This window comes from Streptomyces sp. NPDC093252 (genome assembly GCF_040683675.1).
Classification (GTDB): domain Bacteria; phylum Actinomycetota; class Actinomycetes; order Streptomycetales; family Streptomycetaceae; genus Streptomyces.
Genome location: NZ_JBFBEM010000013.1, coordinates 1 through 57671 on the forward strand (window position 1 = coordinate 1; position 57671 = coordinate 57671).

The following is a 57671-nucleotide window of genomic DNA, read 5'->3' on the forward strand; positions in this document are numbered from 1 at the left end:
GGAAACGCCCGGTTACATTCCGAACCCGGAAGCTAAGCCTTACAGCGCCGATGGTACTGCTGGGGGGACCCGGTGGGAGAGTAGGACGCCGCCGAGCAAAATTTGGGGAAGAGCCTCATACCTTTGGGTATGGGGCTTTTCTGCGTTTCAGGTTGCAGAGTGATTGGATTGGGCCCGGTTTTGCCGGGCCCTTTTTCTGTTTATAGGCGGCCCGCTGTTTTGAGGGCCAAGTAGGCGTCTGCCAGGGCCGGGGCCAATTCGTCGGGTGTGGCGTCCACGACGGTGACTCCGTGGCGGCGCAGTTGTTCTGAGGTGCGGTGGCGTTCGGACTGGGCCTGGGCGGCTGCGGCGGCTTCGTAGACGGCGTCGATGGTGCCTCGGGATTGCGACATCTCGGCGACGTGGGGGTCGGCCACGGAGGCGATGAGGACCGTGTGGCGCTGGGTGAGCTGGGGGAGGACCGGGAGCAGGCCCTCTTCGACGGGGGCCGCGTCGAGTGTCGTCAGAAGGACGATCAGGGAGCGGCGGGGGGCTGTGCGCAGGGCGGTGGTGGTGAGGCCGCGGGCGTCGGTTTCGATGAGTTCGGGTTCGAGGGTGGCCATGGCGTTGACCAGGGAGGGGAGGAGGTCTGCGGCGGTGCGGCCCTGGACGAGGGCGCGGACTCGGCGGTCGTAGGCGAGGAGGTCCACGCGGTCGCCGGCTCGGGAGGCGAGGGCGGCCAGGAGCAGGGCGGCGTCCATGGAGGCGTCGAGGCGGGGGGCGTCTCCCACGCGGCCGGCGGAGGTGCGGCCGGTGTCGAGGACCAGCAGGATGTGGCGGTCGCGTTCGGGGCGCCAGGTGCGTACGGCGACCGTGGTCTGGCGGGCGGTGGCGCGCCAGTCGATGGAACGGGTGTCGTCGCCGGGGACGTATTCGCGCAGGCTGTCGAATTCGGTGCCCTCGCCTCGGGTGAGGACGCTGGTGCGGCCATCGAGTTCGCGGAGGCGGGCCAGCTTTGAGGGGAGGTGCTTGCGGCTGGTGAACGGGGGGAGGACGCGGACCGTCCAGGGGACCTTGTGGGTGCCTTGGCGGGTGAGGAGGCCGAGGGGGCCGTAGGAGCGGAGGGTGACGCGGTCGGCCTGGTGGTCGCCCCGGCGGGTGGGGCGGAGGCGGGTGGTGGTGCGGCGGCGTTCGCCGGGGGGGATGGTGAGGCGGTGGCGGGTGGGTTCCGCTCCGGTGCTCGGGGGCCAGGCGTCGCGGAGCTGGGCGCGCAGGGGGCGGCGGGACGGGTTGGTGACGGTGAGGGTGATGTCCGCGGGCTCGCCGAGGCGGGCCGAGGTGTCGCCGGTGCGGGACAGGCCCAGGCGGCGTACGGGGGCGGCGAGGGCGAAGTCGCAGGCGCAGGCGATGGCCAGGGGGGCGTTGACCGCGAGGAGTCCGGTCCAACTGGGGTCCCAGAGGCCGACGGGGAGCGAGCCCAGGGCGGCCAGGAGCGCGGCGCGTCCGGTGAGGGCCATCAGCGGGGGACGGGGACGTGGGAGAGGATCGCGGTGATGACGGAGTCGGCTGTCACGCCCTCCATCTCGGCTTCCGCGCGGAGTTGGACGCGGTGGCGGAGGGTGGGGAGGGCGAGGGCTTTGACGTCGTCGGGGATGACGTAGTCGCGGCCGGTGAGCCAGGCCCACGCGCGCGAGGTGGCGAGGAGGGCGGTGGCGCCGCGGGGGGAGACGCCCAGGGTGAGGGACGGCGACTCGCGGGTGGCGCGGCAGATGTCGACGACGTAGGCGGTGATCTCGGGGGAGACGGTGGTCTTGGCGACGGCCGCGCGGGCCGCCTCCAGGGCGGCGGGGCCCGCTACGGGGCGGATGCCGGCGGCCTGGAGGTCGCGGGGGTTGAAGCCCTCGGCGTGGCGGGTGAGGACGTTGATCTCGTCCTGGCGGGAGGGGAGGGGGATGGTGAGTTTGAGGAGGAAGCGGTCCAACTGGGCTTCGGGGAGGGGGTAGGTGCCCTCGTACTCGACCGGGTTCTGGGTGGCGGCGACGAGGAACGGGTCGGGGAGGGGGCGGGGGGTGCCGTCGACGGTGACCTGGCGTTCCTCCATGGCTTCGAGGAGGGAGGACTGCGTCTTGGGAGGTGTGCGGTTGATTTCGTCGGCGAGGAGGAGGTGGGTGAAGACCGGGCCGGGCTGGAAGGAGAACTCGGCGGTGCGGGCGTCGTAGACCAGGGAGCCGGTGACGTCGCTGGGCATGAGGTCGGGGGTGAACTGGACCCGTTTGGTGTCGAGTTCGAGGGATGCGGCCAGCGCGCGGATCAGGAGGGTCTTGGCGACGCCGGGGACGCCTTCGAGCAGGACGTGGCCGCGGCACAGCAGGGCGACGACGAGGCCGGTCACGGCGGGATCCTGGCCGACCACGGCCTTGGCGATCTCGGCGCGCAGGGCTTCGAGGGAGGCGCGGGCGCTGCCCGGGTCCCCGCTCGGCCCGGCGTTGTCAGTGGTCGGGTCCATCATGGACGGCGTACCTCTCTTTCGAGGGCGTCGAGTCGGTCGGCGAGGGTGATCAGGGCCCGGTCGTCGGTGGGCGCGGGGCCGAAGAGGAGGGTGTGCAGGTCCCGGGTGTCGCCCTGGAAGCGGGCGGACAGGGCCGGGAGCAGGGCCTCGGGTGTGTCCGCCCGGGAGACGGGGAGTCCCACGAGGGGGGCGAGGCGCGTGCGGGTCGTGGAGCGGAGAGCGGCTGCCGCGCGGTCGCGGGCGTTCGCCTTGCGGTAGAGGCGGGCGCGGCCTTCGACGGTTTCGGAGGCGCGGATCGCGACGGGGAGTCTTTCCGCTACGAGGGGGCCGAGCCTGCGTGCCCGCCAGAGGGCGGCGAGGGCGGCGGCGACGAAGAGTTGCAGGGTGCCCCAGAGCCAGCCGGAGGGGATCAGCTCGAAGAAGCCGCGTTCGTCGTCCCCGGTGGTGGCGGTGGTGTCGGAGAGGGAGGGGAGGTACCAGGTCAGATGGGGGCGGGAGCCGAGGAGTTGGAGGGCCAGCGAGGCGTTGCCCTGCTGGTCGAGGCGGTCGTTGAGCAGGATGTCGGGCGCGCCGAGCAGGACGGTGTCGCCGCCCCCGGAGGGCTGGGGGAGCCGGAGGAGGGTGGCCAGGCGCTGGCTGACGTAGCACTCGTCGGCTTCGGGGTGGGTGGTCGAGTAGCGCAGGCCGCCGGTTTCGGCGGGGCCCGCGCGGTTGGCCTCGGGGAGGGCGCAGCCGGGGTCGAGGGTGGTGTCGAGGCTGGTGGCGGGGTCGACGTAGACGCCGGGGGCGAGGCGCTCTACGGAGGAGATGCCGGCGGCGACCAGGACCGTGCGGCCACCGGAGTCGGCGGTGCCCTCGTGGAGGCGGGACTGCTGGGCGGGGGTGAGCAGGTCGGGGTCGGTGACCAGGAGGGTGGTGTCGGGGCCTGCGGTGGCGCGGGCCTCTTCGACGGTGGTCACCACGCGGGTGGAGACGCCTCGTTCGGCGAGGAGTTCGGCGAGGGCGCGGCTGCCCTGGGGGTCGGTGGAGCGCGGGTCGAGGCTGTCGTGCTGGGCGTCGGAGCGGAGCAGGGCGATGGCGACGGCGCCCGCGACGAGGAGCACGAGGGCGAGGGCGACGCCCCTGCCGCGGGTCCACAACTGGCGCGGGGTGGGCGAGGCCGAGGTGGTGGGGAGCGTGGTCTCGGGGCGGGTGGCCTTGGGGCGCGTTGCCTTGGGGCGCGTTGCCTCGGTGGTCATCCGGCGGCTCCCGGGCGGGTGGTGTGGTCCGTGCTGCCGGTGCTCGCCGTGGGGCTGGTACTGGGACTGGCAGTGGCGCTGGTGAGGTGGGGTTTGGTGCGGTCGAGGTCGTGGTCGAGCGCCGCGATGCGCTCGTACGACGGCTGGGTGGCCGTTCGGCCGCCGTATGTGACGTCGTCGAAGTCGCGGGCGGCGGCGCGGAGTCGGTCGGCGTGGGCGGGCAGGGAGCGGCCCGCTTCGGCGGCGGCCTCGTCGGCGGTGCGGCCGGGGCGGATGTCCAGGAGGGCGCGTTCCTCCAGGGAACGGACGATGGCGCGCATGCGTTCCTGGACGGCCTGGTTCCAGTGGCCCTGGGCGGCGTGGGCCTCGGCGGCGGCGCGGTGGTCGGCGGCGCTGCGGGGGCGGTCGTCGAACAGGGCGGCGGTGGAGACGGGAGTCCGGCGAGGGGTGCCCAGGCGCCACCACAGGGCGGCCAGGAGGGCCACGACGACCAGGATGACGGCGACGAGCCCGACGGTGCCACCGGGGGTGGCGGCCAACGCCGAGCCGAACAGGTCGTCGAGCCACTCCCAGAACCTGTCCAGGGCGCGTTCGAACAGCCCGGGGTCGTCGTTGTGGTACATGCGCTTGGCGAGTTCGCGCTCGGCCGCCTCGCGCGCGGGGTCGCGCGGGACGGTGAGCGGTGGTTCGTCGGCCTCGCGCGGCAGCGTCGGCAGGGCCGAGAGCGCCGACAGCGCGGCCTGGGTCAGGGCAGATCCCCCCGCCGGACTCACCGCATCAGCCCCTGGGGGCGGTGCCGGTGTAGCCCTGGACCCCGGCGGCGCGGGCCAGGTCCAGGTCCAGGGCCTCGCGGCGGATGCGCTGGTCGATGTAGAGGAGCACGGTCACGCCGGCCGTGATCGGGAAGGTGATCATGGAGCCGATCACCGAGCCGATGCCGCTGATGACGAGGAACGTCCAGCCCAGGCCCGTGCCGGACTCGACGAACGCGGTGAGGCCGTCGCCGTCCGCCATGGCGCCGGCGAGGGCGAACGGGACCACGACGATCATCGCGATGACGTAGGCGATGATCGTCGCGAGAAGTTGAATACCGAATATCCGCCACCAGGAGCCCTGTACGAGCTTCACGGAGCGGCTCATGGACTTGGTGATGCTCTGCTTCTCCAGCATCAGGGCGGGCGAGGCGAGCGAGAAACGGACCCACACCCACACCGCGACCACGGCGGCGCCGAGGAGTACCAGCAGGGACAGGGCGAAGAGTCCGCCGCCACCGCCCGCCGCGGCGACCAGGATGCTGGGCACGGCTCCCACGGCGATGATGGCGAGGCCGATCAGCACCAGCAGGAAGATCAGGCCGAACAGCCGCAGCACCTGGGGGCGGGCGTCGCGCCACGCTTCCCCGGTGGTCACCGGCCTGCCGAGCACTGCCCGGCTGGTGACCGTGGTCAGCAGGGCGGTCGCGGCGACCGTGCCGATCAGTGCGATCACGAAGACGACGACGTTCGCGGCCATCGCCTCGCCCAGCGCGCGGGCGAGTTCGCCGACGCCGGCGCTGGGGTCGTCGATGGCGCTGGTGTCCAGGAGGTCGTTCAGGACGAAGCCCTGGAGCAGGACGACGACGATCTCGGTGAGGACGGCGATGGTCAGGGAGATGCCGAGGACCGTGCGCCAGTAGGTGCGCATGGTGGAGACCGCGCCGTCCAGGATCTCGCCGACGCCGAGCGGGCGCAGCGGGATGATGCCGGGCTTCGCGGCGGGCGGGGGGCCGCCCCAGGGGGTGCCCCAGGCGCCGTAGGGGGCGCCTGCGGGGGTGTTGCTCCAGCCGGTGCCGGGGGTGCTGCCTCCGGGGCCGCCGGGCGGGCCGCCGGTGGGGGATCCCCAGGCGCCGGGGGCGCCCGGAGCGCCGGGGGGCGTTCCCCAGCTCTGGCCGGTCGGGCCCGGGGGCGGTGGCGGGGCCTGGCCCGGCTGCTGCGCGCCTGCGGGCGCCGACCACTGCGCCGGGGGCGGCTGCTCCTTGGACCACTGCGGACCGGGGCTCTGCGGGTCCGCGCCCGGCTGGTCGGCGGGCTGTCCGGGACCGGGCCGGTCGGACGGCCCGGTCTGGGACAACCCGGCCGGGCCGGTGGCGCCGGACGCGCCGGGTTCCCGCCCGTCGGACGCGCTGTCGGACGGGCCGTCGGACGGGGCGGATCCGGGCGAAGCCCAGCCCGGAGTGTCGTTCATCGTCGCTCCTTCACGGTGCCCGGCCGCTCTCACGGCGGCGGGTTGGCCAACATCGTGCCATGGGCCCCTTCCCGGGGGACCGGCCGCGGTAGGGGCTGCGCACCTTCAATTGTCCGCGAGGTACGGGGCAGACTGACCGCATGGCTGATCAGTACGCGCAAACCGGCGAGGACAACCGGCCCACCGACCGGCCCACCGACATCCCGGCGATCCGCTGGGGCGAGCCACCCGAGGGGCCCGTCGTGGTCCTCCTCGACCAGACCAGGCTGCCCGCCGAGGAGGCCGAGCTGGTGTGCACGGACGCGCCCGCGCTGGTCGAGGCGATCCGCACGCTCGCCGTCCGCGGGGCGCCGCTGCTCGGGATCGCCGGGGCGTACGGCGTCGCGCTCGCCGCCGCGCGCGGATTCGACGTGGACGAGGCCGCCACCGCGCTGGCCGGCGCCCGGCCCACCGCCGTGAACCTGTCCCTGGGCGTGCGGCGGGCCCTCGCCGCGCACCGGGACGCGCTCGCCGCCACCGGCGACCCCGGGCGGGCCGCCACGGCCACCCTGGACGCCGCCCGGCGGCTGCACCGGGAGGACGCCGAGGCCAGCCGCCGCATGGCCGGGCACGGGCTCGCGCTGCTCGACGAGCTGCTCCCGGGCGGCGGGCACCGCATCCTCACTCACTGCAACACCGGGTCGCTGGTGTCGGGCGGCGAGGGCACCGCGTTCGCCGTCGCGCTCGCCGCGCACCGCGAGGGGCGGCTGCGGCGGCTGTGGGTCGACGAGACCCGGCCCCTGCTCCAGGGCGCCCGGCTCACCGCGTACGAGGCGGCCCGCAGCGGCATGGCGTACACGCTGCTCACCGACAACGCGGCGGGGTCGCTGTTCTCCGCCGGGGAGGTGGACGCGGTGCTGATCGGCGCCGACCGGATCGCGGCGGACGGCTCGGTGGCGAACAAGGTGGGGAGCTATCCGCTGGCCGTGCTCGCCCGCTACCACCATGTGCCGTTCATTGTGGTGGCGCCGGTGACGACGGTCGACCCGGACACCGCGGACGGGGCGTCGATCGAGGTCGAGCAGCGGGCCGGGTTCGAGGTGACGGAGATAGCGGCACCGCAGGCGTCCGGGACCGGGGCGGGCGCCGGGGGCGGGGTGCCGCTGGCGCCGCTGGGGACGCAGGCGTACAACCCGGCGTTCGATGTCACGCCGCCGGAGCTGATCACGGCGATCGTGACCGAGGAGGGGGTGGTGTCGCCGGTGACGGGGCAGGGGCTGGCGGAGCTGTGCGCGCGGGCCGGGGGAGGGGTTGGGGCGGGCTGAGGGGTGGGGGTGAGGTGGGGTGGGGTCGGGAGGCTGAGGGGTGAGGTCGGTGGGGCTCACGGCCCCCCGGCTCGGGGGTCGGCTTCGCGGTGGTGAATCGGGTGCGGGGCTCTTCAGGGCCCTGTTTTCGGGGCGGGAACGGCGTGGGGTGAGGGGCGGGGACCGGATGCCGGGGCGGGGCTGACCTCGGGGAGCGGGGACAGGGGCAGACAGTGACGGTCGCGTACGACTAAGGTCACGAGGCAGTGACGTGCCTCACCTGCACCTTCGCCACCGTTATGAGAATGGGATGATGTCGTTTATGAAGGGACGAGTCCTTGTCGTCGACGACGACACCGCACTGGCCGAGATGCTCGGCATTGTGCTGCGTGGTGAAGGGTTTGAGCCGTCGTTCGTGGCCGACGGTGACAAGGCGCTGGCCGCGTTCCGGGAGGCCAAGCCCGATCTGGTGCTGCTCGATCTGATGCTGCCCGGGCGGGACGGTATCGAGGTGTGCCGCCTGATCAGGGCGGAGTCCGGGGTGCCGATCGTCATGCTGACGGCCAAGAGCGACACCGTGGACGTGGTGGTCGGCCTGGAGTCCGGGGCCGATGACTACATCGTCAAACCGTTCAAGCCCAAGGAACTGGTGGCCCGGATCAGGGCGCGCCTGCGGCGGTCCGAGGAGCCCGCGCCGGAGCAGCTCGCCATCGGGGACCTGGTGATCGACGTCGCCGGGCACTCGGTGAAGCGGGACGGCCAGTCCATCGCGCTCACCCCGCTGGAGTTCGATCTGCTGGTCGCGCTGGCCCGCAAGCCCTGGCAGGTGTTCACCCGCGAGGTGCTCCTGGAGCAGGTCTGGGGCTACCGGCACGCCGCCGACACCCGGCTGGTCAATGTGCATGTGCAGCGGCTGCGGTCCAAGGTCGAGAAGGACCCCGAGCGCCCCGAGATCGTGGTGACCGTCCGTGGTGTCGGTTACAAGGCCGGGCCGAGCTGACATGTCCGGGGACAGCGTCGCTTCGGCCCCCGGCAGGTCCGGGGCCCCCGCGGGGCGGCCTGTCGGCCGGAAGACGCCGGGCACCCGCTGGAGCCGCCTCCTGGAGGGCGGACTCCTCCAGGGCGGGGTCCAGGGCAGCCCGGTCCTGCGGTTGTTCATGCGCTGGGTGCGCCGGCCGCTGCTGCCCGTGATGCGGCTGTGGCGGCGCAACATCCAGCTCAAGGTCGTCGTCACCACCCTGCTGATGTCACTCGGCGTGGTCCTGCTGCTCGGCTTCGTCGTCATCGGCCAGGTGCGCAACGGACTGCTCGAAGCCAAGGTGAAGGCGTCCCAGAGCCAGGCCACCGGCGGTTTCGCCGTCGCCAAGCAGCGCGCCGACGAGGCCGCCGCCGCGCCCGGCGACGACCCCGCCACGGTCGGCGGACGCCCCGCCCAGAACGTCATCCAGTGGATGAGCGACCTCGTCTCCTCCCTGTCCAGCGGCGGACAGGGCGCCTTCGACGTCGTCACCCTGCCCGCCGGCGACGACAGCGGCAACGGACGCGGCCCGCGCGCCTCCGGCGGCGTCGACCCCAACAAGAGCGTCCCCGAGGACCTCCGCACCCGCGTCAACGCCAGCACCGCCGCCGCACAGAGCTACAGCCGCATCGTCTACAGCGGCGTCGACAAGGAAGCCCAGCCCGCCCTGGTCATCGGCAAGGAGGTCGACGACCCCAACGGCGACCCCTACCAGCTCTACTACCTCTTCCCCCTCACCCAGGAGGAGAAGTCCCTCAGCCTGGTCAAGAACACCCTCGCCACCGCCGGGCTGTTCGTGGTCGTCCTGCTCGGCGCCATCGCCTGGCTGGTCGTCCGCCAGGTCGTCACCCCCGTACGCATGGCCGCCGGGATCGCCGAGCGGCTCTCCGCGGGACGCCTCCAGGAACGGATGAAGGTCACCGGCGAGGACGACATCGCCCGGCTGGGCGAAGCCTTCAACAAAATGGCGCAGAACCTTCAGCTCAAGATCCAGCAGTTGGAGGATCTGTCGCGGATGCAGCGCCGGTTCGTGTCCGATGTCTCGCACGAGCTGCGGACCCCTCTGACGACCGTCCGGATGGCCGCCGACGTCATCCATGAGGCGCGCGTCGACTTCGACCCGGTCACCGCCCGGTCCGCGGAACTCCTCGCCGACCAGCTCGACCGCTTCGAGTCCCTGCTCGCCGACCTCCTGGAGATCAGCCGCTTCGACGCCGGAGCCGCCGCCCTGGAGGCCGACGCCATAGACCTGCGCGAGGTCGTGCGGCGCGTCGTCAGCGGGGCCGAACCCCTCGCCGAGCGCAAGGGCACCCGCATACGCGTCCTCGGCGACCAGCAGCCCGTGGTCGCCGAGGCCGACGCGCGCCGCCTGGAACGGGTGCTGCGCAACCTGGTCGTCAACGCCGTCGAACACGGCGAGGGCAAGGACGTCGTGGTCAGACTCGCCTCCGCGGGCGGCGCCGTCGCCGTCGCCGTACGCGACTACGGCGTCGGCCTCAAACCCGGCGAGGCCACCCGCGTCTTCAACCGCTTCTGGCGCGCCGACCCCGCCCGTGCGCGCACCACCGGGGGAACCGGCCTCGGCCTGTCCATCGCCCTGGAGGACGCCCGCCTGCACGGTGGCTGGCTCCAGGCGTGGGGGGAGCCCGGCGGCGGCTCCCAGTTCCGGCTGACGCTTCCCAGGACCGCGGACGAGCCCCTGCGCGGGTCCCCGATACCCCTGGAACCCAAGGACTCCCGCCGCAACCGGGGCCTCGGCGAGACCGGGCTGCCGCGGGGCGGCGAGAAGACCGCCACGGTGCCGGTCCAGCCCACCGGTGAGATATCGCCCCTCACCCGCCCGGTATCGGCGCCCACCGCCGACCCGACGGCCCTGCCGGGGAGCGGGGCGCGCGTGGTGCCGCGGCCCGCCGCGCCGGTCGGGGGGCGGATGGGGGATGGGGTGGGGGCTGGGACAGGGACGCGGACGGGGGCAGGGACGCGGACGGGGGCAGGGACTGGGGCAGGGACTGGGACTGAGGTGGGGACGGGAGCGGGGGCAGGGGTGGGCGGTAGCTCTGGTTCCGGTTCTGGTCCTCGTTCGGGTTCGAGTTCGGGTTCCGGTGCCGGTTCTGGTTCTCGTTCGGGTTCTGCGTCCGGTGGTTCGGATTCCGGTTCGGGTGAGGCGTGGGGTGGTCCCGGTGGGGAGCGGGCTGAGGAGCGTTCCGGGGGGCGGATGGACGGCCAGGCGGAGCAGCGGCAAGGGGAGGCGACGCGTGGACGGTGACCGCGAGGGAGAGCGGCGGCGGCGCGTGAGCGGTGACCGAGACGACTCCGGGACCTGGCGTGAGGACGGGTGGCGTGAGGACGGGGACCCGGGGGCAGGGCAACGCGCGAGGGGCGGGCGGCGGCGCCCGGCACCGGCGCTCGTCCCGCGGCAGCGCGCCCGGCGCAACAGGCCCGCGCGGGCGCTGGCGTACACCGCCGGGAGCGCCGTACTGCTCGCCGGATGCGCCTCCATGCCCGACCACGGCGATCTGCGCGGGGTCGAGAACACCCCGCGTCAGGACACCCAGGTCCGGGTCTTCGCCGTACCGCCCCGTGAGGACGCCGCGCCGCCGGACATCGTCCAGGGTTTCCTGGAGGCGCTGACCAGCGACGACCCGCACTATGAGACCGCCAAGCTGTATCTGACGCCCGACGCGGCACGCGAATGGCGGCCCGAGGCGTCCACCACGGTCCTCGCCGACGGACCCGCCACCACCGCCGACCCCGCGGGCGGACGCGAGGACGGCACCGAGTACTCGTTCACCCTGACCGGTGAACGCGTCGCACGCGTCGACGACCAGCAGTCCTACGCGCCCGCCGACGGCGAGTACTCCCGGCAGGTACACCTCACCAAGGACAGCGAGACCGGGCAGTGGCGCATCGACGGACCGCCGCCCGGCGTCGTCATGGGCCAGTCCGACTTCCAGCGCAACTACACCTCCGTCGACAAGTACTACTTCGCCTCCGACACCGCCGCCGCGACCGGCGTACAGCCCGCCGCCGTCGCCGACCCCGTCTACATACGGCGCCGGGTCGACCCCATGACGCAGATGGTGAACTCCCTGCTGGCCGGCCCCACCACCTGGCTCGACCAGGTCGTCCGCTCCAGCTTCCCGAGCGGCACGGCCCTGGCGAAGGACGCCACCCTGGCGCCCGACGACCAGAACAAGCTCACCATCCCCCTCAACGACCGGGCAGCCGACGTCAGCATCACCAAGTGCCACGAGATGGCCGCGCAACTGCTGTTCACCCTGCGCACCCTGAGCCCCGCCGTCGACCAGATCGAACTCCGGTCGGGCACCAGCCAGTTGTGCTCCCTCTCTGAGGAGGGCGCCGACGAGGTGGCCGCGCGCGGCTCCGCCGAACAGCCCGGCTACCTGTACTTCCTCAACGGCGAACACCGGCTCGTCCGCCTTCCCAGCAGCAGCAAGACCACCACCGCCGAAGCCGTCCCCGGCACACTCGGCGAAGCCGGTCCCGAACTGCGGTCCGTGGCCGTCTCACGTGATGAGAATCAGGCGGCCGGCGTCGGCATCGACGGCAAGAGCCTCTACCTCAGCTCCCTCGACGCCCAGGAACCGCCCACCGAGCCGCTCGTCGTCAGCCAGGGCAAGACCGAGACCGACCGGCTCACCGCACCGAGCTGGGACATCCACGGCGACCTGTGGATCGCCGACCGCGACCCCAAGAACGAGCGGCTGCTCCTCATCCCGGACGGCGAGGGCGAACCCGTCCAGGTCGCGACCCCGGGCCTGGACGGCCGTATCGAGTCCGTACGGGTCGCCGCCGACGGGGTGCGCATCGCGCTGGTCGTCGGGAACGACGAGGGACAGTCCCTGCTCATCGGGCGGATCGAACGGGAATCCAAGCCCGGCGAGACACCGTCCGTGACCGTTCGGGAACTGCGCTCCGCGACCCCCCAGTTGTCCGAGATCACCACCATGTCCTGGGCCGGGGACAGCCGCCTCGTCGTGGTCGGCCGCGCGGAGGAAGGCGTCCAGCAGATCTCCTACGTCCAGGTCGACGGCTCCACCCCGGAGACCGCCGCCCCCGACGCCCTCACCGGTGTGCAGAACATCGCCGCCACCGAGGACGACCATCTTCCGCTGGTGGCGTACTCCGAGGACGGCATCGTCCGGATGGCCAGCGGGGCGCAGTGGCAGAAGGTTGTTACGGAGGGGTCTTCGCCGGTTTATCCCGGGTGATGAGGGAGTGGGGAGTGGGGAGTGGGGGGTGGGGGAGCTGCGGAGCTGGGTGAGGGGTTGTGGGGTGGGGGTGGGGAGGAGCTGGGCCCGGGTGAGGGGGCTTGGGGTGGGGGTGGGGTAGTGGTTCTGTGGGGAGGGTGGCCGGGCTGCCGTGGATAGGGGTGGGCTTTCTGAGCTGCTGTTTTTCTAGTTATCCACAGAGGTTGTCCACAGGGGTGGTGCGAGAGGGCTCTCTCTTGGCACAGTGATCTCCATGCGGGGCTGGTGGCGGGACCTGACCGACCTGGTGCTGCCGGCCGAGTGCGGCGGCTGCGGGGTATCACGGGCGGTGCTGTGCGGCCGGTGCCGTACGGCGCTCGACGGGGGCGGGCCGCGCCGGGTGCGGCCGGTGCCGGAGCCGTCCGGGCTGCCGGTGGTGTTCGCGGCGGGACGGTACGCGGACGAGGTACGGGCGGCGCTGCTCGCGCACAAGGAGCGGGGCGCGCTCGGGCTCGCGGGGCCGTTGGGGGCGGCGCTGGCGGGGGCGGTGCGGGGGGTGGTGGGTGAGGGGGGTGGCTGGGGGGAGGGGGAGGGGGCCCCAGAACCCCGGCAGCGCGAACCTCGGCACCCCCACCCCCACCCCACCCCCAACCTCGACCCCATCCCCCACCACCACCCCTACCACCCCCTCCTCCTCATCCCCCTCCCCTCCTCCCGCCCCGCCACCCGTGCCCGGGGGCATGACCCCGCCCGGCGGATTGCGTTCGCGGCGGCCGGGGAGTTGCGGCGGAGCGGGATGGCGGCTCGGGTGGTGCCGGTGTTGCGGCAGCGGCGGGCGGTGGCCGATCAGGCGGGGCTGGGTCCGGCCGAGCGGTGGGCGAATCTGGCGGGGGCTCTGACGGTGGCGCGGGGTGCGGACGGGCTGCTGCTGGATGGCCGGATTGTGCTGGTGGACGACGTGATGACGACGGGTGCGTCGCTGGCGGAGGCGGCTCGGGCGGTGCGGGAGGCGCTGGGCGCAAGGGCCGTACGGGGTGGAACAGGGGGCATGACGGTGGGTGTGGGCGGGATGCGGAATGGGCAGGGAAGGCCGGTAAGGAAAGGAGTCGGAGAGGTGATCTCCGCGGCCGTGGTCGCGGCGCCGCCCGATTCTTTCGAAATGAAGTAGGAACTGTCCGCGAAGTTGCATCGTTGCAGGTAGTGAGAGGGTCAATTCGCTGAAACGGGGGTACGCGGCAGTAGAGGGTGACGACATCCGTCCGGGCGAGATATGTTCGGTTGTGAGAGAAAGCCGTTGGCCGTACCTCGCGAATCCGAATGCCGTGCTGCGGGTTTTCTGCAATGACCCGGGGCCGGTGGGCCGTAGTTCCCGCCCATGGGGGAGGAGGAGGTGGACGTCACCGAGTCCGAGGTTCCGGGGCCTCCCGGGACCTGGTGCACAAGGGAGATGCTCCGCCACGGAAGCGGGGCGATCCGGGAACGGAGTTCTGCGTGGACATCGTCGTCAAGGGCCGCAAGACCGAGGTGCCCGAGCGGTTCCGCAAGCACGTGGCCGAGAAGCTGAAGCTGGAGAAGATCCAGAAGCTCGACGGCAAGGTGATCAGCCTCGACGTCGAGGTGTCCAAGGAGCCCAACCCTCGACAGGCCGACCGCAGCGACCGGGTGGAGATCACGCTCCGTTCCCGCGGTCCGGTGATCCGGGCGGAGGCCGCGGCCAGTGACCCGTACGCCGCGCTGGACCTCGCGGCGGAGAAGCTGGACGCCCGGCTGCGCAAGGAGCACGACAAGCGCCACACGCGCCGAGGGGTCCGCAGGCTGACGGCGGCGGAGGTTCCCGACCATGTCCCGGGAGCCGCGACGCTCAATGGCAATGACCGCATCTTCGAGGCCGACGAGCCCGAGGTGCCCACGAAGAAGTTCGGTTCGCTCGAAGTGCAGGGCGACGGCCCCCTCGTGGTCCGCGAGAAGACGCACGTCGCTTCCCCGATGACCCTTGACCAGGCTCTCTACGAGATGGAGCTGGTCGGGCACGACTTCTATCTGTTCGTCGACTCCGAGACCAAGGAGCCCAGCGTCGTCTACCGGCGCCACGCCTACGACTACGGCGTGATCCATCTGCGTACGGACACCATGGTCACCCAGGCGCCGTCGCCCGACGCGGGCGGCTCGCTGGGCGGTTGACCTCCGCGGACGGCAGTGATGCCGGTGCCCCTGGTGTGCGCGTGCGCCCCCAGGGGCACCGGTGCGACCGGTTCGCGCCCCGCTCCGTGACCGCGGTGTCGTCCGGGCATGAAATCATGGCCGCAACGGCTCAACAGGTGGGTTGTTGCTCTGGGTTGGCGATGGCACAGGATCACAGGCCACAGCCTTCAGGGGGAGGAACGATGGCGGACAGCTTCGGACCGATGCAGGCGGCGCGTGCCGCCCATGAGGGCGTTGTGGCCGAGGACCCGGACACGGGCGCGTCCCGCAGGGAGCCGATCCGTGTCCTGGTGGTCGACGATCATGCCCTGTTCCGGCGCGGGCTGGAGATCGTGCTCGCCGCCGAGGAGGACATCCAGGTCGTCGGTGAGGCCGGGGACGGCGCCGAGGCGGTCGACAAGGCGGCCGATCTGCTGCCCGACATCGTGCTGATGGATGTCCGGATGCCGAAGCGCGGCGGTATCGAGGCGTGCACCACCATCAAGGAGGTGGCCCCCAGCGCCAAGATCATCATGCTGACGATAAGCGATGAGGAAGCCGATCTCTACGACGCGATCAAGGCTGGCGCGACCGGCTATCTGCTGAAGGAGATCTCCACCGACGAGGTGGCCACGGCGATTCGGGCGGTGGCCGACGGCCAGTCCCAGATCAGCCCGTCGATGGCGTCCAAGCTGCTGACGGAGTTCAAGTCGATGATCCAGCGCACCGACGAGCGCCGGCTGGTGCCCGCCCCGCGGCTGACGGACCGGGAGCTGGAGGTGCTGAAGCTGGTGGCCACGGGGATGAACAACCGGGACATCGCCAAGGAGCTGTTCATCTCCGAGAACACCGTGAAGAACCATGTGCGCAACATCCTGGAGAAGCTCCAGCTCCACTCCCGGATGGAAGCGGTGGTGTACGCGATGCGGGAGAAGATCCTCGAGATCCGCTGAGACAGGCGGGCAGCCGGACGGCAGGCAGGCGGGCAGGCGAGTCGGCGGCGCGCAGGAGCGGCCGGGGTCGCCGCCGGGTGGCCGGGGTCAGGCCAGGAGCCGCGCCAGTTCCGCGGTGAGGGCGTCGCGCAGCTCCGGCGCGTCGACGCGTTCGACGCGTACGTCGGTGCAGTTCACCCAGCTCGCGGCCTCGACCAGGGCCCGGGCGACGCCGGGGACGGCCTTGGGGCCGTCGAGGGTGGTCTGTCTGGCGACCAGGGTGCTGCCCTCGCGGGCGGGGTCGACGCGGCCGATGAGCGCGCCGCCGGACAGTACGGGCATCGCGAAGTAGCCGTGGATCCGCTTCGGCTTGGGGACGTAGGCCTCCAGGCGGTGGGTGAAGCCGAAGATCCGTTCGGTGCGTGCCCGCTCCCAGATCAGGGAGTCGAACGGCGACAGGAGCGTCGTACGGTGGCGTCCGCGCGGGGTGGTCTCCAGGGCGGCGGGGTCGGCCCAGGCGGGTTTGGCCCAGCCGGCGACGGTGACCGGGACCAGCCCGGAGTCGGCGATCACGGCGTCCACCTGTTCGCCCTTGAGGCGGTGGTAGTCGGCGATGTCCGCGCGGGTGCCGACGCCCAGGGCCTCGCCGGCCAGCCGGACCAGGCGGCGCAGGCATTCGGTGTCGTCCAGGTCGTCGTGCAGCAGGTGCGGGGGGATTGCGCGCTCGGCGAGGTCGTACAGGCGTTTCCAGCCGCGGCGCTCGACGCAGACCACCTCGCCGTACATCAGGGCGCGCTCCACGGCGACCTTGGCGCCGGACCAGTCCCACCACTCGCTGGTGCGTTTGGCGCCGCCCAGCTCGGTCGCGGTGAGGGGGCCCTCCGCGCGGAGCTGTTTGACGACCTGCTCGTAGGTGCCGTCCGGGAGGTCGTGGCCCCAGTGCGGGCGGTTGCGGTAGGTGCGGCGGCGGAACGCGAAGTGCGGCCACTCCTCGATGGGCAGGATGCAGGCCGCGTGCGACCAGTATTCGAAGGCGTGGGTGTCGGTCCAGTACGCCTGTTCCACCGTCTTGCGGCCGACGGCGCCGAGGCGGGCGTACGGCACGAGTTCGTGGGAGCGGGCGAGGACCGAGATGGTGTCGAGCTGGACCGCGCCGAGGTGCCGCAGGACGCCGCGGACGCCGGCCCGGCGGTCCGGGGAGCCGAGGAAGCCCTGTGCGCGCAGGACGATACGGCGGGCCTCTGCGGCGGACAGCTCGGCGAGCGGGCGCGGGGTCGTCATGTCCCGCACGATAGTCGGTGGCACTGACAGTCCTGGCTGACCTGCGGGTTTACACAGAGTGGGTGCTCAGGGGCGGGGGGCCGGGAGGTAGGGGGCGGTGGAGGGGAGGCCCAGGTCGCTGGGGAGCAGGGAGCCGATCCAGCAGTCGCGGCGGACGCCGTTGTGGTTCATGCCGGAGCGCAGGACGCCCTCGACGGTGAAGCCGGTCTTCTCGGCGACCGCGCGCGAGGCGTGGTTGCCGACCTCGGCGCGCCATTCGACGCGGTCCACGCGCGCGTGGACGAACGCCCAGCGGACGGCGGCCAGGGCGGCCTCGGTGGTGTAGCCCCGGCCGCGGTGGTCCTTGACGGCCCAGAAGCCGATCTCGCCGACGCCGAGGGAGAGCATGGTGATGCCGAGCATGCCGGTCAGGTCGCCGTCGGGGAGGAAGGCGCCGAAAGTGAACATCGAGCCGGCCGCCCAGCCCTCGGGGGCCGCCTGCGCGACGAAGTTCTCGGCGTGTTCGGGGAGGTAGGGCGTGGGGATCGTGGTCCAGCGCTGGATCTCGGGGTCCTGGCAGGCGGCGTACACGGCGGCCGTGTCGGCCGGGTCGACCGCGCGCAGCCGCAGCCGGTCGGTGCTGAGGGTGACGGGTTCCATTGGCAGATTCTGCGGGGGCCGCGGAAGGGGCGCCATCTCTTTGCCGTGGGTGATCACATGATCACGATTCGCGAAAATGACCGCCCGGATGCGGCACCATCCGTGAGCCCCGGCCGTTGTGCCTTGTGAACGGGTGGATCGCCGGCCGATCGGGAGTACCGCCGGGCCGGTTCGTGGCGGTGTTCGTGCCCGGTGTCAGTCATGGAAGTGAAGACGGCGGTTGCTGTCGGTTCTGCGGGCCTCCCGGTGCGGGCGGGTCCTCGCATACGATGGCCGTTGCTCCGTCACGTCCAATGGAAACCGACCCTCCCCAGGCCCGACCGGCAAGGAGATCAACCCCCGTGTCCGTCCTCTCGAAGATCATGCGTGCAGGCGAAGGCAAGATCCTGCGCAAGCTGCACCGCATCGCGGACCAGGTCAACTCCATCGAAGAGGACTTCGTCGACCTCTCCGACGCCGATCTGCGGGCCCTCACCGATGAGTACAAGCAGCGCTACACCGACGGTGAGACCTTGGACGACCTGCTGCCCGAGGCGTTCGCCACGGTCCGTGAGGCCGCCAAGCGCGTCCTCGGCCAGCGCCACTACGACGTGCAGATCATGGGCGGTGCCGCCCTGCACCTCGGCTATGTCGCCGAGATGAAGACCGGTGAGGGCAAGACCCTGGTCGGCACCCTGCCGACGTATCTGAACGCGCTGTCGGGTGACGGCGTGCACCTGATCACGGTCAACGACTACCTGGCCGAGCGCGACTCCGAGATGATGGGCCGCGTCCACAAGTTCCTCGGTCTGTCCGTGGGCTGCATCCTCGCGAACATGACACCGGCCCAGCGCCGCGAGATGTACAACTGCGACATCACCTACGGCACGAACAACGAGTTCGGTTTCGACTACCTGCGCGACAACATGGCCTGGTCGAAGGATGAACTCGTCCAGCGCGGCCACAACTTCGCGGTGGTCGACGAGGTCGACTCCATCCTCATCGACGAGGCTCGTACGCCGCTGATCATCTCCGGCCCCGCCGACCAGGCCACCAAGTGGTACGGCGACTTCGCCAAGCTGGTGCGCCGCCTCAAGCGCGGTGACGCGGGCCAGCCGCTGAAGGGCATCGAGGAGACCGGCGACTACGACGTCGACGAGAAGAAGCGCACGGTCGCGATCCATGAGTCCGGCGTCGGCAAGGTCGAGGACTGGCTGGGAATCGACAATCTGTACGAGTCGGTGAACACGCCGCTGGTGGGTTATCTGAACAACGCCATCAAGGCGAAGGAACTGTTCAAGAAGGACAAGGACTACGTCGTCATCGACGGCGAGGTCATGATCGTCGACGAGCACACCGGCCGTATCCTGGCCGGCCGCCGCTACAACGAGGGCATGCACCAGGCGATCGAGGCGAAGGAGGAGGTGCCGATCAAGGACGAGAACCAGACCCTCGCCACGATCACCCTCCAGAACTTCTTCCGCCTCTACGGCAAGCTCTCCGGTATGACCGGTACGGCGATGACCGAGGCCGCCGAGTTCCACCAGATCTACAAGCTCGGTGTGGTCCCCATCCCGACCAACCGGCCGATGGTCCGCAAGGACCAGTCCGACCTGATCTACCGCACCGAGGTCGCCAAGTTCGACGCGGTGGTCGACGACATCGCCGAGAAGCACGAGAAGGGTCAGCCGATCCTGGTCGGCACCACCTCGGTCGAGAAGTCCGAGTACCTCTCGCAGCAGTTGTCCAAGCGCGGTATCCAGCACGAGGTGCTCAACGCCAAGCAGCACGACCGTGAGGCGCAGATCGTCGCCCAGGCGGGCCGCAGGGGCGCGGTGACCGTGGCGACCAACATGGCCGGCCGCGGTACGGACATCAAGCTGGGCGGCAACCCCGACGACCTCGCCGAGGCCGAGCTGCGCCAGCGCGGTCTGGACCCCGAGGAGCACATCGAGGAGTGGGCGGCGGCCCTGCCGGACGCCCTGGAGCGGGCCGAGGCCGCCGTGCAGACCGAGTTCGACGAGGTCAAGGACCTGGGCGGCCTCTATGTGCTGGGCACCGAGCGGCACGAGTCGCGCCGGATCGACAACCAGCTCCGCGGTCGTTCCGGCCGTCAGGGCGACCCCGGCGAGTCCCGCTTCTACCTCTCCCTGGGCGACGATCTGATGCGGCTGTTCAAGGCGCAGATGGTCGAGCGCGTGATGTCCATGGCGAATGTGCCGGACGATGTGCCGATCGAGAACAAGATGGTCACCCGCGCCATCGCGTCCGCCCAGTCGCAGGTCGAGCAGCAGAACTTCGAGACCCGTAAGAACGTCCTGAAGTACGACGAGGTCCTCAACCGGCAGCGTGAGGTCATCTACGGCGAGCGCCGCCGTGTCCTGGAGGGCGAGGATCTGCACGAGCAGGTCAAGCACTTCATGGACGACACCATCGACGCCTATGTGGGTGCCGAGACCGCCGAGGGCTTCGCCGAGGACTGGGACCTGGACCGGCTGTGGGGCGCCTTCAAGCAGCTCTACCCGGTGAAGGTCACCGTCGACGAGCTGGAGGAGGAGGCCGGGGACCGGGCCGGGCTGACCGCCGAGTTCATCGCCGACTCCATCAAGGACGACATCACCGCGCAGTACGAGGCGCGGGAGGAGCAGCTCGGCTCCGAGATCATGCGTGAGCTGGAGCGCCGGGTGGTGCTCAGCGTGCTGGACCGCAAGTGGCGTGAGCACCTCTACGAGATGGACTACCTCCAGGAGGGCATCGGCCTGCGCGCGATGGCGCAGAAGGACCCGCTGGTGGAGTACCAGCGCGAGGGCTTCGACATGTTCACCGCCATGATGGAGGGCATCAAGGAGGAGTCCGTCGGCTATCTGTTCAACCTGGAGGTCCAGGTCGAGCAGCAGGTCGAGGAGGTCCCCGTCGAGGACGCCAAGCGGCCGAGCCTGGACAAGCAGGACGCGGTTCCCGCGCAGGCGGGCGCCCGCCCCGAGATCCGCGCCAAGGGGCTGGACGCCCCGCAGCGGCGCAACCTGCACTTCTCCGCGCCGACCGTGGACGGCGAGGGCGGCACCATCGAGGGCGACTTCACCGACGACGACGAGCCGGTGCGCTCCGAGGCCGACGGTCTGACCCGCGCGGAGCGGCGCAAGCAGGCGCGGGGTGGGCGGCGCCGCAAGAGGTGAGGGGTCGGCCTCGGCTGGCGGCTGCGCGGTGGCGCGGGCGGACGGCCGAGTGATCGCTGGATGGATGGCCGTGTGATGGCCTGGCGGACGGCCGTGTGATGGCTGAGTGACGGCTTGGGGCGCGGGTAGCGCCGTGGCCGGTGGAGGGCCGGTCTCCTCGGGGAGACCGGCCCTTCGGCGTGCCCGGGGACAGTGGGTCCGGTGGGGCCGGGTGTGGCTGTGAGTGCGGGTGGGGGTTGCGGGGCTGGGTGTGGGCGTGGGGCGGGTGTGGGGCTAGGTGTGGGCTGGGGGCTGGTCCGGGCGGTGCTGGGCTCCCAGGTCCACTGCTGTGCAGCGCCAGCGGCGGTCGGCGCCCTGCTCCAGGCGGAAGGCCATCGCGTGCAGCCGGTCGCCGGCGCCGATCCGGGCGAAGACCTCGAAGGCGCCGGGACGGGCCTCGTACCAGCCGATCTCGCGGAGGACGGGGCGGATGCCCTGCGGGGTGCGCAGCGGGCCGCGTTCGGCGAGCCAGGCCAGTTCGTCGTAGGCGCGGCCGGAGGTGAGGCCGAGCATGTAGTGGACGGGGCGGCGGCCACTCAGGACGGCGAGGAGGCGCTCGGCGATGTTTTCGGTGGGGAGGCCGCCGGGGTGGGGGCGGGGCGGTACGGGGGGCGTGGGCGTGGGGGTGGTGGTCGACGGTGGGGTGGAGGTGGGGGTGGGGGTGGAAGTGGAGGCGGAGGTGGCGGGTGAGGTGGGTGCTGAGGTGGTGGTGGCTGCGGTGGTCGGGTCCGGGCCTGTTCCCGGGCCCGTTCCCGGACGTCGTACGCCGGGGAAGCGGGGTGGGGCGCTGCCGGGGCGGCGGGAGTCCCGGCGGCCGGGCGGGCGGGTGCGGACGGGGTGCCGGTTCTCCCGTGGGCCCGGTGCCTGCGCTTCCGCCGGGCGCGGGCGTCGGGCCTCTGCCCTGGTCATGACCTTGTTCATGGTGATCCCCGTTCGGCCGGCCCGGCTCGTACCGGGCGGTAACTTCCTGTTGGGGATCTTGTACGGAGGGAGTGCGGGGCGGCAAGGGGGCCCGGAACGGGAGCGCGCCCGCACCGGATTCACCCATCCGGGTGGTCGTGGCCGCGTCCTGCCTGGTGAGGCGGGGGTGGGGTGATGAATTTCCGGGCGCCGCGCTGACGTCCGCGAGGTGGTGGGCAGGGACTCGAAAGGGGACGCCCGGACGTATCCTGAAGGCCGTTCCGGTGGCTTTCCCGTCCCTCACCGGGGTGCTGTGAGCCCTCCCGACCACGAAAGCGGCCCGCCATGCGTGTCTACGTCCCCCTGACCCTCTCCGGTCTCGCCGAGGCGTACAAGACGGGCGAGCTGGGGGCCGGGTCCCTCGTCGCCTACGCGGTGACGCCCGGTCTGCGTGAGTGGTACGTCTCCGACGACATCGAGGAACTGGAGTACGCGGCGCTGAACCGGGCGGCGCTGGCCTCGCTGCGGCTGATCGCGGCCGATCCGGACGCCGTGCGGCGGCGGGTGGTGGTCGCGGTGGACGTGCCGGACGGAGCGGCGGTCGCGGACCCCGGCCGGGGGCTGGATCCGGCTGTGCTGGGCGAGGTGCGGATCACGGGAGCGGCGGCAGCGGCGGGAGCGGTGGCGCTGGGCAAGGCGGCGGCCGTGCATGTCGACGCCGCGGACGCGGTGGCGGATGTGGCGGCGGCGGTGGAGGCGCTGGCGGCGGCGGACGCCGGGGATGGCGACGCGCAGTTCGTGGTGGACGGGGCGGAGGATCACGAACTGCTCTGGTTCGCGACGCAGGAGATTCCTGAGCTGCTGGGGTCGGGGGAGTAGCCGGAACCGGGTGAGGGCGCCGTTGACCTGGGGTTCTCCTGATTGTCAGTGGCGGGCGGTACTTTTTCTGACATGGGGATGCAGACAGGGGCACACATCGTCTGGGACTGGAACGGCACGCTGTTCCACGACAATGACGCGATCATCGGGGCGACGAACGCGGCCTTCGCCGAGCTGGGGCTGGACCCGATCACGATGGAGCAGTACCGGGAGCTGTACTGCGTGCCGGTGCCGAAGTTCTACGAGCGGCTGCTCGGGCGGCTGCCCACCGAGGCCGAGTGGTCGGTCATGGACGACACCTTCCACCGCCACTACACCGAGCACCGGGTCGGCTGCGGGCTGACCGAGGGGGTGGCGGAGCTGCTGGTGGGGTGGGCCTCCGGCGGGTGCAGCCAGTCCATCCTGAGCATGTACGGGCACACCGAACTGGTGCCGCTGGTGCGCGGGTTCGGGATCGAGGGGCACTTCATAAGAGTGGACGGACGGACCGGGCCGTCCGGGGGCAGCAAGGCGGAGCACATGGTGCGGCACCTCGCCGCGCTCGGCGGGGTGGAGCCGGGGCGCACGGTGGTGATCGGGGACGCCGCCGACGACGCGGTGGCGGCACAGCACGTGGGAGCGCGGGCGGTGCTCTACACCGGGGGGTCGCACGGCCGGGCCAGCCTGGAGGAGACGGGCGCGCCGGTGGTGGACACGCTGGCGGAGGCGGTCGCGGAGGCCGGGCGGATCGCGGCGGCGTAGGGGCGAGGGGTGGGTGGTTCAGGGCTTGGTCGGGGCTGAGGGCCGGGTGGCTCAAGGCTGGGTGGTGGCTGAGGGCCGGGTGGCTCAAGGGTGGGGCGCGGCCGGGTGCTGGGTGGCGGGCAAAGGCTGGGTGGCGGCCGGATGCTGGGTGGCTGGAGAAGGCTGCGTGGTGGCTGGAGTCTCGGGTGCGGCTGATGGCGGAGGCAGCCGCCGGTGATGGTGGGTGGCCCCGCGCCAGCGCCGTGGCCCGTGGCCCGTGGTCCCGTAGGTCACGGTCCTGTGGCCTTCGGCCCCGTGCCCCTCGGCCCCGTGGCTCACGGTCCTGTGGTTCACAGCCCCGTGGCCCAGGATCCCCGTCGGGCGCCGTTCCCGGCCGGTGGCCCGTGCCGGGCGCCGTCCTCTCCCGGTCGTCGGCGCCCGTTCCGGATCCCGGCCGATGGCCGGCGCCCGATCCGGTCGTCGGGTCAGCCCGTCGGCGCCACCGCCCGCAGCACCTTCAGGAACTCGCGCATCCAGGCCGGATGGTCCGGCCAGGCGCGGGAGGAGACGAGCGTGCCGTCGACGACCGCCTCGGTGTCCTGGAAGGTGGCCCCGGCCGACTGCATGTCGATCTCCAGCGCGGGATACGCGGTCACCCGGCGTCCCCGCAGCCCCTCGATCGCGGCGGTCAGCAGCGGGCCGTGGCAGATCTGGGCGACGGGCTTGTCGGCGTCGAAGAACGACTTGAGGATCTTGCGCAGCTCGGGATCGTTGCGCAGATACTCCGGGGCGCGCCCGCCGGGGATCACGACGGCGGCGTACTCCCCGGGGTCCACCTCGGAGAAGGCCAGGTCGGCGGGCCAGGTGTAGCCGGGCTTCTCGGTGTAGGTGTCGAAGCCGGGTTCGAAGTCATGGACGACGAACTGGAGCTTCTTGCGGGCGGGGGCGGCGATATGGACCTCGTAGCCCTCTTCGAGGAGGCGCTGATAGGGGTAGAGGACTTCGAGCGACTCGGCGGCGTCGCCGGTCAGGATGAGGATCTTGGGAGTGGACGCGGGGGACATCAGGGCTCCTCTGGGGTTGGTCCTGCCGAGAACGTGCCGTGTGCCGGGGGCCTTGCCAAGGGGACGCGCCGATTTCCGGGCAGGGGCGGAGGCGGCGGTGGTGCTCCCGGCGTGGACGCGGGCGCGGGCAGGGGCGGAGACGCTGCCGTCCGCCCCGTCCGCCCAACCTTCCTACGCCCATCGGGTCAAGATCCACCCCGCGCCCCGACCACCCTGCCTACGCCAGTTGCCGTAGCGCGGCCACGCTCACTCGCGGCCGGTGCTCCACATCTGTGCAGAACGTCAAAGTTCTGGGTGTGGTTTTGTACACATACAGCTCATGACGGGGGGCCGGTGGGGAGCGATAGCCTGGGTGGCGTGATCAGCGCGATAGTTCGCGGGGGCGCTCGTGCCTCCGCTCTGCGCCCGGGGCGCACGGACGACATCCGTGGCCGGGCGGCGGTCGCTGGTCCTCCCGGGCGCACCGGAGCGCCCCGTGCCGAGTGGGACCGAACCCGCGGCACAGCACGGAGTGCGGCACGGGCGAGAGCAGTGTCACACCCCTCGGACGCATCGGGAATGGCTGATATCCCCGCGTCCCTCTCCCCTCTCGGCATAGCGTCGGAGCAGACCGGACACCCCGCGTCTCGGCGTGACGCCGCAAGGGAAGAGACCGTATTTCCTTCTACGTCACGCAACGGCGCGCGACAGGAGCCAGAGGACAATGCAGACCAAGCTGGACGAAGCCAAGGCCGAGCTGCTCGATCGGGCCGCCCGGGTAGCTGAGAACAGCCCGGTCGGGGGGCACCTACCGACTGGGACGACGGAGAACGGCACCCCTGACCGGGACGCCGTGCTCGCGTTCCTCCAGCGCTACTACTTGCACACCGCACCGGAGGATCTGGCCGACCGTGACCCGGTCGATGTCTTCGGCGCCGCCTACTCCCACTGCCGGCTGGCCGAAAACCGTCCGCAGGGCACGGCCAGTGTGCGGGTCCACACCCCGACCGTCGAGGAGAACGGGTGGACGTGCAGCCACTCGGTCGTGGAGGTCGTCACCGACGACATGCCCTTCCTCGTCGACTCGGTCACCAATGAGCTGACCCGGCAGGGCCGCGGCATCCATGTGGTGATCCACCCGCAGATCGTGGTGCGGCGCGATGTCACGGGCAAGCTGATCGAGGTGCTGACCGGCCCGCCCACCGGCGATCTCCCGCATGACGCGCACATCGAGTCGTGGATCCATGTGGAGACGGACCGGGAGACCGACCGCGCCGACCTCAAGCAGATCACCACGGACCTGCTGCGGGTGCTCTCCGACGTCCGCGAGGCCGTCGAGGACTGGGGCAAGATGCGCGACGCCGCCGTGCGGCTCGCCGAGGAGCTGCCCGCCGAGCCCGCCCCCGCCGACCTCAGCGCGGACGAGACCGAGGAGGCCCGCGAGCTGCTGCGCTGGCTCGCCGCCGACCACTTCACCTTCCTCGGCTACCGCGAGTACCAGCTCCGCGAGGACGACTCGCTGGCCGCCGTCCCCGGCACCGGCCTCGGCATCCTGCGCTCCGACCCGCACCACGCCGCCGACGAGGCGCACCCGGTCAGCCCGTCCTTCGAACGGCTGCCCGCCGACGCCCGCGCCAAGGCCCGCGAGCACCGGCTGCTCGTGCTCACCAAGGCCAACAGCCGGGCCACCGTCCACCGGCCGTCCTACCTCGACTACATCGGCGTCAAGAAGTTCGACAAGGACGGCAATGTCGTTGGCGAGCGCCGGTTCCTCGGGCTGTTCTCGTCCGCCGCGTACACCGAGTCCGTGCGGCGGGTGCCGGTGATCCGGCGCAAGGTCGAGGAGGTCCTCAAGCGGGCCGGGTTCTCGCCCAACAGCCACGACGGGCGCGATCTGCTCCAGATCATGGAGACCTACCCGCGCGACGAGCTGTTCCAGACCCCGGTGGACGAACTCCAGTCCATCGTGACCTCGGTGCTCTACCTCCAGGAGCGCCGCCGGCTGCGGCTCTACCTGCGCCAGGACGAGTACGGGCGCTACTACTCGGCCCTCGTCTACCTCCCGCGCGACCGCTACACCACCGGCGTCCGGCTGCGGATCATCGACATCCTCAAGGAGGAGCTGAACGGCACCAGCGTCGACTTCACCGCCTGGAACACCGAGTCGATCCTGTCCCGGCTGCACTTCGTGGTCCGGGTCCCGCAGGGCACCGAGCTGCCGGAGCTGTCCTACAGCGACCGCGAGCGGATCGAGGCCCGGCTGGTGGAGGCCGCCCGCTCCTGGGCGGACAGCTTCGCCGAGGCGCTGAACGCCGAGGTCGGCGAGGAGCGCGCCGCCGAACTGCTGCGCCGGTACGGCAACTCCATCCCCGAGGGCTACAAGGCCGATCACACCCCGCGCGCGGCGGTTGCCGACCTGGTCAACGTGGAGCGGCTCACCGAGGACCGCAACTTCGCCCTCAGCCTCTACGAGCCGGTGGGCGCCGCCCCCGACGAGCGCCGCTTCAAGATCTACCGCAGGGGCGACGCGATCTCCCTGTCCGCGGTGCTGCCGGTGCTCAACCGCCTCGGCGTCGAGGTCGTCGACGAACGGCCCTACGAACTGCGCTGCTCCGACCGCTCCGTCGCTTGGATCTACGACTTCGGGCTGCGGCTGCCCCGGCGCAAGAGCGGCGACTTCCTCGGTGACGACGCCCGCGAGCGGATCCAGGAGGCGTTCTCCGCGACCTGGACCGGCAAGGCCGAGAACGACGGCTTCAACGCGCTGGTGCTGAGCGCCGGGCTGAGCTGGCGGCAGGCGATGGTGCTGCGGGCGTACGCCAAGTATCTGCGGCAGGCCGGGTCCACCTTCAGCCAGGACTACATGGAGGACACCCTCCGCAACAACGTCCACACCACCCGGCTGCTCGTCTCCCTGTTCGAGGCGCGGATGTCGCCGGACCGCCAGCGCGCCGGGCACGAGATCGTGGACGCCCTGCTGGAGGAGCTGGACGCGGCGCTCGACCAGGTCGCCAGCCTCGACGAGGACCGCATCCTGCGGGCCTTCCTCACCGTCATCAAGGCCACCCTGCGCACCAACTTCTTCCAGGAGGCCATCGGCGGACACCCGCACGACTACGTCTCCATGAAGCTCGACCCGCAGGCCATCCCCGACCTGCCCGAACCCCGCCCGGCGTACGAGATCTGGGTGTACTCGCCGCGGGTCGAGGGCGTGCATCTGCGGTTCGGCAAGGTCGCGCGCGGCGGGCTGCGCTGGTCGGACCGGCGCGAGGACTTCCGCACCGAGATCCTCGGCCTGGTCAAGGCGCAGATGGTGAAGAACACGGTCATCGTGCCGGTCGGCGCCAAGGGCGGCTTCGTCGCCAAGCAGCTCCCCGACCCGTCCGCCGACCGGGACGCCTGGCTGGCCGAGGGCGTCGCCAGCTACAGGACGTTCATCTCGGCGCTCCTCGACATCACCGACAACATGGTCGCCGGAGAGGTCGTCCCGCCCGCCGACGTCGTCCGGCACGACGAGGACGACACCTACCTCGTGGTCGCCGCCGACAAGGGCACCGCCACCTTCTCCGACATCGCCAACGAGGTCGCCGGAAGCTACAACTTCTGGCTCGGGGACGCCTTCGCCTCCGGCGGCAGCGCCGGCTACGACCACAAGGGCATGGGCATCACCGCGCGCGGCGCCTGGGAGTCCGTCAAGCGGCACTTCCGGGAGCTGGACCTCGACACCCAGAGCGAGGACTTCACCGTCGTCGGCATCGGCGACATGTCCGGTGACGTGTTCGGCAACGGCATGCTGCTCAGCGAGCACATCCGCCTCGTCGCCGCCTTCGACCACCGGCACATCTTCATCGACCCGCACCCCGATGCCGAGACCTCCTACGCCGAGCGCCGCCGCCTGTTCGAGCTGCCCCGTTCGAGCTGGGCGGACTACGACACCGAGCTGCTCTCGCCCGGCGGCGGCATCTTCCCCCGCTCCGCCAAGGCCATCCCGATCAACGCGCACATCCGCGAGGCCCTCGGCATCGAGGAGAAGATCGTCAAGGTCACCCCGGCCGATCTGATGCGCGCCATCCTCCAGGCCCCGGTCGACCTGCTGTGGAACGGCGGCATCGGTACGTACGTCAAGGCGGCCACCGAGTCGAACGCGGACGCGGGCGACAAGGCCAACGACGCCATCCGGGTCGACGGCGAGCAACTGCGGGTCAAGGTGGTCGGCGAGGGCGGCAACCTGGGCCTGACCCAGCTCGGCCGGATCGAGTTCGCCCGCGGCGGCGGCCGGATCAACACCGACGCCATCGACAACAGCGCGGGCGTGGACACCTCCGACCACGAGGTGAACATCAAGATCCTGCTCAACAGCCTGGTCACCGACGGGGACATGACCGTCAAGCAGCGCAACAAGCTGCTCGCCCAGATGACCGACGAGGTCGGCCGGCTGGTGCTGCGCAACAACTACGCGCAGAACACCGCCATCGCCAACGCCCTCGCCCAGTCCAAGGACATGCTCAACGCCCAGCAGCGCTTCATCCGCCATCTGGTGCGCGAGGGGCATCTCGACCGGGCGCTGGAGTTCCTGCCCACCGACCGCCAGATCCGTGAGCGCCTCACCGCCGGACAGGGCCTGACCAGCCCGGAGACGGCCGTACTGCTCGCGTACACCAAGATCACGGTCGCCGAGGAACTGCTGCACACCTCACTGCCCGACGACCCCTACCTCACCGGTCTGCTCTACGCGTACTTCCCGTCCGCGCTGCGCGAGAAGTTCCCCGAGCACATCGACAACCACCCGCTGCGCCGCGAGATCACCACGACCGTGCTGGTCAACGACACGGTCAACACCGGCGGTACGACCTATCTGCACCGGCTGCGCGAGGAGACCGGGGCCTCCCTGGAGGAGATCGTCCGGGCGCAGACCGCCGCGCGCGCGATCTTCCGCTCGGCCCCGGTGTGGGACGCGGTGGAGGAACTCGACAACCGGGTCGCCGCCGATGTCCAGACCCGTATCCGGCTGCACTCGCGCCGCCTCGTCGAGCGCGGCACCCGCTGGCTGCTCAACAACCGGCCGCAGCCGCTGGAGCTGGCCGAGACGGTCGAGTTCTTCGCCGAGCGGGTCGAACAGGTCTGGCAGCAGCTCCCCAAGCTGATGCGCGGCGCGGACCTGGAGTGGTGGCAGCAGATCCACGACGAGCTGACCGGCGCCGGAGTCCCCGGTGAGCTGGCCACCCGGGTCGCCGGATTCTCCTCCGCCTTCCCGGCGCTGGACATCGTGTCCGTCGCCGACCGCACGGGCAAGGACCCGCTGGCCGTCGCCGAGGTGTACTACGACCTCGCCGACCGGCTCCGCATCACCCGCCTCATGGACCGCATCATCGAACTGCCCCGCGCGGACCGCTGGCAGTCCATGGCCCGCGCCGCGATCCGCGAGGACCTCTACGCGGCGCACGCGGCCGTCACCGCGGACGTCCTCGCGGTCGGCAACGGGTCGTCGACGCCGGAGCAGCGGTTCGAGCTCTGGGAGCAGAAGAATCTGGCGATCCTGGGGCGGGCGCGGACGACACTGGAGGAGATCCAGTCGTCCGACACGTTCGACCTGGCGAATCTGTCGGTGGCGATGCGCACGATGAGGACGTTGCTGCGGACGCATTCGTGAGGTTGTCGCGGACACGCATGCGTAGGGGTGCGTCTTAGGGGTGCGTCGTAGGGCTGTTGTGATGGCGCCCCGGGCCGGTTGGCTCGGGGCGCTGTCGTGTGTGCGGGTGCGGGTGGTGATGAGTGGGTGTGGGTGTGGGTGTGGGCGGGCGCCTTGGGTCAGGAGGGCTGGGGGAGCTTGGGCTTGGCCTTGGGCTTGGGTTTGGGCTTCGCGGGGGGTGTCTTGTCGCCGGTGAAGGACTCGTACTCCTTCATCACCTCGTCCGTCGGGCCGTCCAGGCGCAGTTCGCCGCGCTCCAGCCACAGCACGCGTTCGCAGGTGTCGCGGATGGACCGGTTGTTGTGGCTGACCAGGAACACCGTGCCCGCGTGCCGGCGCAGTTCGCGGATCCGGGCCTCGGAGCGCTTCTGGAAGGAGCGGTCGCCGGTGGCGAGGGCCTCGTCGATGAGCAGTACGTCGTGGTCCTTGGCGGCGGCGATGGAGAACCGCAGGCGGGCGGCCATGCCCGAGGAGTACGTCCGCATCGGCAGGGTGATGAAGTCGCCCTTCTCGTTGATGCCGGAGAAATCGACGATCTCCTCGTAGCGCTCCTTGATCTGCTCGCGGGACATGCCCATGGCGAGGCCGCCGAGGTGGACATTGCGCTCGCCGGTGAGATCGTTCATCAGGGCGGCGGAGACGCCGAGCAGGGAGGGCTGGCCGTTGGTGTAGATCCGGCCGCTCTCGACGGGGAGCAGTCCGGCGACCGCCTTGAGCAGCGTGGACTTGCCGGAGCCGTTGGTTCCGATCAGGCCGATCGCCTCGCCCCGGTAGGCGACGAAGGAGACCCCGCGCACCGCGTGCACGGTCCGTACGCCGGCCGCCTTCTCCGTCTTCTTGCGGCGCAGCATCCGGTTGAGGGCGGCGGTCGCGGAACCGCGGCCCGCGCCGGTGCCATTGACGCGGTAGACGATGTCTACGGTGTCGGCGACAACGGTGGGGATGCCGGGGGCGGGGTCACCGTCGGCGGGAGCGTTGGTCTGTTCGGTGATGTCGTTGATTCCGGTCACTCCGGCAACTCCGTTAACTCCGGCGAGTTCAGCGTGTTCAGCCACGGCCGTAGGTCTCCTCAGCCTTCCAGAAGTAGATGAAGCCGCCGACTCCGGCGAACAGCGCCCAGCCCGTCGCGATGGCCCAGACATGCGGGGGCAACTGGCTCGCGTGGAAGCTGTCGATGAGGGCGAAGCGCATCAGGTCGATGTAGATGGCGGCGGGGTTGGCCTGGAGCGCCGTGCCGACCCAGGACGGCAGGCCGCCGTGCGCGGAGACCAGGTGATCGATGCTCCACATCACCCCGGACACATACATCCAGGTACGGAGCACGAACGGCATCAACTGCGCGATGTCCGGGGTCCTGGCGCCGATCCGGGCCATGATCATCGAGATCCCGGCGTTGAAGGTGAACTGGAGCACCAGCGCCGGGATCGCCAGCACCCAGGACAGGGCCGGCGGCACCCCGAAGGCCAGCAGGATCACCACCAGCGCGGCCATGGAGAACAGCAACTGCTGAAGCTGCTGGAGGCAGAACGAGATCGGCAGCGCGGCCCTCGGGAAGTGCAGTGCGCGGACGAGACCGAGATTGCCGGAGATCGCTCGAGTGCCCGCGAGGATCGAAGTCTGAGTGAATGTCCAGATGAACACGCCGGTGACCAGGAAGGGGATGTAGTCCGGCACACCCCGCTTGGTCTGGAGCAGCACGCCGAAGACGAAGTAGTACACCGCGGCGTTGAGCAGCGGCGTCATGACCTGCCAGACCTGGCCCAGCTTCGCCTGGCTGTACTGGGCGGTGAGCTTGGCGGTGGAGAACGCCCCGATGAAGTGACGCCGGGCCCACAGCCCCCGGATGTACTCGGGGAGGGTCGGGCGGGCGCCGCTGACGGTGAGGCCATGGCGTACGGCGAGCGCCGCGAGGTCGGTTCCGGCGCGGTCGGCTTCGGCGGGGGTCGCGCCGACGGCGGCGGGGGCGGCCGGGGAGGCGGCCGGTGCCGTCGGGGGCGGTGTGTCGAGAACCTGGCTCACATCCGCTGCTTTCGCTCGGGTGGGGGTGAGGGGGGAGGGGGAAAGGTGAGTGGGGGTTGAGGTGGGGGTGGGGTGGGCGACGGCTTCGGTCCGCTGCGCGCCTCTTCTTACCTCTTACGCGCCTTTTCACGTCCTCTTACGTCGGGACGGGACCGTATCGTCGTAACGCGAGCGTAGGCCCAATCGGCGTCGGGACGCAACCGTTCCGTCGTCACGGCCTATGCTGGTCGGCATGACCAGCGATGCCGATGGACCGCTCTCCGGGCCCCCTGCGCGGCCCTCCGCGCGCCCGCGTCGACGGGCCCCGGCGGGGGCGGCGGTGCTGCGCGAGGACGTGACCGAGGCGATCAGGGCCGCGGTGTTCGCGGAACTCGCCGCCGTCGGCTACGCGCGGATGTCCATCGAGGGCATCGCCCGACGGGCTGGGGTCGGCAAGACGGCGGTGTACCGGCGGTGGCGGTCCAAACTGCACCTGGTGCTGGACATCGTCTCCGCGCTCGCCGTACAGGGGCTGCCCGCGCCCGACACCGGCTCCCTGGAGAGCGATCTGCGCCTGCTGTACGAGGTCGTGTCCCGTGCGCTGCGTCATCCGATCGCGTCCCAGATCATTCCCGACCTCCAGGCGGAGGCCGCGCGCAATCCCGAGATCGCGGCGGCGATGCAGAAGGCGCTGCGGGAGGGCCAGGAGGGCGTGGCCAGCACGATCGTCGCCGCGGCGGCGGAGCGGGGGGAGGTGCGGGCCGGGTACGACAAGGAGGTCGCGCTCGATCTGATCTCCGGGCCGCTGTACTGGCGGTCGGTGGTGATCCGGAGCGATCGGCTGCCGAAGGACTACCTGGGGGCGCTGGCTCGGGCCACGGCGGGGGCGCTCAAGGCGTTGTAGGCGGAGGCAGGTGGGGGCCGGTGCAGGGATGTGGAGGCATGCGGAGGGGCGGTCTGCTGGGCGTTTGATCGGTTGATCGTTCCGATCAGGCGTCTGATCGTGAGTCGGGTCGCGTATCTGACCGTGAGCCTGAACATCAGGTCATCTGATCGTGAGCCTGATCGCGTGTCCGTTCGTCAGTCCCGGGCCGCCGACGGGAAGCGGCGCAGCCATCCGTCCCAGGCCGACGCGATCATGTCGTGGACGTCGTGCTTGGCCTTCCAGCCCAGTTCGCCGGTGATGCGGTCGGCGGAGGCGACCACGCGGGCCGGGTCGCCGGGGCGGCGCGGGGTGACCGTGGGGGCGCGGTGGTGACCGGTGATCGCATTGATGCGGTCGATCATCTCGCGGACCGAAACGCCCTCGCCGCGTCCGATGTTGAGCGTGAGGTCGCGTCCGGGGGAGGCGGCCAGCGCGCGGGCGGCGACCACATGTGCCTCGGCCAGGTCGACCACATGGATGTAGTCCCGTACACAGGTGCCGTCGGGGGTCGGGTAGTCGTCGCCGAAGATCCGCGGGGGAGCGTCCTCGGTGAGCTTCTCGAAGACCATGGGGATGAGGTTGAAGACGCCGAGGTCGGCGAGGTCGGGGCGGGCCGCGCCGGCCACGTTGAAGTAGCGCAGGGAGGCGGTGGCCAGGCCGGTCGCCCGGCCCGTCGCCCGGACCAGCCACTCGCCCGCGAGCTTGGTCTCGCCGTAGGGGGACAGCGGCGCGCAGGGGGTTTCCTCGGTGACGAGATCGACCTCCGGCATGCCGTAGACGGCCGCGGAGGAGGAGAACACGAAGGAGGTGATCCCGGCCGCGGTGACCGCCTCCAGCAGGACGCGCAGCCCCTCGATGTTCTCCCGGTAGTAGTGCAGCGGCATGTCGACCGACTCGCCGACCTGTTTCTTCGCCGCCAGATGGATCACACCGGTGATCCCGTGCCCCGCGAGCACCTTGCTCAGCCGCACCCCGTCCAGGACCGTACCGACCTCCAGGAGGACCCCCTCCGGCACCCGCTCGGCGATGCCGGTGGACAGGTCGTCGTACACCACCGCGCGTTCGCCCGCGTCGGTCAGCGCGCGTACCACGTGCGCCCCGATGTAGCCGGCTCCTCCGGTGATCAGCCAGGTCATGTGCCGCCAGTCCCCTCGTCGGTCGGTCCCGTCCCACAGTCAAGCAGGCTGCGGACCGCAGCGCGCCGGGGACGTGGCGTGAAGGCGACGGGCGGGGGGCGGGACGGGGCCGGTGGGGACGGGGGTGGGGAGAGGAGGGGGAGGAGCAGGGGGGAGGAGGTGGGAGGTGGGGTGGCGCGGCTCGGTGGATCGGTCCGGGGGATCGGTCCCGTGGATCGGTCCGGTGGCCGTCAGTCCGCGAGGGCCGCGTCCAGGCGGGACGTCAGGTCGTCGACCCTCGCCTTGAGGTCGCGGATCTCGTCGATGTCGCAGCCGGTGGCCGTGGCGATCCGGCGCGGGACGTCCAGCGCGCGTGCGCGCAGGGCCCGGCCTTCGTCGGTCAGCCGGATCTCGACCGAGCGCTCGTCCTGGGTGCTGCGCTCGCGGCGGACGAGACCGGCCGCCTCCAGCCGCTTGAGCAGGGGCGAGAGCGTGCCGGAGTCGAGGCGCAGATGTTCGCCGAGCTGTTTGACGGGGAGTTCGCCGTGCTCCCAGAGGACCAGCAGCACCAGGTACTGGGGGTAGGTCAGTCCGAGATCCTTGAGGATCACGCGGTAGAGGCCGTTGAACGCGCGCGAGGCGGCGTGCAGGGAGAAGCAGATCTGGCGGTCCAGGAGCAGCAGGTCGTTGTCCGCGCCGCTGCTGGGGGGCGTGGTGGCCGGTGCGGGCGTGGCGGGGGTCCGGGGCGGGGTCATGTGCCCAGCATACCTCTCGTCCATCACTTAGTTGCGAGCAATTGAGTTGTGTGCTTCAGTTGTCTCTGTCAGGGACCGGAAACGGTCACCGGACGCAGGTCGCCGAAGCGAACACCGCATTCGGTACCGCACACGTCGTGCGGAAATCGTGCAGCCGCACGTGCCACGTGCAGACTCCGAGAGGGATGGTTCACCCATGGACGCGCTCTACACCGCCGTCGCCACCGCCACCCACGGCCGCGAGGGCCGTGCCGTCAGCTCCGACGGCAAGGTCGATGTCAAGCTGGCCCCGCCCGTCGAGCTGGGCGGCAACGGCGAGGGCACCAACCCCGAGCAGCTCTTCGCCGCCGGTTACGCCGCCTGTTTCGGCAGCGCGCTCGGTGTGGTGGGCCGCCGGGCCAAGGTCGACGTCAGCGAGGCCGCCGTCACCGCCGAGGTCGGCATCGGCAAGCAGGGCGAGGGCTTCGCCCTCAAGGTGACCCTGCGCATCGAACTGCCCGACTCCGTGGACGAGGCCACCGGCCGCAAGCTCGTCGAGACCGCCCACCAGGTCTGCCCCTACTCCAACGCCACCCGCGGCAACATCCCGGTCGAGCTGGTCATCGAGTAGTCGGTCTGGGGGGAAGGGCGAGAGGGCGATTGATCGTTCCCTGCGGGTTCGTGCAGTTCGAACGGACTTCCACGGAACGATCAAACCCCGTGATCAAACCTCGCGTGATCAAACCCCGCGATCGAAACCCGCCCATCCACGACCCCGCCCACCCGCGCCTCACCCCACCCGCGCCAGCACCTCCCCCGTCCGTTCGCTCCATGTCACCACCACCGCGCCCGCCGGCAGCGTCCGCCGGCGGGTCAGCAGGATCCAGCGGACGCCGTACCGCCGGACGACAGCGGCGCGCTCTGCGGCGGTGGAGCCGGGGGAGAGGTACGTACGGACATCCGCCAGCCGATCGTTGCGCGCGGACTCGTCCAGAGCGGGGTCCGCGACGGCCGGGGCGACCGTGTTCACCCCGTACCCGGCCAGCCCGTGCACGGTGTCCCGGCCCTCGGCGAGCACCACATCACCCCGCTCGACGTACCGCGCCGCCCACGCGTACGACCCCCCGCTCGGTGAACGATCGGAAGTGATCCGATCGAACGATCCCGGCAGCACCGCCGCGCCCTGTACCCCGAGCAGCCCCGCGCACGCCCCGCCCGCCGCCACCGCTCCCAGCCCGCGCCGCCAGGCCGGCCAGGGCCGTGGCGCGGCCAGTTCCACCGCGAGCGCACACTGCGGCGGCACGAGGGCCAGCGCGAGCAGCGCACCGTCCACCGAACCGCCGCCCAGCAGCCCGTAGGCCACCACCGTCAGCCCCGGTACCGCCATCAGAACCAGTGGGTCCCGCCAGGAGCCGCGCCGCGCCCGCAGCCACAGCGCCGGGATCCCCACCAGCAGTGCTGCCCAGCAGGCGCCGATCAGGGACCCCGTCGAGGGGGACAGGACAGAACGATCACCGGTCGCATGAGCGAAACCGGCGGTGAACACGTCGTAGTACGGCCAGCCCCACAGCACCGCCGCCATGGTCGCGGCGGCCCAGCCCCAGCGCGGGAGCGCGCGGAGGCGACCGCACCCGATCAGGGCGACCGCCCCGGCACCGGCCCCGGCGCCCACCAAGGGGTCGATCAGTGTGATCAGCCCGTACAGCACACCCAGGGCCGCGTATCCGAGAGGGCTCGGCAGACCGGTGGGGCCGACGAAGCGCACCCTGCCCGCGTCCCGGGCCCGTGTGCCCGTCAGCGCCCATGCCCACAGCGTCAGTCCGAGCGCGCACACCGACGGGTCCCCGAGACCGGCGGTGAGCGGCAGCAGGGCGAGCGACACGCCGGCCGGCGCCGGTTCGGTGCCCCACAGCAGCGTCAGCGCGGCGAGCGCCAGGACCGGTGCCCAGGGGCGGGGCGTCAGCATCCGGACGAAACGGCCGACGCCGGTCAGCAGCACGGCCAGATTGACCGGCCCGGCCAGCCGTACCGCCTCCCAGCCGCCCAGGCCGGTCACCTGCGCGAAAGCGCCCTGCACGACGGTGTAGGGGGTGTAGGCGGGGCTGCCGTCGCCCGGCAGCGCGGCCACGGGATGGCGGGGGTCCGTCAGATCCGCCGCGAGGCGTTCGACGACCGCCGCGTCCAGCCCGGCGTCACAGCACAGCGGGACCCGCCAGGACGCCAGCGACACCACGAGCCAGCACAGCAGCCCCAGGGCCAGGTACGGCGTCGGGCGCCACCGGCGTCCGCCGCGCAGGGCGCTCGCGCCCCGTACGGAACGCTCGGCCAGGACGGGGGCGTTCACCGGACGGCCGGGGGGATTGGGAGCGACGGAGGCTGGGGCACTGGCCGTACCTTCCCGCCGGACCCGACCCGCTGACCCCCTGTCACCGCAACGGACGAACTCGTTTGCCGGGACCGCCGCCCGCGCGCGTACCGGTGTCCGGGCCGCCCGGCGGGTCCGCGCGACGCCGCCCGGGGCGACCGGCGGGCCGCCACGTGGACGGCCGGCTCGGAGTGGGCCGCGAGGTGCTCACGCGCCCTCCCGGGGTACGGGGGGCGGCTCCACAGGGGCAGGACAGGGGGGTGGTGGTGCGGGGGGCGTCGAGATGCTCAAACGGTGCTCCCGGAGGGCGAGGGGGAGAGTGAGGGCAGGGGGTGAGGCGGGGGCGCCGGACCAAGAGGTGAGGCGGGGGCGCCGGACCCGGGGCGCCGGACCTGGGGCGTTGGGTGTGGAGCGTGGGGTGTGGAGCGTGGGGCCTGGGGTCGTTTCCGTTTTCGTCAGGTCAGCACTTGGTGCGTCGGACTTGGGGCACGGGACATGGGGCCTGGCGCGGGGGCGGTCAGTGGTGGTCGTTGGCGGCGCCCGGCGGGGCCGTGCGGGTGCCCTTGGTGTGGTCCACGGTGGCCTGCGGGGGCCGGACCAGGGAGGCCGCCGCGGGCACAGGATGCCGGTCCTGCGGGGGCACCACCACCGGCCACCCCGCCGTCTCGCCCGTCTGCCCCAGCACCACATGCCGGACGACCCGTTCGGCGGCGCGTCCGTCGTCATGGGGGCAGAAACGTGCACGGAACGCCGCCCGCACCTGAGCGGAGCGGGAGCCGCACCAGTGACCGGAGGCGAAGATGTCGATCAGTCCGTCCTCGTCCCGAGCGATGGCGCCCGGCGGGCAGGCGCGCGGATCGAGGTAGGTGCCCCGGGCCGCGTCGTAGGCGGCCCAGTCGTCCATGTGCAGCACGATCGGTCGATCGAGTCCGGCGTAGTCGAACATCAGGGGCGCGTAGTCGGTGATCAGCGCGTCGGAGGCCAGACACAGGGACCTGATGTTCGCATGATCACCGACATCGATCAGCCGCTCGATCGACCGCTCGATCGACCGCTCGGGGAGTCGGTCGCCGGGGCGGGTGTGCGGGGTGCGGGCCAGGAGGACGAAGCGCGGGCCGAGGCGGCGCAGGACGCGTTCCAGGTCCAGGCGGGCGGGCTGGGTGCGGCGGTAGTCGCGGTGCGCGGGCACGTACAGCAGGGCCACCGCGCCCGCGGGGACGCCGAGCGACTCGCGCAGCCGCGCCACGTCCGCCGAGGTCGCCCGCTGGAAGACGTCGTTGCCGGGGCGTCCGTACTCCAGGGTCCGGTAGCGGCCGGGGAGGACCCGCTCGCAGGTGAGCGTCGTGTGGCGGTTCCCGGACAGGACGTAGTCCCACTGGTCGACCGCGCGGAGCAGCCGGCCGAGGTCCGTGCCGGGGGCCGCCGCCGGGCGGTCCAGCAGATCCAGGCCCAGATGCCCGAGCGGGGTGCCCCGGCCGGTCTGCACCACGATCTGACCTGATCGTTTGATCAAACGGTGATCGAGATCGGTATCGGTGATCAGATACTTCGAGCGGGCCAGCGCGCTCCAGTAGGCGGCCGTGTCCGGGACGAGCCGCCGCGGGCCCGGGGGCACGGTGTGCTGCTGCTCCGGGCGGGCGATCCAGGCGGTGCGCAGGTGCGGGGCCAGCGCGCGGAACGCCGCCTCCAGTACCCCCGGACCGCTGCCGTGCCCCGCCCGAGCCGTGAACACCGCCCGGTCCTCGCGCAGCGGCAGCCGCCGCTGGAGGCCGTAGTGCAACCGCAGGGCGCCGGTGCGCAGGGCGCGGGACAGCCGGGCGGTGAGGCGCGCGGTGCGGCGGGCGCCGGTGGTGATCAGGCGCAGGGCGCGCAGGGTGCGGTGCATCCCGAGGCGGAGCGGGGTGTGCCGCAGGGCGGCCCTGACGCCGGTGGCGCGGTGGCGGCGGCAGCAGTCACGGGTGCGGCGCAGGAAGTCTGCGTGCGCGCGGCGCGGCAGCCGGGCGGACCGTGCCGCGAGGTGATCGAGCATGCGGCGGTACAGCACCGGGTGCCAGGTGGCGGCGAGTCCGGGGCGTTGTTCGAGGAGGGCGAAGATTTGATCGTACTGATCGAAGATGTTCGTTTCGTCGGGCGACGCTGTGCCGTGCGGTCGTCGTTCGTGGACGCAGATCTGATCGAGGGTGGCGAGCTGCTCGGCGGCGAGGAGCGTGCCGTACGACCAGACGTACGGCTGGTCGGCGGGGAGGTGCGCGGCACGCCGGTCGAGGAACTCGCGGCGGTACGCCCGGCTCCGGGCAGGGGTGGTGAGCAGCCCGGGGCGGTCGGCGGGCGCGAAGGGCACCGGGCCGTGCTCGCCCAGGTCCGGCGGGCTCGGCTCCGGCACCGGTGTGCCCGTCCGGTCGAGGCGGGCGCGCCCGTGGACCAGGAGGTCCGGCTCGCCGGTCTCCTTCAGCCGGTCGGCGATCGTGCGCAGCGCGTGCGGGGTGAGGGTGTCGGTGCCGTCGAGGAAGAGCACATAGTCACCGGTCGCCCGCTCCAGCGCGGCGGCACGCGCCCGACCGGTGTGCTGGGGCAGCCGTACGGCCCTCACGCGCGGGTCGCGGGCCGCGAAGTCGTCGAGGATCTCGCCACAGGCGTCCGGCGAACCGTCGTCGACCCCGATCACCTCGACATCGGCGTACGACTGGGAGAGCACCGACTCCAGGCACTCGTGCAGATACGCCTGAACCTGGTACGCGGGGACGATGACAGTGAACCTGGGCAAGGGGGCATCCATGGGTCGGCACGGGCGTTCTGCCCGGCAACGGCCCCCGGAGCGACCGGGTTACGGGGCGTACGGCAATCGGGGGACAGGGGCGCGCCGTCGCCGACACGCTCCAACGTCCGTCCGGAGAAGGCCACTTCGTCGCCCGGTCGCCGCATCGCCGCATCGCCGCAGCCCTCGCGCCCCGGCCGCCTCTCCTCGGTCCCGGTGTCCCTACCGCTGCATCCCGGTGCCGTTGTCCCGGCCGCCTCACCCCGGTCCCGCTGTCCCGGCCACTGCACCTCGGCCACTGCACCTCGGCCACCGCACCTCGGCCACTGCACCTCGGCCACCGCACCTCGGCCACGGCGGCTCGGTGACTTCACTGCCCCCGCCATCACCTCGGCCATCACCCCCGACGCGAACCGCCCACCCGGATCGCGTTCGCCACGCATCCGCAGCGCCCGCACCAGCCACCGCGAAGCGTCCCACCGGCCCCCAGGGGGTACCACGGGCCGGGGCAGCGGGTCAGGGCCGGGTGCAGGGGCCCGGCAGGAAGCGCGCGGAGCGGCCGTGGCGCGCAGGTGCGCGCTACAGCAGCGACGGCACCTCGGGCGCCGACACCTCCCGCGCCGCCCGCTCCAACGCGCTGGCCAGCAACGCCAGATCGGTGGGCCCGTTGCCCAGCTCCCGGACCGGGCGCCGGGTCGGCGGGTCGCCCGCGCGCTCCCACTCCACCGGCACGACCGTCGGCCGCAGCGTCGCCGTACGCGGGATGCGGCCCGTCACCCGGCCGCCCTGGAACGCCGTACCGCGGCTTTCGCCGCCCAGCAGCCGTCCCCGGCCCGGCGCGGGCTCCTCCGGGCCCTCCAGGGGCGCCTCCAGCTCCACCCGCAGCGCCGCCCGCCGCACCGGCTCCGTGTCCGCCGTACGGCCGCCCGGATGCGCCGCCGACACCAGGTGCACGCCCAGCCGCTCGCCCTCGCGCGCGACCGCCTCCAGCGCGCGCATCACCGACCCCGCCGCCGGACGGCCCGGCGAGCCCAGGGCGGGGGAGACCAGCGCGTCCAGATCGTCCACCACGACCACCAGCCGGGGCAGCGGTGGCGGCGCCTCCGTGCGGCGGCGCGCCGCTGCGGGGCGCAGCCGCAGGGTCGAGCTGGGCGGGGTGTCTATGTCCCCCGAGGGGGACGCTGACGAGGACTCCGGCGCCGATGTCGGCAGGTGGCCGTCGCTCCGGCCCCCGGGGCCCGTGTCCCCGTGACCCGCCCCCTGGGGCATCCGCTGCGGCACGATACGGCCCGGCATCCCCGCCCCCGCGTATCCGCTGTGGCCCGCCAGCGCCGCCTGCCCGGCGTGCCAGCCGGTGAAGTCCGTACGGCCCACCAGCTCCGCCCGCCGCTTCAGCTCCGCCGACAGGGACTGGGCGAACTCCCGCATCCGCACCGGGTCGTTGACCGTGAGGTGAGTCGTCACATGGGGCAGCTCGGTACAGACCCGCAGCCCGTCCGCCGGGCCCCCGCCCGTCCCCACGCCGTCCCGCCCGTCTATCAGGATCATGCCCAGCCGGTCGGGCCGCTCGGCCGCCGCGAGCGAGGCCACCACCGCCCGCAGCAGCTCCGTACGGCCGCTGCCGGACGGCCCCTCGATCAGCAGATGGGGGCCCTCGGCCACCAGGTCCACGCCGACCGGCCCCCGCGCGCCCGCGCCCAGCACCGCCCACGCCCGTCCGCCGACCGCCTGACGGTCGTCCGCCGCGTCCGCCCAGCGGGCCATCAGGGACGCCGGGGTGGCCCGCGCCAGCCCCAGTTCGTCCAGCAGCCGGGCCGTCTGCGGCAGCGGGGCCGACATCCGCGTGTGCCGCTCACCGCCCGAGCCCTCCGGACGCAGCGGCGCCAGCGCCCGCGCGAACCGCTCCGCCCAGGCCAAGGACACCGCGTCCACCGCGGCGGACGTGCCCTGCCCCAGCGTCCCGCGCCCCGGCCCGTCCCCCGCCACCCGCAGCAGCCGCAGCGCCGTCGCCACCTCGCCGCCCAGCAGCGCCACCGCCCCGCACTCCCGGAACACCGGGACCGCCGCGCACGCCGCCTCGAACATCTCCGCCGCCGGAGCCGACCCGGTGGCCGCTGCCGTCTCCGCCAGGCACAGCACATGGATCCCGGCCCGCGGGCCCTCCGCGCACAGCCGCGCCAACGCGTCCCGCAGCCCGGAACCGCCGGGATCGCCGTCCACCACGACCACCGTGTACGGCCCCGGAACACCCGTCCCGCCCGCCCCGCCCGTGTCGCCGTCCGGGTCGGCCGCCGCCCAGGAGGGCCGGTGCGTGCCCGTGCCCTCGCGCGCGGGGAGGTCGTAGCGGACCGTGCCGTCGGCGAGTCGTTCCTCCATGCCCCGCAGCAGCTCCTCCAGACGGGCCGCCGCCTGCTCGCGGTCGTAGGCGAGGAGCAGCCGGCAGTCCTGGCCGTGGCGGGGGCGGACCTGGGGGAGCCAGCCGAGCCAGGACCACTCGGCGGTCCGCTCCCGTACCGTCCGTGAACGGTCCGCGCTGATCAGGACGATCTCCAGCCCGTCCGGCGAGTGCAGTGCGGCGAGCTGGGCCAGCACCGCGCGGGCCAGCCCCGCCAGCCGGGGGCGCGGCCCGGCCAGGCCCAGTGCGCCCGCCTCCCGCAGATCGGCGGTCACCGGTACGGCGGGCAGCAGCCCGGAGCCGTCCGGCGCCCGGCGGTCGGCCGTGCCCAGCCGGACCGTCAGCGCCTCCGGGTGGCCCGGCGCGCGCTCCCACAGCCGGGGGCCGGGGCCCAGCGCGGTCAGCAGCAGCGCGGCCGGATCCGGCCAGGTGTCCGGCAGCGGGACGCCTCCGGGGGCGCCGGGAGTGCCGGGGGCGCCGGGCGACGTGGTCTCGGGGACCGTCCCGCGCGCGTGGGGGGCCTCGTCGTCGTAGGGCGTGCTCCCGCCCTGCTCGGGTTCGCCCCGGCCACCGGCCAGCCGCCGCGCCCACGCGGAGAGGCCGCGCCTGCGGGGGCCGGGGGAGGGGGCGGAGGCGGGGGAGTCGGTGCCGCGCGGTGGGGTGTCCCTGCGGGCGGAGGATCCGGCGCCGGTGCCGAGCCCGGCGCCGTGCGTGTCGCCCTCACGCGCCGGGGAGGAGGCCCCCCGGGGGTCCGGAACGCCGCCGGGGCCACGCCGACGCGCCCCGCCGCCGGGCCCATCCGGGCCTCCGGCCCCAGGGGCGTCCCCGTAGCCGCCTTCGCGGCCACCTGCGTAGCCGTCTTCGTAGGCACCCCCGTAGCCGCTTTCGTGCCCGCCCGAGCCGGTGTGGCCCGAAGCTTCCCCGGAGCCCCCGGAGCCCCCGGAGCCCCCGATGAACCCGCCCGGGCGGCTCTCCACCCTCGGTGCCCCGCCCTGCCCCGGCACGATCGGCGGCTCCACGGGCGCGTGCTCCTGGGCGCCCGGCGCCTCCCAGCCGGCCGTGGCATGCGTCACCCGGGCCTCACCGGCACCCGGCACCGGGTCGCCCCCCGGAGGGACGGCACCCGGCCCCGGGGAGCCCCCCGGAGAGGACCCTGAACCCGCCCCCGGCACGGGCGGCGCGACCCGCACATACCCCTCCCCGTCCGGCTCCGTGCGCATCCGCGCTCCCAGCCCCCCGGGCGGCGCGATCCGCAGGGCCGACTCGCCGATCCGCAGCAGCGCGCCCGGCGCGAACCGCACCGCGCGGGGGCCCACCCGGCGGCCGTCCAGGGCCGTGCCGTTGGTGGAACCGAGGTCGGCGACCGCCGCCCGGCCGTCGGCGGCCAGGGTGACCGCGCAGTGCAGCCGGGAGACGTCCGGGTCGTCCAGGGGGACATCGGCGTCGGCGGAGCGGCCGACGGTGACCTGTCCGCCGTGCAGCAGATGGACCCCGCCCGCGTCCGGGCCCGCGATGACGTCCAGCCGGGCCGGGGCGTCGTCCAGTTCGGGATGGGGTTCGGGGTCGGCCGGGGCGCCCACCGACAGCACCGCGCCGTCGACCAGCGGGGGTTCGCCCAGGGTGCAGCGCTGGGTGTCCAGCCGCTCCGCGCCCGAGAAGAGCACCACCGGACCGCGGTCGGCGCCCGCCTCCCCCGCGACCGCCGCCGCCAGGGCCGAGGCCACCGCCGCCAGGGCCGTCCCCGCCGGGGCCGTGACCAGTACGTCGCAGCGCGCGGTGCGGCCACGGGTCTCGGCGGAGGGCGGGCCGAGCGGGTCTACGACGGTCAGCCGGATCTGCATCGCCGCCAGCGGTCCCTTCTGCGCGGGCACCCGCGCGCCGGGAACGGGCCGAACCGCGGTCCCCCACCGCGGACTTCCCCCCACCGCACGAGCGCGTCGGCCAGTACTGACAGGCATCCTCGCACCTGCCACCGACAACGCGCCCGCCGCCCACCGTCAAGTGATCTTGATTGGTCGGCTCTGCCCGCAAAAGTGCCTGTCCAATGCCCGGCACCGGTCCGCTTGAGATTGATTCCCGGTCGATTTCTGCTCGACTCCTGCTCGACTCCCGGCCGATCCCCGATCGAATCGCCCCTTAGCCGCCCCCTCCGCCCGCCCCCTCCGGCCCTCTCCGCCCGCCCCCTCAGCCCGCCCCCTGCGTCCGCATCCGTCACCACTCGCTCGTCCCCTTCCCCGCCCCCTTCCCCCTGACCACCCTCCGACCGACCGACCGGAAATCGATCACACCCCCGCCCGGCAACCAACCGCCCCGCCCGGCGCGTCTTCCCCTCGAACACTCGAACACTCGAAACACCGGTGTGGGACGTCCCACACGCCCCACCCGCCGGGCGCGGCCACAGCGGCAGCGGCCGACAGTCGCCTGACGGACGACCGACAGGCAGCCGCAACGGCCGACAACGGCCGACCGCGACAGCAGCAGCGACAGCGACGGCAGCAGAGGCGGCGGCAGCGGCAACACCCCGGCCACCGGCAGGGCGGCACTACAGTGGGTCGGAACACCCGTAGCACACTCCGCGCGGTGTACGGACCAGGCAGGCAAGCGGCGAGCAGGTGGCCGGCGAGCAACAGGGAGCGCATGACGTGCGGCCGGTAGGCAGCAAGTACCTCCTGGAGGAGCCGCTCGGACGCGGCGCCACAGGCACCGTCTGGCGCGCCCGCCAGCGTGAGACCGCGGGCGCCGAGGCGGCCGTGCCCGGTCAGCCCGGCGAGACCGTCGCCATCAAGGTCCTCAAGGAGGAGCTGGCCGGCGACCCGGACGTGGTGATGCGCTTCCTCAGAGAGCGTTCCGTCCTGCTGCGGCTCACCCACCCGAACATCGTGCGGGTGCGCGACCTGGTGGTCGAGGGCGAGCTGCTGGCCCTGGTCATGGACCTGGTCGACGGCCCCGACCTGCACCGCTACCTGCGCGAGAACGGCCCCCTGACACCGGTGGCCGCGTCCCTGATGACCGCCCAGGTCGCCGACGCCCTCGCCGCCAGCCACACCGACGGCGTCGTCCACCGCGACCTGAAGCCGGCGAACGTCCTGCTGAAGCAGTACCAGGGCGAGATGCACCCGATGCTGACCGACTTCGGCATCGCCCGGCTGGCCGACTCGCCCGGTCTGACCCGCACCCACGAATTCGTGGGCACGCCCGCGTATGTGGCCCCCGAGTCCGCCGAGGGCCGCCCGCAGACCTCCGCCGTCGACATCTACGGCGCCGGGATCCTGCTCTACGAGCTGGTCACCGGCCGTCCGCCGTTCTCCGGCGGCACCGCGCTCGAAGTGCTGCACCAGCATCTGAGCGCCGAGCCGCGCCGCCCGTCCACCGTCCCCGAACCGCTGTGGACGGTCATAGAGCGCTGTCTGCGCAAGAACCCCGACGAACGGCCCAGCGCCGAGAACCTCGCGCGCGGGCTGCGGGTCGTCGCCGACGGCATCGGGGTGCACGCGAACTCCGCGCAGATCTCCGCCGCCGAGGGCGTCGCCGCGCTGCTCGCCCCGGACCCGTCCCCGGCGACCGTGCCCGCCACGCCCGGCGCCGCCGACCCGACCCAGGTGCTCCCGCACGGCGCGCCGGGCGCGTACGACCCGCATGCCGCGACCAGCGTGCTGCCGCACACCGGGGGCCCCTCGGGCGCCGCCGACCCCACCGCCGTCCTGCCCAGCACCGGCGTCGGGCCCGGCCGGGGCGGGGCCGACCCGACGTCCGTGCTGCCCCCGGTGCCGCCGAACCAGCCCGGACAGCCCCCGGGGGGCGACGACCCGCACCCCTGGCAGAACCAGCTCCGGGCCGCCCGCGACCGCAACGAGCAGACCCAGGTCCAGTACCTCGACCCCAGCCAGGACCCGCTGCGCCGCCGCCCCCAGCGGCAGCCGGCCCGCCCCCAGCAGCCGCCCCAGCACCCGCAGCCCCGGCACCAGCAGGCCCCGCCGCCCCCCGGCTACGGCCAGCAGCCGCCCCCGTACCAGCCGCAGTACCAGCCCCAGCAGTACGCGCCCCAGCAGCCGCAGCACCCCCAACCGCCCCAGCAACCCCAGCAGCCGCAGCGGTACGCCCCGCCGCCCCCGCCGCAGCAGACCCGCCCGCAGCGGGAGCCGCGCGAGCCCCGTGAGCCCCGGCGCAGCTCCAACCCGATGCGGATCCCCGGGCTCGGCTGCCTCAAGGGCTGCCTGTTCACGGTCGTCATCCTCTTCGTGGCCGGCTGGCTGATCTGGGAGCTGAGCCCGCTCCAGGACTGGATCGGCACCGGCAAGGGCTACTGGGAGCAGCTCAGCGACCTGGTCGGCACGGTCACCGGCTGGCTCGGCGACCTGGGCGGAGGCGGCTCCGCCTGAGCGCCGGGGACTCGGCGTGAGCACCGGGGCTCGGCGTGAGCGGGAGGCGGGAGACGGGAGGCGGCCCGGAGACACCGCCCGCCCCGCCCGCCCGCACCACCCGCGCATGCGCACACACCCGAGCCCCCCCCGCAGCACACCCGCGTACCCGCACCCGGTACACACTCACCCGCACCCGCCCCCACCTCAGTCGGTCGCTATGTCGACATCCGGTGGGTGATTTCCGCCTCCGCGGTGAAGGTTGGCCCGTCGGACGCGTAGTTTTGGCGACAACACGCGTCTGTAGGAGCAGTCTTGGCACGGAAGATCGGCAGCCGGTACACCGCGAACCAGATCCTGGGGCGGGGCAGCGCCGGCACGGTGTGGCTGGGCGAGGGACCCGAGGGGCCCGTCGCCATCAAGATGCTGCGCGAGGATCTCGCCTCCGACCAGGAGCTGGTCTCCCGCTTCGTCCAGGAGCGCACCGCCCTGCTCGGCCTGGAGCATCCGAACGTGGTGTCGGTGCGGGACCTGGTGGTGGACGGCAACGACCTCGCGCTCGTCATGGACCTGGTCCGCGGCACCGATCTGCGCACCCGGCTGGAGCGGGAGCGGCGGCTCGCCCCCGAGGCGGCCGTCGCGATCGTGGCGGACGTGGCGGAGGGCCTCGCGGCGGCGCACGCGGCCGGGGTCGTCCACCGGGACGTCAAGCCCGAGAACGTCCTGCTGGACATGCAGGGCCCGCTCGGCCCCGGCGGCTCGCACCGCGCGCTGCTGACCGACTTCGGCGTCGCCAAGCTGATCGACACCGCGCGGCGCACCCGCGCCACGAAGATCATCGGTACGCCGGACTATCTCGCCCCCGAGATCGTCGAGGGGCTGCCCCCGCGGGCGGCCGTCGACATCTACGCCCTGGCGACCGTCCTGTACGAGCTGCTGGCGGGCTTCACCCCGTTCGGGGGCGGGCACCCGGGGGCGGTGCTGCGGAGGCACGTCACGGAAACGGTGGTTCCCCTGCCGGGGATCCCAGAGGAGCTGTGGCAGCTCGTCATCCAGTGCCTGGCCAAGGCCCCGGCGTCCCGGCTGCGCGCCTCGGAGCTGGCGGTACGGCTGCGGGAGCAGCTCCCCTCGCTGGCCGGACTGCCGCCGCTGGACGTCGACGAGCCCGAGACCGACGCCGAGGCGGAGGGCGGGGCGCCCGCGGCGGGGGAGCGGGACACGGGCGGGGAGCCGGTCCCGCGGGAGCGGCGCGGGGCGGTGCCCCTGGTGCGCGGCGCCCAGCCGGACTCCAACCGGGACACGCACACGTCGATGAGGGTGCCCGCGCCGGACGAGCTGGCCGGGGGCGCGCACGGGACGGCACGGGTGCCGAGGGCGCCGGGGGCGCCGCGGCCGGGGTCCGCGCGCAACCGGGCCGCCACCCGGCGACGCCGGGTCGCGCTGGGCGCGGGGGCGGTGGTGCTGGCGGCGGCGGTGGGGGTCGGTACGTGGCTGGCGTCGGACGGCGGCGACACGTCCCCGGGCGGCGGCGGCACGGAACACTCGGCCCCACCGACACCCTGACCGCCCCACCGGCCCCTTCCTCGCCCCCACCGCCCCGCACCCGCCCCCCGAAGCCGCCCTCAAGCCACCCCCAACGCCCACCCCCAAGGCTCTTCAGGGGCGCGGGGAACTGCGCACTCCCCCCACCGACCCGCACCCACCCCGCACCCACCCCCAAACCCCCACCCCTCACCCCTCACCCCCTCCACCCCCACCCCCCTCACCCCCAGTAACCAAACAACCCCACCCCCGCCCGACCCAGCACCCCCGGCGGAGCCGTTACGCTGGGGGACGTGGCAGTTGTCGACGTTTCCGAAGAGCTCAAGTCCCTCTCCTCGACCATGGAGTCGATCGAGGCCGTCCTGGACCTCGACAGGCTGAGGGCGGACATCGCCGTGCTTGAGGAGCAGGCGGCAGCGCCGTCCCTCTGGGACAACCCGGACGAGGCGCAGAAGATCACCAGCAAGCTGTCCCACCTCCAGGCCGAGGTCAGGAAGGCGGAGGCGCTGCGCGGGCGGATCGACGATCTCGTGGTGCTGTTCGAGATGGCCGACGAGGAGGACGACCCGGACACCCGTGCCGAGGCCGAGTCGGAGCTGACCGCGGTCCGCAAGGCACTGGACGAGATGGAGGTCCGCACCCTCCTGTCCGGCGAGTACGACTCCCGTGAGGCGCTGGTGAACATCCGCGCGGAGGCCGGCGGCGTCGACGCGGCCGACTTCGCCGAGAAGCTCCAGCGGATGTATCTGCGCTGGGCCGAGCAGCGCGGCTACAAGACGGAGGTCTACGAGACCTCGTACGCGGAGGAGGCCGGCATCAAGTCGACCACCTTCGCCGTGCAGTCGCCGTACGCCTACGGCACGCTCTCCGTCGAGCAGGGCACGCACCGGCTGGTGCGGATCTCGCCCTTCGACAACCAGGGCCGCCGCCAGACCTCCTTCGCGGGCGTCGAGGTGCTCCCGGTCGTGGAGCAGTCGGACCACGTCGAGATCGACGAGAGCGAGCTGCGGATCGACGTCTACCGGTCCTCCGGCCCCGGCGGCCAGGGCGTCAACACCACCGACTCGGCGGTGCGCATCACGCACCTGCCGACCGGCATCGTCGTCTCCTGCCAGAACGAGCGCTCGCAGATCCAGAACAAGGCGTCCGCGATGAACGTGCTCCAGGCGAAGCTCCTCGACCGGCGCCGCCAGGAGGAGCAGGCCAAGATGGACGCCCTCAAGGGTGACGGCGGCAACTCCTGGGGCAACCAGATGCGTTCCTACGTCCTGCACCCGTACCAGATGGTCAAGGATCTGCGCACGGAGTTCGAGGTGGGCAACCCCGAGGCCGTGTTCAACGGGGAGATCGACGGCTTCCTGGAGGCCGGGATTCGCTGGCGCAAGCAGCAGGAGAAGTAGCCCGGCGGTGGACCGGCGCGTGAGGCGACCGGAATCACCGCTTTGTCGACAAGGCAACTGCCCCCCTCCCGGTGGCAGTTGCCTTTCGTTCGCCCCCGATGTCTGGGTTTTACATCACACTCACACGCCACCCCGCCCGGCATTCACGCCGTATCGGGACATCGCGTACGCAACGGCCTTGACGTGGGTTTGAAAAGTGGGAAAGGTGCACGGTGGCATGCGTTTTCCCTGGGGCGCATGTGAACCGGGGGCTTCACCATTTCTCGCGTCACCGCTGTGACCCCCGTTCGATCACCGCCCCGGAGCGCCGCCTCCCTGACGATGAGCTACTGGGGGTAGCAACCACATGACGAAGAAGACACGGATCCGTGTCGCGCGGTTGGCGGCGGGTGCCGTGATCGCCGCCGGTGCGTCGCTGACCGCCGCGGGAGCGGCCTCGGCGGCCGACACCGACGACTGCCTGCTCGGTGTGCTGTGCGCGGCGGACGAGACGACTCCCGCGCCGCCGGACCCCACAGGCTCCCCCGGGATCCCGACGGAGCCCAACCCGACCCCGACCCCGACCGATGTGCCCACCGACCCCACGGAGGAGCCCACCGAGCCGACGGAGGAGCCCACCGAGGAACCGACGGAGGAGCCCACCGAGGAGCCCTCGAACCCGGGCCCCAGCGAGGACCCGGGCGGCGATGACGGCGGCAGCACGGGCGGCACCGGCGGGGTGGGCCCCGACGGCGGTTCCGGCGAGTCGGCGCAGAACGAGGGCACCTCGTCGCTGACCGACACCGGCACCGAGACCCCGGCGAGCACCACCCCGCAGGGCGGTGGCGACGAGCTGGCCGAGACCGGCGCCATGGAGACCACCTTCCTGGTGATCGGCGCCGCCACGATGATCGCCGGCGGTATCGGCTTCCGGGTGCTCCCGCGCCTGATGACCGGCCGGGGCGGCGCGGCGGCCTGACCGCCGTCGCCCGGTCGCCCGCAGTGACAGCGCGGTAACGAGACACGGGAAGGGCCCGGAGCGGCGGCTCCGGGCCCTTCTCTCGTCCGTTCCATACAGTGCTTTCGGTGCCCGGTGCCCCAGTTCCGGAAGCCCCCGGCCCCGGCGTCTTCGGTTCCCCGGCGCGGCAGGCCCCCGGGACGGGAGCTACGCGGTCTGGTGGGCCAGCAGGGCCACGGCGGCGATCAGCACCGCCAGCAGCGCGATCAGGGTGGCCGGATTGAGGCCCGCGAAAAGGTTGTCCTGCCGCAGGCGCTGGCGGCTGGCCCGGCAGACGGGACAGCGGCCCTCGCTCACGGGCGCGGCACAGTTAGCGCACACCAGCCGGTCGTACGTCATGCGCTCGCCCTCCTCACAGCGGTGTTCCACCCCGTTCAACGGTGGTGGGTCCGTGAACGTTCCCCACTCCACTGTGCCAGGTTCCGCCCGGCACTGCGCCCCGACGCCGGGAGCGGGGTGACGGGGCCGCCGGCGGGCTGTCTCTGCCACGCGGCAGAGGCAGCCGTACAAAGCGGAAAGGCAGCCGTACAAAAAGGCACAAGCGTCACGCAACCGGGCCGGTGACTGCGGGGGCGTGCCCCGGTCGCGTATGGTCACGCACATCTACCCCCGGCGACCCGTGGTGCATCCGTGATCCGATTCGACAATGTCTCCAAGGTCTACCCCAAGCAGACCCGCCCCGCACTCAGGGATGTGTCCCTGGAAGTGGAGAAGGGCGAGTTCGTGTTCCTCGTGGGGTCCTCCGGCTCCGGAAAGTCCACCTTCCTGCGGCTGATCCTCCGCGAGGAGCGGTGCAGCCACGGCCAGGTGCACATCCTCGGCAAGGACCTCGCCCGGCTGTCCAACTGGAAGGTGCCGCAGATGCGGCGCCAGCTCGGGACGGTCTTCCAGGACTTCCGGCTGCTGCCGAACAAGACGGTCGCCGAGAACGTGGCCTTCGCCCAGGAGGTCATCGGCAAGTCGCGCGGCGAGATCCGCAAGTCCGTCCCCCAGGTCCTGGAACTGGTCGGGCTCGGCGGCAAGGAGGACCGGATGCCGGGCGAGCTGTCCGGCGGTGAGCAGCAGCGCGTCGCCATCGCGCGGGCCTTCGTGAACCGGCCCAAGCTGCTGATCGCGGACGAGCCGACCGGCAACCTCGACCCGCAGACCTCCGTCGGCATCATGAAACTGCTCGACCGGATCAACCGCACCGGTACGACCGTGGTGATGGCGACGCACGACCAGAACATCGTGGACCAGATGCGCAAGCGCGTCATCGAGCTGGAACAGGGCCGCCTCGTCCGCGACCAGGCCCGCGGCGTCTACGGCTACCAGCACTGACCGCCCCGGCCCCACCGGCCCCTCCGGCCCCGCGGGCCCCCTTTGGCTCTTCGGCCCCAGCGGCCGGCAGCAGTCCCGCAGCCGTCCACGGAAAGGCTTGACCAGACGCCATGCGCGCCCAGTTCGTCCTGTCGGAGATCGGAGTCGGTCTCCGCCGCAATCTGACGATGACCTTCGCCGTCGTCGTCTCGGTGGCCCTGTCCCTGGCCCTCTTCGGTGGGTCGCTCCTGATGAGCGACCAGATCAACACCATGAAGGGCTACTGGTACGACAAGGTCAACGTCTCGATCTTCCTCTGCAACAAGTCCGACGCCGAGTCCGACCCCAACTGCGCCAAGGGCGCGGTCACCGAGGACCAGAAGCAGCAGATCACCACCGACCTGGAGAAGATGTCGGTGGTCGACACGGTGACCTACGAGTCCCAGGACCAGGCGTACAAGCACTACAAGGAGCAGTTCGGCGACTCCCCGCTGGCCAGCTCGCTCACCCCGGACCAGATGCAGGAGTCGTACCGGATCAAGCTGGACGACCCGGAGAAGTACCAGGTGATCGCGACCGCCTTCAACGGGCGGGACGGCGTGCAGTCGGTCCAGGACCAGAAGGGCATCCTGGACAACCTGTTCGAACTGCTCAACGGCATGAACGCGGCGGCCCTGGCGATCATGGCGCTGATGCTGGTGGTGGCGCTGATGCTGATCGTGAACACGGTCCGGGTCTCGGCGTTCAGCAGGCGGCGCGAGACCGGCATCATGCGCCTGGTGGGCGCCTCCGGCTTCTACATCCAGGCGCCGTTCATCATGGAGGCGGCCGTCGCCGGGCTGATCGGCGGACTGGTGGCGTGCGGCTTCCTGGTGCTCGCCCGGTACTTCATCATCGATCACGGACTCGCTCTGTCCGAGAAGCTCAACCTGATCAACTTCATCGGCTGGGACGCGGTCCTCGCCAAGCTGCCGCTGATCCTCGCGACCAGCCTGCTGATGCCCGCCCTTGCCGCGTTCTTCGCGTTGCGCAAGTACCTGAAGGTGTGACACTCGCCCCGAGGGCCGTACGGTCAACCGGCCGTACGGCCCTTCGCGTTGTCCTAGACTCACCGCCATGTCAGGCCGCGACCTGTTCTATCAGCCCCGCCGCTTCTGCCGCGGGGCCGCCCTGACCTTCGTCTTCGCCGGAGTCCTGGTGGCCGGTGCCGCGACCGGCTCGCTCCCGGTCGCCGAGCGGCGCCCCGCCCCCGAGCCCGGAACCACCAGCGCCGCCACCCCCGCCGGGCGCCATGACGTCCCCGTCCCGGCCGGGCGCGAGGACATCGCCGAGGCCGCCGCCGAGGCCATGGCGGAGGGCACGTCCCCGGTGGAGGCCGCCGAGCGGGCCGTCAGCCGCAGCGGGGAGCGCTGGGACGCCGTCTACACCGAGGGCGAGTACGACGACTTCGAGGAGGCCCTCGACGGCGCGTACACCGGCGTCGGGGTGTCGGCGCGGCGCGAGCGGGACGGGCGGATCGAGGTGACCGAGGTCTCCACCGGCTCGCCCGCCGCCGGAGCGGGCGTCCGCGCGGGCGACCGGCTGGTGTCCGTCGACGGCCGGAGCCTGGCCGGGCTCCCGGTCACCGAGGTGGTCGCCCTGCTGCGCGGCGACGCCCAGGACGCCGAGGCCGGTACGAGCGTCCGCCTCGGGCTCGAACGGGGCACCCGCGCGTGGGAGCAGGTTCTGCGGCGCGCCCGGCTGTCCACCGACCCGGTCACCGTCAGCGCCCTGCCCGGCGGGGTCACGGTGATCAAGGTGATCGCCTTCACCAAGGGCTCCGGCGCCTCGGTCCGCGACGCCGTGCGTGGCGCCCCCGACGGCAGCGGTGTCGTCCTCGATCTGCGCGGCAACTCCGGCGGGCTGGTCACCGAGGCCGTCACCGCCGCCTCGGCCTTCCTGGACGGCGGCCTGGTCGCCACCTACGACGTCGACGGCGCCGAGCAGGCGCTGCACGCCGAGGGCGGCGGCGACACCGCCCGCCCCCTGGTCGCCCTGGTCGACGGCGGCACGATGAGCGCGGCCGAACTGGTCACCGGCGCCCTCCAGGACCGGGGCCGGGCGGTGGTCGTCGGCTCCCGCACCTTCGGCAAGGGCTCCGTGCAGATGCCGACACCCCTGCCGGACGGCTCGGTCGCCGAGCTGACCGTCGGCCACTACCGCACCCCGGCCGGCCGCACGGTCGACGGCGAGGGCATCACCCCCGACCTGGAGGCGGACGCCGGGGCACTGGACCGCGCGGAGACGGTCCTCACCGGGCTGGGACGGTAGCCAAGGGCACGGACGGAGGGTCCCGGCGCCGGACGCGCATAATCACTTCCCGGCCACCCCCCGCGTAGTGCGAAAATGGTCCGCACTATGGCTAAGGAAAAAGGGCGCAAGCTGATCGCGCAGAACAAGAAGGCGCGGCACGACTACCACATCCTCGACACCTACGAGGCCGGACTGGTCCTCACCGGTACCGAGGTCAAGTCGCTGCGCCAGGGGCGGGCCTCGCTGGCCGACGGGTTCATCCAGCTCGACGGGAACGAGGCATGGCTCTACAACGTGCATGTCCCGGAGTACAGCCAGGGCACCTGGACCAACCACAGTGCCCGCCGCAAGCGCAAGCTGCTGCTGCACCGGGTGGAGATCGACAAGCTGGAGGCCAAGTCCGGCGAGTCCGGCTTCACCATCGTGCCGCTGGCCCTGTACTTCAAGGACGGCCGGGCCAAGGTCGAGATCGCCCTGGCGCGCGGCAAGAAGGAGTACGACAAGCGCCAGACCCTGCGCGAGAAGCAGGACCGGCGCGAGACCGAGCGGGCGATGTCGGCGGTACGGCGGCGCCAGCGCGCGTGACCCGTCCCGGACAAGGGCCGTCCGGGCGTCGCCGGGAATACGCTGGCACGCCGTGGCGCTGATCCCTTACGATGGGGTGAGCGCCGCTTCGCAGGGCGTGCTGGTGAGAAGTTCGCAGATTGAAAACACCACATGGGGATGATCGGTTTCGACAGCGGTTGTCGAAGCAGGTGAAGCGTGTCGAGGAAGCGGCCATGATCTCGTAAACCACAGGCCGAAAACAATAATCGCCAATTCCAAGCGCGATTCCTTCGCCCTCGCTGCCTAAGTAGCGACTTGCGAAGTGTCAGCCCGGGGCTGTTCCCGACCCGGATCCTGGCATCAGCTAGGGGACTAAACCTTGATCCCGGTCACGGGGTGAAAAGGGAAACCACACAGTGACTGAGCCCGTCGGAGACTTGTCCGCGTGATCTCCGGGGCCGAGAAAATCGCAGCGGACTGCACACGGAGAAGCCCTGGTTCCGCACCGTTGGACGCGGGTTCGATTCCCGCCATCTCCACAATCTCCATGACGAGGGCCCGGCAGTCACCGACTGCCGGGCCCTCGGTGTGTCCGCCTCCGGCGCCCACCGGGACGCCGGTTCCGCCGTGCGTTCCGCGGCGGGCACCGCCGGGTGCGCCCCTCACCGGCGGGTCCGCAGCGCCAGCAGCAGGGCGACGGCCGCCGCGGTGACCGGCAGCCCGTAGCCCGCCGTGGGGGACAGATGCTCGGCGGTCCAGCCGCCGGCCGCGGCGCCGCAGGCGATCCCCGCGAGCAGCCCGGTCACGGCGAGGGTCATGGCCTCGTTGAGCCGGTCCGCCGGGGCCCGCCGCTGGATCAGCGTCATGCCCGTGATCATCGTCGGGGCGGTCGCCATCCCGGCGATCAGCAGCGCCACCGCGACCAGCGCCAGTGACCCGGTGAGCGCGGCGGCGAGCGGCGGCAGGGTCAGCAGGACGGCCATCGCGGCGATGCACCACGGATAGCGCCGCTCGGGCGGACCGGTGAGCCGCAGCGCCCCGAAGGCCAGCCCCGCCGCGAACGACCCGGCCGCCTGGAGCCCCAGGACCGCGCCCGCCGCCGCCGGATGCCCGGCACTGTCCGCGAAGGCCAGGGTGACCACCTCCATCGTGCCGAACACCGCCCCCATGGCCAGGCAGATCACCAGCAGCGGCACCATCCCGGGCGCCCGCAGCGGCGGGGCGGACGAGGTCGCTGGGCGCGGCGGCGGCTCGGTCGAGCGCTGCGCCGTGAAGATCAGCACCCCGCTCACCAGCAGCACCACCCCGGTCAGGGTGCCCGCCTCCGGGAAGAGCGTCCCGGACAGGAACGCCGCCAGTACCGGGCCCAGCATGAAGCTCAGTTCGTCGGCGGACTGCTCGAACGCGTTCGCCGTGTGCCGCGCCCCGGGGTCGTCCGCCAGCAGATGCGCCCAGCGGGCCCGGGACATGCCGCCGATGTTCGGGGTGGTGGCGGTGGCGGCGTAGGAGGCGAACAGGGTCCACGCGGGGGCCTCGTACCGGACGCACAGCACCAGGGCGAGGCTCCCGAGCACCGCGCACAGGGTGGCCGGTACGGCGATCCGCGCCTGCCCGTGCCGGTCGACCAGCCGGGCCGTCCAGGGGGCGACGAACGCGGTGGCGGCGAGCCCGGTCGCGGTGACGGCCCCGGCGAGGGCGTACGAGTCGCGGGCCCCGGCGATCATCACCACCGCGCTCACACTGAACATGCCCATCGGCAGCCGGGCCAGCAGATTGCCGGCGGTGAAGGCACGGGTGCCGGGCAGGGCGAAGAGGCGCCGGTAGGGGCCGGGCGGCGCGGTCCGGCGCGGGGGCCGGTCGGGACACCGGGGGCCGTGGGACCGGTCCCTCGGCCGCAGGTCGGCGGCGACGGACCGGTCCCTCGGCCGCAGGTCGGCGGCGACCAGGGTGTCGGCGGTGACGGCGGGGGCCACACCCGCTCGGGCGGGCGGCCTGCGGCGGGCGTACGGGGGCTGGGGCATGGGGTCCACGGTCGCCCGCGCATGATCGTCCGGTCCAACACCTTCCGACCGCCCATTCACGCACCCGGGTTGTGAATCGTGCGGTACGGTCCCGGGATGCCCGCCGACCTCGATCCCCGACTGCTCCGCTCCTTCGTCGCCGTGGCGGAGGAACTGCACTTCACCCGTGCCGCCGCCCGCCGCCATGTCTCCCAGCAGGCGCTCAGCAGGGACGTCCGGCGGCTGGAGCGGGAGCTGAGGGTGGAACTGTTCCTGCGCACCACCCGCCAGGTGACGCTCACCGCGGACGGGGAGCGGCTGCTGCCGTACGCGCGGCGGGTGCTGCGGGCGCAGGACGAACTGCTCGCGGCGCTCGGCCCGGCCCGGCCGCTGCTGGTCGATGTCAACTCCCCGGGGCTCGGCACGGCCCGGCGGGTCCTGCTGCGGGCCCGCGAACTCGCCCCCGAGCTGGAGCTGATGGCCCGCTACGAGAGCGGACTGACCGGGGCGGCCGGGGAGTTGCTGGCCGGGCGGCTGGACGTCTCCTTCGGCCGGTTCGCCGGACTGGACCCGGCGCTGCGGGCCGGCCTCGCTCAGCAGCCCGTTCGTTTCGAGCCAATGGCGGTGCTGCTGCCGCTGGCCCATCCGCTGGCCGAAATCGAGAGGGTGCCGCTCGCCGCGCTCGCCGGGGAGTCGGTGTACGCCGGGGACGGCAATCCCCGGACGCCGGAGTGGACCGACCTGGCCCGTCACCTGTTCGAGGGACGGGGCATCGAGGTCGCGTCACCCCATCCGCTGGCGATCGGGGAGGAGGAGTTCCAGCGGGTGATGGCGAAAACCGGCAGCCCGATCCTCGTCGTCCAGGAGTTTCCGGCCATGCCGGGGACCGTGCACCGGCCCCTGGTCGATCCGGTGCCGCTGTCGCCGGTCTCCCTGGTCTGGCGAAAAGGGCTGGTGCACCCCGGTCTCACCGCGCTCCGCCGGGCGGCGGCCCAGCTCGGGGCGGCCGAGGGGTGGCTGCGACGCCCTCC

General features: G+C 72.4%; 40 protein-coding genes, 1 rRNA gene and 1 other RNA gene (1 of these 42 running past the window's edge). 24 read left to right on the forward strand and 18 right to left on the reverse strand.

Translation table 11 applies throughout. From position 1 onward, the window contains the following. Positions 1 to 97 (forward strand): 5S ribosomal RNA (gene rrf / locus AB0O01_RS25740); the annotation flags it as partial. 103 nt (positions 98 to 200) lie between these two features. On the opposite strand, the gene AB0O01_RS25745 is transcribed toward rrf, so the two are convergent. Genes AB0O01_RS25745 through AB0O01_RS25765 form a run of 5 tightly spaced genes read right to left on the reverse strand, consistent with a single transcriptional unit; the run spans position 201 to position 5949 of the window. After that, entirely contained in the window at positions 201 to 1496 is a 1296-nt protein-coding gene (locus AB0O01_RS25745; RefSeq protein ID WP_365316896.1) for a DUF58 domain-containing protein, read from the reverse strand. After that, a complete protein-coding gene (locus AB0O01_RS25750) occupies positions 1496 to 2485 on the reverse strand; it encodes a MoxR family ATPase (protein WP_365316898.1) in 990 nt (329 codons plus the stop codon). Before AB0O01_RS25750 ends, AB0O01_RS25745 begins: the two co-directional genes overlap by 1 nt. Continuing rightward, positions 2485 to 3726, reverse strand: coding sequence for a DUF4350 domain-containing protein (locus AB0O01_RS25755; protein ID WP_365316900.1), 1242 nt, complete (start codon positions 3724 to 3726; stop codon positions 2485 to 2487). The genes AB0O01_RS25750 and AB0O01_RS25755 overlap by 1 nt, the downstream gene beginning before the upstream one ends. Next, positions 3723 to 4460, reverse strand: coding sequence for a DUF4129 domain-containing protein (locus AB0O01_RS25760; protein ID WP_365317243.1), 738 nt, complete (start codon positions 4458 to 4460; stop codon positions 3723 to 3725). Before AB0O01_RS25760 ends, AB0O01_RS25755 begins: the two co-directional genes overlap by 4 nt. A gap of 43 nt (positions 4461 to 4503) precedes the next feature. After that, positions 4504 to 5949: a hypothetical protein gene (locus tag AB0O01_RS25765; RefSeq protein WP_365316903.1), complete on the reverse strand. Its 1446-nt coding sequence runs from the start codon at positions 5947 to 5949 to the stop codon at positions 4504 to 4506. 140 nt (positions 5950 to 6089) lie between these two features. Here AB0O01_RS25765 and mtnA point away from each other — a divergent pair, with 140 nt between their 5' ends. The 7 genes from mtnA (at position 6090) to AB0O01_RS25800 (ending at position 15595) form a co-directional block, all read left to right on the forward strand. After that, complete coding sequence (mtnA, locus tag AB0O01_RS25770; RefSeq protein WP_365316904.1) at positions 6090 to 7253, forward strand: S-methyl-5-thioribose-1-phosphate isomerase; 1164 nt, start codon at positions 6090 to 6092, stop codon at positions 7251 to 7253. 289 nt (positions 7254 to 7542) lie between these two features. After that, positions 7543 to 8232: a two-component system response regulator MtrA gene (gene mtrA, locus AB0O01_RS25775; RefSeq protein WP_187283109.1), complete on the forward strand. Its 690-nt coding sequence runs from the start codon at positions 7543 to 7545 to the stop codon at positions 8230 to 8232. Between the two features lies 1 nt (position 8233). Further along, positions 8234 to 10516, forward strand: coding sequence for an MtrAB system histidine kinase MtrB (gene mtrB, locus AB0O01_RS25780; RefSeq protein ID WP_365316906.1), 2283 nt, complete (start codon positions 8234 to 8236; stop codon positions 10514 to 10516). 232 nt (positions 10517 to 10748) lie between these two features. Then, a complete protein-coding gene (locus AB0O01_RS25785) occupies positions 10749 to 12482 on the forward strand; it encodes an LpqB family beta-propeller domain-containing protein (RefSeq protein ID WP_365317245.1) in 1734 nt (577 codons plus the stop codon). 253 nt (positions 12483 to 12735) lie between these two features. Beyond that, entirely contained in the window at positions 12736 to 13629 is an 894-nt protein-coding gene (locus tag AB0O01_RS25790; RefSeq protein WP_365316907.1) for a ComF family protein, read from the forward strand. A gap of 266 nt (positions 13630 to 13895) precedes the next feature. Continuing rightward, entirely contained in the window at positions 13896 to 14642 is a 747-nt protein-coding gene (raiA, locus tag AB0O01_RS25795; RefSeq protein ID WP_365316909.1) for a ribosome-associated translation inhibitor RaiA, read from the forward strand. A 203-nt stretch (positions 14643 to 14845) separates the two neighbouring features. Further along, entirely contained in the window at positions 14846 to 15595 is a 750-nt protein-coding gene (locus tag AB0O01_RS25800; RefSeq protein ID WP_365316911.1) for a response regulator transcription factor, read from the forward strand. 87 nt (positions 15596 to 15682) lie between these two features. On the opposite strand, the gene AB0O01_RS25805 is transcribed toward AB0O01_RS25800, so the two are convergent. Together AB0O01_RS25805 and AB0O01_RS25810 are read right to left on the reverse strand one after the other, a co-directional pair. Beyond that, complete coding sequence (locus AB0O01_RS25805; RefSeq protein ID WP_365316913.1) at positions 15683 to 16855, reverse strand: crosslink repair DNA glycosylase YcaQ family protein; 1173 nt, start codon at positions 16853 to 16855, stop codon at positions 15683 to 15685. A gap of 66 nt (positions 16856 to 16921) precedes the next feature. Further along, positions 16922 to 17494: a GNAT family N-acetyltransferase gene (locus tag AB0O01_RS25810; RefSeq protein ID WP_365316915.1), complete on the reverse strand. Its 573-nt coding sequence runs from the start codon at positions 17492 to 17494 to the stop codon at positions 16922 to 16924. Between the two features lie 341 nt (positions 17495 to 17835). On the opposite strand from AB0O01_RS25810, the gene secA reads away from it, so the two are divergent. Continuing rightward, complete coding sequence (gene secA / locus AB0O01_RS25815; RefSeq protein ID WP_365316918.1) at positions 17836 to 20649, forward strand: preprotein translocase subunit SecA; 2814 nt, start codon at positions 17836 to 17838, stop codon at positions 20647 to 20649. Positions 20650 to 20922: 273 nt separating this feature from the next. On the opposite strand, the gene AB0O01_RS25820 is transcribed toward secA, so the two are convergent. Beyond that, positions 20923 to 21597, reverse strand: coding sequence for an Rv3235 family protein (locus AB0O01_RS25820; protein ID WP_365316920.1), 675 nt, complete (start codon positions 21595 to 21597; stop codon positions 20923 to 20925). A gap of 336 nt (positions 21598 to 21933) precedes the next feature. On the opposite strand from AB0O01_RS25820, the gene AB0O01_RS25825 reads away from it, so the two are divergent. Further along, positions 21934 to 22467: a hypothetical protein gene (locus AB0O01_RS25825; RefSeq protein WP_365316921.1), complete on the forward strand. Its 534-nt coding sequence runs from the start codon at positions 21934 to 21936 to the stop codon at positions 22465 to 22467. A 72-nt stretch (positions 22468 to 22539) separates the two neighbouring features. After that, positions 22540 to 23208, forward strand: coding sequence for an HAD hydrolase-like protein (locus AB0O01_RS25830; protein ID WP_365316924.1), 669 nt, complete (start codon positions 22540 to 22542; stop codon positions 23206 to 23208). A 464-nt stretch (positions 23209 to 23672) separates the two neighbouring features. Here the strand turns inward: AB0O01_RS25830 and AB0O01_RS25835 are convergent, their stop codons facing one another. Beyond that, positions 23673 to 24251 (reverse strand): DJ-1/PfpI family protein, encoded by a 579-nt coding sequence (locus AB0O01_RS25835; RefSeq protein ID WP_365316926.1) that lies wholly within the window; start codon positions 24249 to 24251, stop codon positions 23673 to 23675. A gap of 703 nt (positions 24252 to 24954) precedes the next feature. Between AB0O01_RS25835 and AB0O01_RS25840 the strand changes: the two genes are divergently transcribed. Continuing rightward, positions 24955 to 29880 carry an NAD-glutamate dehydrogenase gene (locus tag AB0O01_RS25840; RefSeq protein WP_365316928.1) on the forward strand — a complete coding sequence of 1642 codons (4926 nt, stop codon included), beginning with the start codon at positions 24955 to 24957 and terminating at the stop codon, positions 29878 to 29880. Between the two features lie 158 nt (positions 29881 to 30038). Here AB0O01_RS25840 and AB0O01_RS25845 read toward each other — a convergent pair whose 3' ends face one another. Both AB0O01_RS25845 and AB0O01_RS25850 read right to left on the reverse strand, forming a co-directional pair. Continuing rightward, positions 30039 to 30920: an ABC transporter ATP-binding protein gene (locus tag AB0O01_RS25845; RefSeq protein ID WP_365317247.1), complete on the reverse strand. Its 882-nt coding sequence runs from the start codon at positions 30918 to 30920 to the stop codon at positions 30039 to 30041. A 46-nt stretch (positions 30921 to 30966) separates the two neighbouring features. Beyond that, entirely contained in the window at positions 30967 to 31938 is a 972-nt protein-coding gene (locus AB0O01_RS25850; RefSeq protein ID WP_365316930.1) for an ABC transporter permease, read from the reverse strand. A 232-nt stretch (positions 31939 to 32170) separates the two neighbouring features. Between AB0O01_RS25850 and AB0O01_RS25855 the strand changes: the two genes are divergently transcribed. Beyond that, the gene (locus tag AB0O01_RS25855; RefSeq protein ID WP_365316932.1) at positions 32171 to 32821 is read left to right on the forward strand and encodes a TetR/AcrR family transcriptional regulator; all 651 of its coding nucleotides are present in this window, start codon (positions 32171 to 32173) and stop codon (positions 32819 to 32821) included. Between the two features lie 176 nt (positions 32822 to 32997). Here AB0O01_RS25855 and galE read toward each other — a convergent pair whose 3' ends face one another. Both galE and AB0O01_RS25865 read right to left on the reverse strand, forming a co-directional pair. After that, a complete protein-coding gene (gene galE / locus AB0O01_RS25860) occupies positions 32998 to 33978 on the reverse strand; it encodes a UDP-glucose 4-epimerase GalE (protein ID WP_365316934.1) in 981 nt (326 codons plus the stop codon). Between the two features lie 230 nt (positions 33979 to 34208). Continuing rightward, on the reverse strand, positions 34209 to 34712 hold the full coding sequence (locus tag AB0O01_RS25865; RefSeq protein WP_365316936.1) for a MarR family transcriptional regulator: 504 nt from the start codon (positions 34710 to 34712) through the stop codon (positions 34209 to 34211). A 196-nt stretch (positions 34713 to 34908) separates the two neighbouring features. On the opposite strand from AB0O01_RS25865, the gene AB0O01_RS25870 reads away from it, so the two are divergent. Beyond that, complete coding sequence (locus AB0O01_RS25870; protein ID WP_365316938.1) at positions 34909 to 35322, forward strand: organic hydroperoxide resistance protein; 414 nt, start codon at positions 34909 to 34911, stop codon at positions 35320 to 35322. 159 nt (positions 35323 to 35481) lie between these two features. On the opposite strand, the gene AB0O01_RS25875 is transcribed toward AB0O01_RS25870, so the two are convergent. The 3 genes from AB0O01_RS25875 to AB0O01_RS25885 all read right to left on the reverse strand — a co-directional run bounded on the left by AB0O01_RS25875 (position 35482) and on the right by AB0O01_RS25885 (position 44047). Further along, on the reverse strand, positions 35482 to 37035 hold the full coding sequence (locus AB0O01_RS25875) for a hypothetical protein (protein ID WP_365316939.1): 1554 nt from the start codon (positions 37033 to 37035) through the stop codon (positions 35482 to 35484). A 538-nt stretch (positions 37036 to 37573) separates the two neighbouring features. After that, a complete protein-coding gene (locus AB0O01_RS25880; protein WP_365316941.1) occupies positions 37574 to 39820 on the reverse strand; it encodes a bifunctional glycosyltransferase family 2 protein/CDP-glycerol:glycerophosphate glycerophosphotransferase in 2247 nt (748 codons plus the stop codon). A gap of 570 nt (positions 39821 to 40390) precedes the next feature. Next, positions 40391 to 44047 (reverse strand): FHA domain-containing protein, encoded by a 3657-nt coding sequence (locus tag AB0O01_RS25885; protein ID WP_365317248.1) that lies wholly within the window; start codon positions 44045 to 44047, stop codon positions 40391 to 40393. Between the two features lie 801 nt (positions 44048 to 44848). Between AB0O01_RS25885 and AB0O01_RS25890 the strand changes: the two genes are divergently transcribed. The 4 genes from AB0O01_RS25890 to AB0O01_RS25905 all read left to right on the forward strand — a co-directional run bounded on the left by AB0O01_RS25890 (position 44849) and on the right by AB0O01_RS25905 (position 50464). Next, positions 44849 to 46585, forward strand: coding sequence for a protein kinase (locus AB0O01_RS25890; RefSeq protein ID WP_365316943.1), 1737 nt, complete (start codon positions 44849 to 44851; stop codon positions 46583 to 46585). A gap of 294 nt (positions 46586 to 46879) precedes the next feature. Continuing rightward, complete coding sequence (locus AB0O01_RS25895) at positions 46880 to 48127, forward strand: serine/threonine-protein kinase (RefSeq protein ID WP_365316944.1); 1248 nt, start codon at positions 46880 to 46882, stop codon at positions 48125 to 48127. A gap of 272 nt (positions 48128 to 48399) precedes the next feature. Beyond that, on the forward strand, positions 48400 to 49506 hold the full coding sequence (gene prfB / locus AB0O01_RS25900; protein WP_365316946.1) for a peptide chain release factor 2: 1107 nt from the start codon (positions 48400 to 48402) through the stop codon (positions 49504 to 49506). 346 nt (positions 49507 to 49852) lie between these two features. Further along, on the forward strand, positions 49853 to 50464 hold the full coding sequence (locus AB0O01_RS25905; RefSeq protein ID WP_365316947.1) for a hypothetical protein: 612 nt from the start codon (positions 49853 to 49855) through the stop codon (positions 50462 to 50464). A gap of 186 nt (positions 50465 to 50650) precedes the next feature. On the opposite strand, the gene AB0O01_RS25910 is transcribed toward AB0O01_RS25905, so the two are convergent. Next, a complete protein-coding gene (locus tag AB0O01_RS25910) occupies positions 50651 to 50842 on the reverse strand; it encodes a hypothetical protein (protein WP_365316949.1) in 192 nt (63 codons plus the stop codon). 291 nt (positions 50843 to 51133) lie between these two features. Between AB0O01_RS25910 and ftsE the strand changes: the two genes are divergently transcribed. From ftsE to ssrA, 5 genes are all read left to right on the forward strand, one after another. Continuing rightward, positions 51134 to 51823, forward strand: coding sequence for a cell division ATP-binding protein FtsE (ftsE, locus tag AB0O01_RS25915; protein ID WP_355738452.1), 690 nt, complete (start codon positions 51134 to 51136; stop codon positions 51821 to 51823). Positions 51824 to 51933: 110 nt separating this feature from the next. Beyond that, on the forward strand, positions 51934 to 52851 hold the full coding sequence (gene ftsX / locus AB0O01_RS25920; RefSeq protein ID WP_365316950.1) for a permease-like cell division protein FtsX: 918 nt from the start codon (positions 51934 to 51936) through the stop codon (positions 52849 to 52851). 67 nt (positions 52852 to 52918) lie between these two features. After that, positions 52919 to 54112 carry a S41 family peptidase gene (locus AB0O01_RS25925; protein WP_365316952.1) on the forward strand — a complete coding sequence of 398 codons (1194 nt, stop codon included), beginning with the start codon at positions 52919 to 52921 and terminating at the stop codon, positions 54110 to 54112. 87 nt (positions 54113 to 54199) lie between these two features. Continuing rightward, positions 54200 to 54679 (forward strand): SsrA-binding protein SmpB, encoded by a 480-nt coding sequence (smpB, locus tag AB0O01_RS25930; protein ID WP_365316954.1) that lies wholly within the window; start codon positions 54200 to 54202, stop codon positions 54677 to 54679. Between the two features lie 134 nt (positions 54680 to 54813). After that, positions 54814 to 55182: a transfer-messenger RNA gene (gene ssrA / locus AB0O01_RS25935) on the forward strand. Positions 55183 to 55302: 120 nt separating this feature from the next. Here the strand turns inward: ssrA and AB0O01_RS25940 are convergent. Beyond that, the gene (locus tag AB0O01_RS25940) at positions 55303 to 56661 is read right to left on the reverse strand and encodes an MFS transporter (RefSeq protein ID WP_365316956.1); all 1359 of its coding nucleotides are present in this window, start codon (positions 56659 to 56661) and stop codon (positions 55303 to 55305) included. Between the two features lie 96 nt (positions 56662 to 56757). Here AB0O01_RS25940 and AB0O01_RS25945 point away from each other — a divergent pair, with 96 nt between their 5' ends. Beyond that, on the forward strand, positions 56758 to 57671 hold the 5' portion of the coding sequence (locus AB0O01_RS25945) for a LysR family transcriptional regulator (RefSeq protein WP_365316958.1). 52 nt of this gene lie beyond the right edge of the window; the window shows 914 of its 966 coding nt (coding positions 1-914); the start codon lies at positions 56758 to 56760; its stop codon lies beyond the right edge, outside the window.

What these genes read in the sequence shown, in the direction of transcription:
- AB0O01_RS25745 (WP_365316896.1), bottom strand. Translation starts at nt 1,496, where the DNA reads ATGGCCCTCACCGGACGCGCCGCGCTCCTGGCCGCCCTGGGCTCGCTC.
- AB0O01_RS25750 (WP_365316898.1), bottom strand. Translation starts at nt 2,485, where the DNA reads ATGGACCCGACCACTGACAACGCCGGGCCGAGCGGGGACCCGGGCAGC.
- AB0O01_RS25755 (WP_365316900.1), bottom strand. Translation starts at nt 3,726, where the DNA reads ATGACCACCGAGGCAACGCGCCCCAAGGCAACGCGCCCCAAGGCCACC.
- AB0O01_RS25765 (WP_365316903.1), bottom strand. Translation starts at nt 5,949, where the DNA reads ATGAACGACACTCCGGGCTGGGCTTCGCCCGGATCCGCCCCGTCCGAC.
- mtnA (WP_365316904.1), top strand. Translation starts at nt 6,090, where the DNA reads ATGGCTGATCAGTACGCGCAAACCGGCGAGGACAACCGGCCCACCGAC.
- mtrA (WP_187283109.1), top strand. Translation starts at nt 7,543, where the DNA reads ATGATGTCGTTTATGAAGGGACGAGTCCTTGTCGTCGACGACGACACC.
- mtrB (WP_365316906.1), top strand. Translation starts at nt 8,234, where the DNA reads ATGTCCGGGGACAGCGTCGCTTCGGCCCCCGGCAGGTCCGGGGCCCCC.
- AB0O01_RS25785 (WP_365317245.1), top strand. Translation starts at nt 10,749, where the DNA reads ATGCCCGACCACGGCGATCTGCGCGGGGTCGAGAACACCCCGCGTCAG.
- AB0O01_RS25790 (WP_365316907.1), top strand. Translation starts at nt 12,736, where the DNA reads ATGCGGGGCTGGTGGCGGGACCTGACCGACCTGGTGCTGCCGGCCGAG.
- AB0O01_RS25800 (WP_365316911.1), top strand. Translation starts at nt 14,846, where the DNA reads ATGGCGGACAGCTTCGGACCGATGCAGGCGGCGCGTGCCGCCCATGAG.
- AB0O01_RS25805 (WP_365316913.1), bottom strand. Translation starts at nt 16,855, where the DNA reads ATGACGACCCCGCGCCCGCTCGCCGAGCTGTCCGCCGCAGAGGCCCGC.
- AB0O01_RS25810 (WP_365316915.1), bottom strand. Translation starts at nt 17,494, where the DNA reads ATGGAACCCGTCACCCTCAGCACCGACCGGCTGCGGCTGCGCGCGGTC.
- AB0O01_RS25820 (WP_365316920.1), bottom strand. Translation starts at nt 21,597, where the DNA reads ATGACCAGGGCAGAGGCCCGACGCCCGCGCCCGGCGGAAGCGCAGGCA.
- AB0O01_RS25825 (WP_365316921.1), top strand. Translation starts at nt 21,934, where the DNA reads ATGCGTGTCTACGTCCCCCTGACCCTCTCCGGTCTCGCCGAGGCGTAC.
- AB0O01_RS25830 (WP_365316924.1), top strand. Translation starts at nt 22,540, where the DNA reads ATGGGGATGCAGACAGGGGCACACATCGTCTGGGACTGGAACGGCACG.
- AB0O01_RS25835 (WP_365316926.1), bottom strand. Translation starts at nt 24,251, where the DNA reads ATGTCCCCCGCGTCCACTCCCAAGATCCTCATCCTGACCGGCGACGCC.
- AB0O01_RS25840 (WP_365316928.1), top strand. Translation starts at nt 24,955, where the DNA reads ATGCAGACCAAGCTGGACGAAGCCAAGGCCGAGCTGCTCGATCGGGCC.
- AB0O01_RS25855 (WP_365316932.1), top strand. Translation starts at nt 32,171, where the DNA reads ATGACCAGCGATGCCGATGGACCGCTCTCCGGGCCCCCTGCGCGGCCC.
- galE (WP_365316934.1), bottom strand. Translation starts at nt 33,978, where the DNA reads ATGACCTGGCTGATCACCGGAGGAGCCGGCTACATCGGGGCGCACGTG.
- AB0O01_RS25865 (WP_365316936.1), bottom strand. Translation starts at nt 34,712, where the DNA reads ATGACCCCGCCCCGGACCCCCGCCACGCCCGCACCGGCCACCACGCCC.
- AB0O01_RS25870 (WP_365316938.1), top strand. Translation starts at nt 34,909, where the DNA reads ATGGACGCGCTCTACACCGCCGTCGCCACCGCCACCCACGGCCGCGAG.
- AB0O01_RS25885 (WP_365317248.1), bottom strand. Translation starts at nt 44,047, where the DNA reads ATGCAGATCCGGCTGACCGTCGTAGACCCGCTCGGCCCGCCCTCCGCC.
- AB0O01_RS25905 (WP_365316947.1), top strand. Translation starts at nt 49,853, where the DNA reads ATGACGAAGAAGACACGGATCCGTGTCGCGCGGTTGGCGGCGGGTGCC.
- AB0O01_RS25910 (WP_365316949.1), bottom strand. Translation starts at nt 50,842, where the DNA reads ATGACGTACGACCGGCTGGTGTGCGCTAACTGTGCCGCGCCCGTGAGC.
- ftsX (WP_365316950.1), top strand. Translation starts at nt 51,934, where the DNA reads ATGCGCGCCCAGTTCGTCCTGTCGGAGATCGGAGTCGGTCTCCGCCGC.
- AB0O01_RS25925 (WP_365316952.1), top strand. Translation starts at nt 52,919, where the DNA reads ATGTCAGGCCGCGACCTGTTCTATCAGCCCCGCCGCTTCTGCCGCGGG.
- smpB (WP_365316954.1), top strand. Translation starts at nt 54,200, where the DNA reads ATGGCTAAGGAAAAAGGGCGCAAGCTGATCGCGCAGAACAAGAAGGCG.
- AB0O01_RS25940 (WP_365316956.1), bottom strand. Translation starts at nt 56,661, where the DNA reads ATGCCCCAGCCCCCGTACGCCCGCCGCAGGCCGCCCGCCCGAGCGGGT.